The sequence below is a fragment of the Slackia faecicanis genome (assembly GCF_003725295.1).
GTDB classification, from domain to species: Bacteria; Actinomycetota; Coriobacteriia; order Coriobacteriales; family Eggerthellaceae; genus Slackia; species Slackia faecicanis.
Map to the genome: position 1 here is coordinate 1 of NZ_QICB01000008.1, position 57,671 is coordinate 57,671.

Below are 57,671 nucleotides of genomic sequence, written 5' to 3' on the forward strand. Positions count from 1 at the left end.
TTTTTGACGGCCTGAACATCGTCAATATCCGACGGAAAGGTGGTTTTGTAAAGCAGATTGGGTACCACCCGCAAAGCGGGTGGTTGTCTCGGCGCGGCTACGCGCGCGCCAGGCTGAAGCCATTAAATAAAAAACGCCCTGCATACGCAGGGCGTTTCAGTAAGCGGTAGAAGCGCTACTCGGCAGCTTCCTCGGTAGCCTCGACGGCCTCTTCGGCGGTCTCGACTTCCTCGACGACCTCTTCAGCAGCCTCTTCGGCGATAGCCTCGCCGACGATGAGGTTGAGGTCGACCTTGATGTCGCGGTAGATGGACAGGGCCACGACATGCTCGCCAGCGGTCTTGATGGCCTTCTTGACCTCGAGACGCTTGCGGTCGATTTCGATGCCCAGCTCAGCCTTGACGGCATCGGCGATCATGGCGGCGGTCACGGAACCGAAGAGGACGCCCTCTTCGCCGACCTTGACCTCGACCAGGATCTTCTTGCCCTCGAGGGCAGCCTTGAGAGCGTTGGCATCGGCGATGCGCTGCTCTTCGCGCTTGGCGATGTTGTCCTTGCGCTGCTCCAGCTGCTTCAGGTTGCCCTTGGTAGCAAGGACAGCCATCTTCTGGGGGCCCAGGTAGTTGTTGAAGAAGCCGCGGGCGACCTCGACGACGTCGCCTTCGCCACCCTTGCCCTTCAACTCGGTAAGCAGGATAACCTTCATGGAAACCTCCTAGCGGTTGCGACGATCGCCGCGGCCGCTGACAGCAGGCACCGTGTAAGGCATGAGAGCCATTTCACGAGCGTTCTTGATAGCGGTGGCGATATCGCGCTGGTGCTGGACGCAAGCGCCCGTCACGCGACGGGGCTTGATCTTGCCACGATCGGTCATGTATTTGCGCAGCATAGCCGTGTCTTTGTAATCGACGTACTGCGTGTCCTCTTTGCAGAACTGGCAGTACTTGCGGCGCGGCTGCTTGGTGTATTCAGCCATGATTTCCTCTTTCAAATCCTTTTAAGATACTGTTGTCGGTGGTTCGCAGGTTAGAAGGGGATATCCTCGTCGTAGACGGAGGTATCCACCGCGGGGGCTGCGGGCATCGCCGCGGGGGCGTATGTCGGGGCGGACATGCGCGGCATGCCGGCGTTGCCGCCGCCATCGCGCGAAGCCATGAACTCGATCTCGTCGACGATGACTTCGATCTTGCTACGCTTCTGTCCGTCGCGCTCCCACTGGGACCAACGAAGCTTTCCTTCGATGGCAACCTTGGAACCCTTGCTCAGGAAACGAGAGACGCTTTCGGCGCGAGCTCCGAACATCGTGCAGTCGATGAAGTTCGGGTAATCCTCCCATTCGCCCGTCTGCTGGTTCTTGCGACGGTCGTTGACCGCCACGCCGAAGCCGAGAACAGGAAAACCGTTCGCGGTCTGACGCAGCTCGGGGTCGCGCGTGAGGTTGCCCGATATGACCACTTTGTTGATGCTCATTGCTCTTCCTCATTCCTTACAGCAACGAGGGCGTGCGCCCTCAATCCGATAGCTCGATCGCGATTAGTCGCGATCGGCGCGGTGGACGATCTTGTGGCGGACCACCGCGTCGGTGATGCGCAGCACGCGATCCAGCTCCGCGATATTAGCGGGATTTGCGTGGAAATCGATCAGGGTGTACTCACCCTCGGTCAGGCCCTCGACCTCGAATGCAAGCTTGCGCTTGCCCCAGTCCTCGACGTTGTCGACCTTACCCTCGCCCTCGGCGATGGTGGTCTCGATACGCTTCATAACTGCCAAACGGGTTTCGTCGTCGATCGTAGGCGCGACAAAGAACAACAATTCATAAGCCTTCATTATGTCACCTCCTCTGGACTTACGGCCCCGGGACGCATGAAGGCATCTGCCCGGGACAGGAAACCTGGCTATAGTACCAGCAAGACAGGCCCGATGCAAATACAAAATCCCACGTCGGTGCGCACATCACAACTTGTCCATGAGCATAGCCTCGCGACCCGGCCCGTATTTCGCGCATCGCCGGCCGCGCTCCGGCCGCGAAATGCCTCCGGCGCGGTTCATTTCGGGTTTCCCTATGCACGAACGCGCGCCGAAAGGAAAACGCGGCGGCGGTCTTTTATACTTTTTGGCGAACGAAAGCCGCGGCGACAAAGGCGCCGCACGGAAAAAGGAGATGCCATGGCTGACAGGAATGTCGAAAGCGACACCATCGGAGTGCCCCAGCTCGACGAGACCCTCGAGGTCTTGCTGCTGCAGACGATCGAGGAAGCCCAGCAGCGCATGGACGACGGCGAGGACGTCGTTCCCTTCACCGCCCTACTGATCGGCGAGTCGGTCTTCGAGGAAACCCACACCGGCACGACCGACGAGTGCTTCGAGTCCGCCCAGAACACCATCGAAGGCGCCGAGGGCGCGCGTGCGTACGCGTTCTGCTACGACGGCTACGTCGAAACCGATGACGGCGACAAGGACGCCATCATCGCCGAGGGCGGCATGGCGGGAGACGCTGCAGGCGTCGCCGTGGGTCTGCTCTACACCGAGGGCGAGAACGGCATCGAGTTCGAAGAAGAGGTCTGCTACATCGCCGAGGCCCCGAACTTCCTCGCCGGCAAAGAGCCCGTCTCCGACATCATCGAAGACGACGAGGAGTAATTTCACGCCCGTCTTCGCCAAGCCCGCCGTTTTCGGCGGGCTTTTTTTCTTCAGGGCGAAAGCAGCCGGGTAGGAAGTTTCGAAAAAACGTCGGCGCGCGCGACGTTATCGGTTCGAATCCCGTTGACCGGAAATAAAAAAACAGGCCCGAGCTCTCCCGGACCTGTTGCATTCGTTCTGGCGGAGGAGGAGGGATTCGAACCCTCGTCACCCGGGTTACGGGTGAAACGGTTTTCGAGACCGCCGCATTCAACCACTCTGCCACCCCTCCGCAGGGTGGCATGGCATCTGCCATGCGCAGTAGTGCATAGTAACAGGTTCGACAGAATCGGACAAGTGTTTCACGTGAAACGCCATGGGGGCCCGATTCCATAATGCGATCCAGCCCACCTCTAGCGTAAAAAAACGCCGCTCTTGCGAGCGGCGTAATGAATTCTGGCGGAGAGATGGGGATTCGAACCCCAGATACGCTTTTGGCGCATACACGATTTCCAATCGTGCTCCTTCGGCCAGCTCGGACATCTCTCCGTATTCGATTGGCTGCATATCTCATGCAGCGGCAATAAAGTATAGCAAAAGCGAGAAAAAATACCAGCCCTATTTGAAAATAAATAAGACCGCTCGCAAGCGGTCTTATTCGATGGCGTTAAACCGGAACTAGCGCGCAGTGGTGGCGCCGTCGGTCTCGGGGACCTGGGCAGATTCCGCAGCGGCCTCTTCGGCGGGCTCGGCCTGCTCGCCCTCGGCGGCATCGCTGGATTCGGCAGCGGCATCTCCGGCCGACGCACCGCCGGGAACGCCGGGAGCGGCCGTGTCCTCAGGGGTGGTCGGGGTCACGCCCGTGGTGTCGACGTTGTAGGAAACGTCGGAGGGCATGTCGTTGATCACGATGTCGGCGGCCTCCTTATAGCCGGCGTACCAATCGGAATACGCCTGGCTCCTGCTGGAGGACTCGATCGACTTCTTGATGCCGTCGCTGAACTCCACGGGGATCTGGTCGACGGAGGTCACCTCTTCAGGAGCGGTGAACACGTCGGTGCACTTGATGATGTGGATGCCGTAGTTCGTGGTGACGAGTCCGCTCACCTGGTCCTTCTCAAGGCCGTCGAGAGCGGTCTGGTATTCCTCGACGAACGTGGTCAGCTTATCCCAGCCAACATTGCCGCCGTCTTCCTTGGAGCCCTCGTCGGTGGAGTACTGCTTCGCAGCCTCGGCGAAATCGAGCTCGCCGGCGTTGATCTTATCGAGAACCTCCTGAGCCGTGGCCTGCTCCTCGGAAGCGAACAGGATGTGGCTGGACTTCTTGGCTCCGTCATAGGCGGAAGCGTACATCTGCGCGTACTGCAGCATTTCCTCTTCGGTGGGCTCGGTGGGCGCCGCGACCTTGTCCATCAGGCCGGCCTCGATGAGGTTCAGCTTGATCATGTCGCGATAGCGGTCCTCGGTGACACCGACGGCCTGGAGGGCGTTCTTCCACTCTTCGTCGGAGGAGTAGTAGCCGCGCATGGTGGAAATCTGCTCGTCGACCTGGGCATCGTCGACCACGACGCCGTTCTCTTCGGCAGCCTGGCGGATGAGCTCCTGGCTCACGTAGTAGTCGATGACTTCCTCGCGGACGGCGGTCGCATCGAGGCCGTTATCGACCATCCACTGGGCCCAGTCGGAATCTTCCGTAAGGCCGTTGGACGAACGGAAGCTGTCGACGTACGCGGTAATCGCCTTCTCGCCGAGCTCGACGCCGTTCACCGTGGCGGCCACGCCGCCGGAAACGTCATTGATATCGGCGCCCGAAGAATCGGCGTTCGATTCGCCCGAGCACGCCACAAGGCCGAGCCCGCACGTAACCGTCAAGGCCGCAACGCACGCAGCCCTCAACAAGCCAGAAGTTTTCATGAGTCACACCTCTCGAAACAATAATGCCAAGGGAAACCATCCCTTCGCTACAGCGATGGGTATTGTGCCATACGCCCTGAAAGCCGAAATAGCGTCCACAATACACCCACAACGACGGCTGTTTTTACCCGAAAAAGAGTATGCGACATGCTATTTCACCCGATACGGCGGCTTTTTCACCCCTGAAGGGCGAGCCCGGGCGCCCCTTCGCTTCTTCGTCCCGAAACGAAAGGCCGGGCCGGAAAGTCTGACTTTCCGGCCCGGCCCCGTCGGCCGCCTGCCGCGGCCTGTCGCGCGATGCGGTTCGCGCGTTATTTCTTGTTGGCCTTGCGGCGGTCGACTGCGGACAGCAGGCGCTTACGCAGGCGGATGCTCTGAGGCGTGACCTCGACGAGCTCATCGTCTTCGATGTACTCCAGCGCCTCTTCCAGCGTGAAGGTGATCGGAGGCGTGAGCTGGATCGCCTTGTCGGCCGACGAGGAGCGCTGGTTGCCCAGAGACTTCGCCTTCTCGACGTTGACCACCATGTCGCCTTCCTTGGCGCTCTCGCCGACGATCATGCCCTCATAGCACTCGTCGCCGGGGCCGACGAACAGACGTCCGCGCTCCTGCAGCGTGTCGAGCGCGTATGCGACGGCCTTGCCGGTGCTCATGGCGATCATGCCGCCGTTCTTGCGGCCGGTCATTTCGCCGGAGTAGGGGCCGTACTCGCGGAAGTGGTGGAACAGGATGGCCTCGCCGTGGCTCACGTTGAGCACGCGGGTCTTCAGTCCCATGGTGCCGCGAGAGGGGATACGGAAGGTGAGGTGCGTGGCGACCTCGTCGGTGACCATGTCTTCCATGATGCCGCCGGCGGTGCCCATGACCTCGATGACCTTGCCCGCGTAGTCGTTGGGAACGTCGACGGTCGCTTCCTCGATCGGCTCGAGCTTGTTGCCGTTCTCGTCGACCTTATAGACGACCTGGGGACGGCCGACCTGGAACTCGAAGCCCTCGCGGCGCATGGTCTCCATGAGAACGGACAGGTGCAAAACGCCGCGGCCTGCGACGCGCACGCCAGAGTGGTCCTCGGTCTCCTCGATGCGCATGGAGATGTTGCTCTCCTTCTCGCGCATGAGGCGCTCTTTCAGCTGGCGGGCGCCCACGATATCGCCTTCGCGGCCCACGATCGGACTCGTGGAGGCCTCGAACACGACGGCCATCGTGGGCTCTTCCACGGCGATGGGGTCGAGCTCGACGGGATTCTCGCGGTCGGTGATGATGTCTCCGATGTCGGCATCCTCGATGCCGATGACGGCGATGATATCGCCGGCCTGTGCCTCGGGAACCTCGTTCTTGCCGAGATTCTCGAAGGTGTACACCTTGCGCACCTGGGCGTTGTATTCGGAGCCGTCGGCCTTCTTCACCAGCACGAGTTCCTTCTCGTGCATGACGCCGCTGTGCAGGCGGCCGATGCCGATGCGGCCCTCGTAGCTGCTGTGGTCGATCGTGCAGACCTGCAGCGCCACGGGGGCGTCTATTTCGACCTCGGGAGCGGGGATCTCCTTAAGAATGGTGTCGAGCAGCGGGATCATGTCCATGTTGCCGTCTTCGGGGTCGAAGCGGGCGTAGCCGTTCACGGCCGAAGCGTAGACCACGGGGAAGTCGAGCTGCTCGTCGTTCGCGCCGAGCTCGACCATGAGGTCGAACACCTTGTCGACCGCGGCATGCGGGTCGGCGTTGGGGCGGTCGATCTTGTTCACCACCACGACGATGCGCAGGCCGAGCTCCAGAGCGTGCGAAAGCACGAAGCGGGTCTGGGGCTTGGGGCCCTCGTAGGCGTCGACGATTAGCAGGGCGCCGTCGGCCATGTTGAGGACGCGCTCGACCTCGCCGCCGAAGTCGGCGTGGCCCGGGGTGTCGATGACGTTGATCTTGGTGTCTTTGTACTGCACCGAGATGTTCTTCGACAGAATGGTGATGCCGCGCTCGCGCTCCTGGTCGTTGCTGTCGAGCACGCGCTCTTCGACCTGCTGGTTGCTGCGGAACACATTCGCGGCGAACAGCAGGCGGTCGACCATCGTGGTCTTGCCGTGGTCGACGTGCGCGATGATGGCTACGTTACGGATGTTTTCTTGCTTCATCAGTCTTCTTCCCAATCTTGTTCAAGCTGGCGTTTCTGCATGTCTATCTCTTTGAGGTGATCGTTGATGGTGGAGATGTTCTGGCACGCGGCGATCACCGAAACGATTCCCCAGACGATAAGCGCGCCCGCAATGCCTGCGATCCAAATGACGCGCCTTCCGAGGATGGCCCCCGCGGCGCCGACGGCCATCATGATGACGGCGTTGCGGCGTTCGTCGTACAAGGCGTCGCGCTGGGCGACGAGCTGCGTTCTGGCGGCCGCCAGACCGGCAAGCTGGGCCTCCACGTAGGAAACCGATCGAGACGACCGGGCGGAACCCGACGCCTCCTTCGACCCGCGACCCGATTTGAGGAATTCATAAGCATCCTGAAGGCGCTTGAACTGCTCGGTCGCGCGTTCCTGAAGCTTTTTATTGCCCGCGAAGCGGTCGGGGTGGAAGATCTGCACGCATTCTTTGTAGGCGGTTTTGATGTCTTGGGCCGTGGCGTCGTCGTCGAGGCCGAGAATATTAAGCGCTTCGATGCGATTCACGCCGCTCCCTTCGTTTCTTTCGCCTGTCGTTTTTTGCGACGCGCCATTATAGCATCGGGCGAGGTAGCGCGATAATTTTGCAGGAAAAGCCCGGAGAGGCGACAAATAGCGAGCCGAAGGAGAGGCGAGGATCGCCAGAAGGGGAGGCGGGGATGTCTCGAGAAATAAAAAAAAATGCAGGCTCGAATGAACCTGCATCGACATGTATGGTGGAGCTTAGGGGGATCGAACCCCTGACCTCAGGCTTGCAAAGCCCGCGCTCTCCCAGCTGAGCTAAAGCCCCGGAATGGCACTTACAATAAACGCTCCACCGGCTCGTGGCTCACGGTGGAGCGTCTATTCATTACGGATGGTGGGCCTGACAAGACTCGAACTTGTGACCTCACGCTTATCAGGCGTGCGCTCTAACCACCTGAGCTACAGGCCCGCAACGAAAGTGCTCCGCTATAATAAAACAGACTTGCACGTTTTGGCAAGAACAATTTTAAATTTTTTTCCAATTGAATGCGGAATAGTCTCTGACCTGGGGAAATTGTCAAAACAAATCGGAACACCGCTGATCGGCCTCCCCTGCGGCGGCTCTGGCATGACGCGAATCGCGCGCTTCCAGCAAGCAAAAAGCCGGCCCTGGAAACCCAGGGCCGGCTTCGAATACCGTGCATATCCGGCTCGAAGCCGGCCTATGGAAGGCTGTACGGCGCTAGTCCCTTTCGGCGCCCGACAGCTCGTCGTCGTCATCGTCGGCGGCGTTCGATGCCACTTCGATCAGCGACGTCTGGTTCGGGTCGGGCTCGACGGACTCGGCGGCCTTCTTCTGGCGCCTCTTCGTCGAATCGGTGGCGATGGCCACCGCCGTCACCTTGTCCTCGTCAGCCACGTTCATCACGCGCACGCCCTGGGTCGAGCGGCCGAGCTGGCTCACGTCCTCGACGGGGGTGCGGATCACGACGCCCTCCTCGGAGATGATCATGAGCTCGCTTGAAGGCTTCACGACCTTCATAGCCGTCAGCAAGCCCTTCTTCGCCGTCATCGTGATGGTGAAGACGCCCTGGCCGCCGCGATGGTGCTCGGGGTATTCCACGACCGGAGTCCTCTTGCCGTAGCCCTTCTCGGTGATGACGAACAGCTCGGTATCGGGCTTGGCGATTTCCATGCCCAAGACCTTCACGCCCGCAGGCACCGTCATGCCGCGCACGCCCATGGTGTCGCGACCCATGGCGCGGGCCTCGGACTCGTCCCACATGATGGCCTTGCCCGCGCTCGACACCATCATGACCTTCTCGCCCTGCTTCACGCGGCGCACGGCAATCAGGCTGTCGCCGTCTTTCAGGTTGATGGCGATCAGGCCGTCGCGGCGCGTACGGTCGTACAGGCTCATGGAGGTCTTCTTCACCATGCCCTGCTCGGTGCCGAACATGAGGAATTCGTCCTCGGGGAAGTCCTTCGTGGCGATGATCGCCGAAATGGTCTCGCCCTTGGCGAGCGGCAGCAGGTTCACGATGGCCGTACCGCGCGCGTGGCGGCTCGCCTCGGGAAGCTCGTAGACCTTCAGGCGATATACCTTGCCCGCCGTGGAGAAGAACAGCATGTAGCTATGCGTGGACGCCACGAACAGGTGCTCGACGAAGTCGTTGTCTTTCAGGTTGACGCCCTGCATGCCCTTGCCGCCGCGCTTCTGCTGGCGATACGTGGCCACGGGCAGGCGCTTGACGTAGCCGGCCTTGGTCACGGTGACGACCATGTCCTCTTCCGCGATCAGGTCCTCCACGTCGAGGTCTTTGGCCTCGGCGGCAAGACGGGTGCGGCGCGGGGTATCGAACTTGCTCTTGATCTCCTGCAGCTCTTCCTTGATGACCTGGCGCATGAGCGCCTCGTCGGAAAGGATCTGCTTGTAGTAGGCGATCTTCTCGCGCAGCTCGTTCAACTCGTCCTCGAGCTTGTGACGCTCCAGGCCGGTCAGGCGGCGCAGGCGCATCTCGAGGATCGCGGCCGTCTGGGCCTCGGACAGAGAGAAGCGCTCCTGCAGCTTGGCGGACGCCTCTTTGTCGGTCTGAGAGCCGCGGATGATGGCGATGACCTCGTCGATATGGTCGAGCGCGATCAGCAGGCCCTCCAGGATATGGGCGCGCTCCTCGGCCTTGCGCAGGTCGAAGCGCGTGCGGCGGATGATGACATCCTCCTGGTGCTTGATGTAGTGGAACAGCATCTCCTTGAGCGAAAGCGTATGGGGAACGCCGTCCACCAGAGCGAGCATGTTCACGCCCCAGCCCACCTGCAGCTGGGTGTGCTTGTACAGCTTGTTGAGCACCACCTGCGGGATGGCGTTCTGCTTGAGCTCGATGATGATGTCGACCGGGCTGTTGCGGTCGGCGCCATCGTGCACGTTCGAGATCTCAGGGAGCTTCTTCTCGCGGATCAGCTCGCCCAGCTTGGTCATCAGGTTGGTGCGGTTCACCTGATAGGGAATCTCGGTGATGACGATGGAGCTCTTGCCGTTCTTGCCCTCGACGATCTTGTGCTTGGCGCGGATCGTCAGGCTGCCGCGGCCGGTTTCGTAGGCGTCGATGATGCCCTTGCGGCCCATGATGATGCCGCCGGTGGGGAAGTCGGGGCCGGGGAGCACCTTCATGAGCTCCTCGGTGGTGACGTCCGGGTTGTCGAGCATCAGGCACGTGGCGTCGATCGTCTCGCCCAGGTTGTGGGGCGGGATGTTGGTCGCCATGCCGACGGCGATGCCGTTGCTGCCGTTAACGAGCAGGTTCGGGAAGCGCGCGGGGAGCACTTCGGGCTCCTGCAGGCTCTCGTCGTAGTTAGGGCGCCAGTCGACCGTCTCCTTCTCGAGGTCGCGCAGAAGCTCCATGGCGGGCTTGGCCAGACGGGCCTCGGTGTAACGCATGGCGGCGGCGGAGTCGCCGTCGATGCTGCCGAAGTTGCCATGGCCGTCCACCAGGGGAACGCGCATGGAGAAGTCCTGGGCCAGGCGGACCATGGTGTCGTACACGGCGGAGTCGCCATGCGGATGGTATTTGCCGATCACGTCGCCGACCGTACGCGCGGACTTGCTGTGCGGACGGGAGGGCGTGATGCCGCTATCGTACATAGCGTACAAAATGCGGCGATGCACGGGCTTGAGGCCGTCGCGCACGTCGGGAAGGGCGCGCGACATGATAACGCTCATCGAATATTCGAGAAACGACGTGCGCATCTCCTTGCCAAGCTCGGCGGATTTAATTCCGGACGCTCCGGAATCGATATCGTCGAAGTTCTGTTCAGCCACGATTCTTCCTCCAAAGTAGAAGTCGTAGGTTCGTTAATCACAAACGCGAAACACGCGATGTTTCACGTGAAACAAAGCGCCGGACCGCAGGGCGGCGCCCCTCGGAAGGAGCGGGCGCCCCAGTTCGGCGGTCACGCGCCCGAGCGCCGCGGCGGCGAAGCCGCCCGATGCGAACGCGACGCGGCCTTCCCGCTGAAAGCGAAGGGAGGGCCCGCCCGACCGACGGGCGGGGCAAGGCGCAGAGCCCGGCCCCGCCGCGAACGGGCGCATGGTCCCGCGGCTCTCGAAAGCCGACGGGGCTAGATGTCCAGGAAGCGCACGTCGCGAGCGTGCTTCTGGATGAACTCCTTGCGCGGCTCGACCTGGTCGCCCATGAGCTCGGACACGGCCAGTTCGGCGGCGGCGGCGTCTTCGATGCTCACCTGCAGAAGCGTGCGGGTCTCGGGCTCCATCGTGGTTTCCCACAGCTGCTCAGGGTCCATCTCGCCGAGGCCCTTGTAGCGCTGCATGTCGTATTTGTCGGCGTCGGCGCCGAGCTCTTCCATGAGCTGGTCTTTCGCCTCGTCGTTGAAGAGGTACTTCAAAATCTTGCCCGATTTCGAATTCTTCTTCTTCAGGCCGTACAGCGGCGGCTGCGCAATGTAGATGTAGCCGCGGTTGATCAGGTCGGGCATGTAGCGGTAGAAGAACGTCAGCAGCAGGCAGCGGATATGCGCGCCGTCGACGTCGGCATCGGTCATGATGATGATGCGGTGGTAGCGCGCGGCGTCGCCGTTGTAGTCGTCGCCGATGTTCGTGCCGATAGCCGTGATCAGGCTGGAAATGGTATCGCTCGACAAGGCGCGGTTGAGGCCGGCGCGTTCGACGTTGAGGATCTTGCCGCGCAGCGGCAGGATGGCCTGGTATTTACGATCGCGCGCCTGCTTCGCCGAACCGCCTGCCGAGTCGCCCTCGACGATGAAGATTTCGGAGAGCGAGGGGTCTTTGCTGGAGCAGTCGGCCAGCTTGCCAGGCATGCTGAAGCTGTCGAGCACGCCCTTGCGGCGCGTCATCTCGCGAGCCTTGCGGGCGGCCTCGCGGGCCTTGAGGGCCTGGGTGGCCTTGCCGATGATGCGCTTCGCCGGAGCGGGATTTTCTTCCAGGAACTCGGCGAGGCCCTTGGTCACCGCGCCCTGAACCAGGCCGCGGATCTCGGTGTTGCCGAGCTTGGTCTTGGTCTGGCCCTCGAACTGCGGGTCGTGCAGCTTCACGCTCACGACGGCGGCCAGGCCTTCGCGCGTGTCGTCGCCCGAAAGGTTGTTGTCCTTCTCCTTCAGAATGCCGTGCGAACGCGCGTAGTCGTTGATCGTGCGCGTCAAGGCGTTCTTGAATCCGTCGAGGTGCGTGCCGCCCTCGTGCGTGTTGATGTTGTTGGCGAAGGCGAGCACGCCGCTCGAAGAGTAGCTGCTCGACCATTGCATGGCCACCTCGACCGTGCCGTCGTCGCTTTCGGCCTCGAAATAGATCGGCTTGTTGAGCGTCTCTTTGCCTTCGTTGAGGTATTTCACGAAGTCGACGATGCCGCCGGCGTACTGGAACGTCTCGCTTTTCGGCTTGCCGTCGGCGTCGGGCACGCGTTCATCGGTCAGCTCGATATGCAGACCCTTGTTCAAAAACGCCATCTCGCGGAAGCGGGTGGCAAGGGTGCCGTAATCGTAGACGAGCGTCTCGGTGAACACCTCGGGGTCGGGCCAGAACGTCGTCTTGGTGCCCGTGCCCTCGGCATCGCCGATGCGGTGGAGCTTCTCGACCGTCTTGCCGCGCTCGAACGCGATGGCGTACACGCCGCCGTCGCGCTTGACCTCGACCTCGAGGCGCGTCGAAAGCGCGTTGACGCAGGAAACGCCGACGCCGTGCAGGCCGCCGGACACCTTGTAGCCCTCGCCGCCGAATTTGCCGCCGGCGTGCAGGATCGTCAGAACGACCTCGACCGTCGGGATCTTCTCTTTGGGGTGCTTATCGATGGGGATACCGCGGCCGTTGTCGACGACCGTGATGGAATTGTCTTCATGGATGGCCACGTCGATCTTGGTGCAATAGCCGGCCAAAGCCTCGTCGACCGAGTTGTCGACGACCTCGTAGACCAGATGATGCAGACCGCGCGGACCGGTGGAACCGATGTACATGCCGGGACGCTTGCGGACTGCCTCGAGGCCTTCGAGCACCTGGATGTCCGAGCCATCGTAATGGCCGGGATTCTTCTGTGCCACGTGCCTACTCCTTTTCAAGTTCGTCTGATGGGTTGACACGCTGTCGGGGAAAGCGACGGGTGGACGGAGGCCGGCGCGAGGGCGGGCCCTGGGTATCCGTGCGAACCGATCGCCCGACCTTCCGCGCAAGGGGAAAGCCGAAGCATCGCCAAATCATTTGAAGCTGGGGTGAATTGACATTCCGACAACCTGTTCATGATACCACAAAAGGGCTTTCATACGCCCTTCGAACACGTCGCCAGCGATGCTTCATACCGCCTACGAGAGGGGATTATCGCGTTTTTCCTTTTCTACCCCCGATTTCCACTCCAAGTCGGAAATCATGGCCCTTAGCAGCGCCTCTCGCAGCCGTTCGTCCTTAATCGGCGCGCATTGCCGCTCCAATTGCGCGCGCTTCTCAGGAGGCATGGGAACGCGCTGGGCGCGTTCGGCGGGAAGCGGCCCTCCCTCCTGGGCGCGAAACGGATAGTTTTTCTTCATCTTGCCGCGCGAAATGATGATGCGGAATTCATCGATGTCTTCGTTGAAACGCGCGAGCAGCTTCATTCTGATCAGCTCCCGGCGCGCGTCGAGCTCGGCGGCGAACAGGCTGTCGTCCACGTAGACGATGAGCACCTTGGCCCCGTGCTCGTTGATGATGTAGACCGCATTAGTGTGGTCGAGAAACACCGGCTCCACGGCATGGCGCCACATCTGCTTCACCTTATTCGCGCGGGCGGCCTTGGCGGCAAGCTCGCTCGACGTTGCGGTGGAACGCAGCGTTTTCTGCAGAACAGACGAAAACGGCATCATCGAAGCCATGGTTCCTGCCTTCCGAGGTCGATCACGCGCGCCGCATCGAGCAGGTCGCCGTCGAAACACGACGGGTCGGTCGCCGTGATGAACGTCTGGGTGTCTTCCGCCAGCAGCTCGACCAGAGCCCGGCGCCTTCGCGGATCGAGCTCGCTCATCACGTCGTCGAGCAGCAAGACCGGCGACGTACCGACGATTTCGCGCACCAGGGCCACTTCGGCCATCTTCCACGCAAGCACGAGCGAGCGCTGCTGTCCCTGCGACGCGAAGGTGGAGGCGTTCCGGCCGTCGATGAAGAATTCGATCCGGTCGTGGTGGGGGCCCACCACCGACCTCTTTCGCACGCGCTCTTCGGCCGCGCGGGCGCGCAAAGCGGCTTCGAGCGCGGCGCGGGCCTCGTCTTTCGCGTAGGAGAACGCGATAGGCGCGGCTTGGGCGGCGTCGCGCACATCCTCCGATTCCCACGACGGCACATAGGTCGCCTCGACCCGCTCGGCGCCGCCCGCCATGACGGAATACGCCTCGGACATGCGCGAGAACAGCTTCGCAGCCAGCGCCGCGCGGTACAGGTACAGCTGAACCGCGGCGGGAACGAGCATGTCGTTGACGCTTTCGACGAGCATCGCCGGCGCCTCGTCTTTCAACAGGGCGTTCTTATGCCTGACCAACCGTTCGAAATCGCGTTTGATCACCCGGTGGTTGCGCGAAAGCTGGCAGCCCAGAAGATCGAGCGCGGCCCGGCGCCGGGATTGCGCGCCCTTCGCTAAAACGAGGTCGTCCGGCGAAAACACCACCGAAGGCAGCAGGCCTTGTAGGTCTTGGACGGCCTTCTTCTTCCCGTTGAGGCTATACGAGCGAGACCCCGGCTTGATTTCCGCCTGCACCGACAAATCGCGCGAAGCCGAAACCAGGTGCGCGCTCAGGCGCGCGTTCGGCGCGTTCCAGCGAACGAGCTCTTTGGCCACGGGGTTTCGAAACGACCCGAACGCGGTCATGAGCTGAATTCCCTCGATGGCGTTCGTCTTGCCCGCGGCGTTGGGGCCCAGCAAAACGGTCAGGCCGGCCAGGCCGTCGAGCGAAAACGACTCGTAGCTACGGAAATCGCGGAATTGTATGCCTTCGAGACGAAGCGTCACGAAATGCGCCTTACGCGATGCGCACGGGCATGACGAGGTAGAGGAATTTCTCCTCGCCGGCGGATTTGAAAATGCCGGGCTTGAGCGGCGACTGCGTTTCCAGGTAGACCTCCGGGGTGGGGATGGAAGCAAGGCCGTCCAAGACGTACTGGTGGTTGAACGCGATCTGGGTGCTCTCTCCCACGACGTCGCAATCGAGAACGACCTCGGCCGACCCGACGTCTTGCGACACAGTGTTGACGACCGCATTGCCGGCTGCTTCGTTCATGTCGAATTTCACCGGAGACGACAGGCTACTGATCAGGCTGACGCGCTTGACGGCGGTGATGAGCTCCTGAGTCGAGAAACGCGTCTGCGTTGCATAGGAGCCGGGAATGAGTTGCTTGTAGTTGGGGAAATTACCTTCAATGCGGCGGTTGATGAACACCGTGTTCTGGTAGGTGAACACGATCTGGTTCTGGGAAAGGCCGATTTCGATCACGTCGTCGGTCTTCGGTAGCGAAGCGACTTCCTGCAAAAACGCGCCGGACACGATGGCTTCAAAGCCTTGCTGCACGCCGCCGAATTCGATTTCAGAAACGGCGAGACGGTAGGAGTCGGTGGCCACCATTTTAAGGCCTGCTTCGCTTGTGGAGATAAGCACGCCGGTGAGCACGGCATGGCTCTGGTCTTTCGAAACCACCTTGGCTACGCGCTTGACCATCGTGCAGAAGGCATCGAAGGGAACGACGATGCTGTTCGTGATGTCGACGGTCGGGAATTCCGGGAAGTCTTGCGCATCGAGGGTCTTCAAAACGAAGGAAGACTGGTCGCACGAAACGGAAACGGTTCCTTCGAAGGTTTCGAAGCCGACGGCTGCATCGGGAAGCTGCTTGACGATGTCGAGCAGAAGCTTCTCCGGAATGACGATGGCGCCTTCCTCTTCAACCAAGGCAGGAACCTCGTAGCGAATGGATCGTTCGAGGTCGGTGGTCTGCATGACGAGGCTGCCGCCATGGGCTTTGATGTAGACGCCGGAAAGCACCGGCAGGGTGGATCGAGAAGATGCTCCCTTGGACACGATCGTAAGCGCGTTGAGCAGCTCGCTCTTGTTGATGTTGAATTTCATGCCGGTTTCCCTTCTTCCTAGAAAGGTAGAGTAATAAGAATAGTAGTAGTAATAAGGACGGTTGAAATGAAGAAAAACCGACGTTTCAGCTGGTCATCATTGAAAAAGAGCGGCTGAATACCTGTTCCTGGGATCCCACCGATCTCCACCGGATTCCGGCGCCGATTTTTCTTTCCACCTTCTTCCCCGGATTTTGCTCTAGTTTTCCCTAATGTTTTTCATGATCAGCTCGATCTCTTCCTGAAGCTCCCGGCTCTTCGTGAGTTTCTCTTCGACCTGGCCGACCGAGTACATGACGGAGGAGTGGTCGCGGTCGAAGCGTTTGCCGATGTCGTTGTAGGGAATGTCGAGCATCTGGCGGCAGAGATACATGGCCACCTGGCGCGCATAGGCGATGTTGCGCGAGCGCTTTTTGCCCACGAGGTCGGCATGGCTGATCTTGTAGTAGCGTTCGACTTCCTTTTGGATGCTTGCCACGTCGAGGCGCTTATTGGCGCCGGAAAGGAAGTGGTTTTCAAGCAGAACGCGCACGTCGGGCAACGAGATGTCCGGGTTGTTGAAGTACGTGATCTGCGAGATGACCTTGGTCACCGCGCTTTTCAGCTCGCGTACGTTCGAGCTCGAGATCTCGGCTATATACATTTGTATGTCTTCGGGCACGTCGATCCCGTAGGCGTTTTCGGAAGAACGGTATTCCTCGATGAAGCCTTTGATGATGCCCAGCTTGGTTTCGACCTCCGGCGGCTGGATGTCGCAGGTTCCGCCGGAATTGAAGCGGCTCGTGTAGCGCTCGTCGATATCGATCGTCTTCGGCGCGCGGTCGGCGGCCAAAACGACCTGCTTGCCCATGTCGGTGAGCTTGTTGAACAGCTGGAACACGATATCGACCGTGGCCGATTTGCCCTGGAACTTCTGCACGTCGTCGATGAGAAGGACGTCCGCATCGAGATAGCGGTTTTGGAAGTTCAGGTAGCTGTCTTTGTTCTTGTCGTGCGCGACGACGGCCGCCGTGTAGTCGGACAAGAACTCGGAGGAGTCGATATAGACCACCCTCATCTGGGGGTTCGTCGCAATGATGTAGTTCTGGATCGCGCGCAGCAGGTGCGTTTTGCCCAGGCCGCTTCGGCCGTAGATGAACAGCGGGTTGAGGTTCTTTTTGCCCGGTTCCTCGGCCACGGCCACCGCCATGGAATACGCCAGGCGGTTGGAATTGCCCACGACGAAGGTTTCGAAGGTGAGGGCCGACGCGAGCAGCGCCGTGTCGTTGACGGCATTGCGCGGACGGCGCGTTTCGGCGCCGCGCGGGGTGGGCAGGATCTGCTCGACGAATTCGGTTTCCTCGCCTGCGGTCACGGGAAACATCACGTTTCCGCCGGTTTCGCCGGCGTCTTCGACGGGCGCAGGTTGGGCTTGAACAGGCGCGATGGGCTGCGTCGTACCGGAATGATGGGCCGGTGCCGCGGCAGGCTGCATTTCGTTTGCGACCGCCTGGTTCTGGGCGAGGTCGGCGACGAAAGGCTGCGCAGGAATGGGCGCGGGAGCCATCGGGGCGGGAGCGGCGACGGGAGCGGCCATCTGAACGGGCATGCCGGCGTCGCCCATGGGGTCGACTTCGATTTCGACCAGGTAGTCGATGCCGAACAGGTCTTTGAGAGCCTGCTGGATGGTGGTCATGAAACGGCGTTCGACCTGGCTTTTGATAAAGGCGGTGTCGGCCGTCACAATCAGGAAGCCGTCGGAAATCGCCTGCGGCTGCAGGCGGCTGAAGAAGGCGTCCACCTGCACGGGGTTGACGGAGTCATAGCCTTTGACCTGGTTGCAGACGAGCTGCCATGTTTCGTAGAGATTGCTGGAATCGACCATCATTGTCCGACCTTTTCTATAAAAACCCTCGTCAGAGGGTGGGGTATTCGTTCGTCAGGGTTTCCCCGGCGTATTCCGGGGCCTGCAAGCCGTACCGCGTCGCGTTTTTCCCTTAGAGAAAGGTGCGGCGACTCGGCAAAACCGCCTGGCGCAATTGCGTGCCGGATTCTTCGGCGGCGGTGAAAAGGCTGACGTCGCCGGTCCGATAGGCCGGGGTGCACGCTGTCGAAGACGGGTCTTCGAACGTGTTTTCGAGTCGAGCGCGGCTCGATGTCCGCGATGCGGGGTTCGCTTGAGAAATGGGCGTCGCATGTGGCATGCATCGGTACGCGTGCGCGCGAAAAACCGCCGCTCGATGGGGCGGCGAGCACTGGAGCGTTCTCCGATGTGTCCGAAATGTGTTGCAACGTCTTCCCGATTCCGATATTTTCGCCGATTCGCGTACCCATCGGAAAAATGAAGCGTCGTTTCCCCGAGTGGATTTCTCATTTTATGGTTTGTGGAAAAGTTTTCCAAGGGCGTTTTGCACCTCGTGTGGAATTTTCCACCTGATCACCCCGAGATTTTCCACATTTTCAACTTTTTATTCAGGAATCGTTGAAAGTATTGAAAACATGCGAAAAGAAAAATTCAATTGGGGAAAGATGACTTGAAAAGTGAGGAAAAGAAAAATACGAAAGAGGAAAATTGGCTGAAACCAGTAAGGTTATCCACGGGTTACTTACGAATACTCCCGGATTTTCAACTTCATTCTCATCAAAAATGTTAAAAAGAATAATACCAGTTCAAATGCTATAAATAAGATGTTTATTCCGATCGTTTCAACAGTTTTCACGGACCTGATTTTGGACATTGAAGAAACTGACTTTAGGTTTTCCACAGAGTAAAGAAAAGCTCGATTTTATTTTCAACAATTTCAACAATATCCCCAAGGGCACAGAGGTCACTTTGTGGAAAAGAGGATAGTTTTCCAGTTTTCCACAAAGATGGTTCAGTAAAAAATTTCTTTTCATGAAATCATGGAAACCGGGTGGATAGCCGATTGGGAAGAACCGAATGGTTTTCAAGAGTGCGGGGAAGGGCAGCCCGTTTTCCCCTTTCGGGCGGCGAGCGCGCCTGCCGGCGTGTGGAAAACCTCGTTTCGCAGCGAGGGGAGAGGCGTGGCGGGTTTCCATTCGTCGCATCTTACGTTCCGGCCGGCATTGCGTTCTGCGGTCGGCACTCCATATACGGCGGCGCTGCGTTCTTATACATATATATAGTAGGAATATCGTTTTATCGGACATTCGCACATACGCCCTCGACCGTGCGATCGTGCGGTGTTTTTCGCCTTATCCCTGTTGAATAAGGAAAAAATGCTTTACTTTTAATCTGTGCGAGGTATACTCGTACGGCTATTCATCAAAGGATTATGGTTTCTGTCCGTTGAAAGGGAGTCGATATGAAGCGCACTTATCAGCCGAATAAGCGCAAGCGCGCCAAGTGCCACGGTTTCCGTGCCCGCATGGCTACCAAGGGTGGTCGTGCCGTCTTGGCCGCACGTCGCGCCAAGGGCCGCAAGCGTCTTTGCGTGTAACGAAAGGTCATCGGTTTGAAATCGACCATTAAGTCGAGCGCCGATATATCCCTTCTTTTCTCGCAAGGAAAAAGATTCAGCACGCCGTTTCTGACGGTCATGGTGCTGGAGCATTGCAATCAACACGACCATGAGCTCGATCATGGTCGTGTTGCTTTTATTGCGGGAAAAAAGTCGGGAAATGCCGTCTGGCGCAACGGCGCTAAACGACGCATGAGGGAAATAGCCCGCGCATGCGGGGCTCCCTGGGACGGCTACGACGTTGTGTTTCTCGCTCGCGCCCCTATTCTCAAGGCGTCTTATAGTAAAGTGAGCAATGCGTGTTCTAAAGCCCTGTCGAAGGCGGGGCTTACGAGGTCTGCTTCGCGATAATGCTCCGGGCGGATACGAGAAGGTGCATATGTGATGATCAAGGCGGCTCTGTCGTTCATTCGAGCGCTGCCCAAAAACGCTGCGCTTGGATTGATAAAAGTGTATCGCGTCGCTATATCTCCTCTTTTTCCCGCGTGTTGTCGCTATATCCCCACGTGTTCTGAATACGGACTCATCGCCATACGGCGGTTCGGATTCATCCGCGGGGGGTGGCTGACCGTCAAGAGGATATGCAGGTGCCATCCCTTCCATCCCGGAGGGTATGACCCTGTGCCCGACGAACTGTAGAAAGGTGTAAGTCTATGTGGGACGCGTTCAAAGATTGGATATTCAGCTGTATCCAATTCTTCTTTAACTTCGTTGGAGACTGGGGTCTCGCGATCATCATCATCACGATCATCTTCCGTGCGATCGTCGCCCCGATCATGCACAAGCAGATCAAATCGAACTTCCAGATGCAGAAGATCCAGCCTCTGCTCAAGGAGGTCCAGACCAAGTTCGCCAACGACCCCGTTCGCATGAACGAGGAAATGCAGAAGCTTTACGCCGAGACCAAGTTCAACCCCTTGGCGGGCTGCCTGCCCATGCTGCTGCAGATGCCCATCTTCCTCGCCATGTTCCAGACCCTGCGCGAACTGGGCGGACGTCAGGGAGATACCGCGTACACGTTCTTCGGCATGGTGCCCGACCTCACGCAGACCCCTTCGGGCGTTTTCGGCGACGGCTTCATGGCGTTTTTCCCGTACCTCGTCCTGATGCTGGTGTTCGCCGGCGCCACCTTCCTTCCTATGGTGCTGCAGAACATCCACAACGACAGCGCGCAGCGTAACCAGATGCTGATCATGGGCGGCATCATGACCCTCATGATGCTCTGGATTTCCTGGGGCTCTCCCGCAGGCGTTCTCCTGTTCTGGGGCACGTCTTCGGTCATCGGCATCCTGCAGAGCCAGCTCACCATGCGCATCCTGAAGAAGGAAGAGGCCGCCAAAGAGGCCGAGCAACTCGAGGTCCAGCCGGTGAAGGTCAACGTCGAGCGCAAGGTGAAGAAGAAGCGTCCGACCAAGAAGCGCTAAAGAAGTTCTGTCGTCGGGCTTCGCGCCCGCGTCGTGAAAGAAAGGACCCGTCATGGCCGAGGAAGACATCATGGCCGAAGAGGGCATCGTCGAAGAGGATGCTCCTCGCGAGCTGAAGGGCGACAGCGCCCATACCGAGATGGTCGAGCTGACCGAAGAAGAGCTCGACCGCGTGGCGGATACCGCCATCGACGCGCTCCAGGGCATCCTGAAGCATTTCGACGTCGGTGAAGTGACCATCGACGAGTACGAGGGCGACGAAGGCGAGCTGATCCTGGATATCACAGGCGATAACCTTGCCATCCTGATCGGCCGCCACGGCAAGACCCTCGACGCGCTGCAGTTCATCATTTCCGCCATCACCACGCGTACGCTTGGCTTCCGCTATCCTGTGGTGGTCGACGTCGAAGGCTATAAGAACCGTCAGCGTCAGAAGCTCGAGTCCATCGCCGAGTCGGCCGCCCGTCGCGCCGTCTCCCAGGATCGCAACATCAAGCTGCGTCCGATGACTCCGTACGAGCGCCGCATCGTCCACCTTGCCCTGCGCAACCGCGACGATGTGGAAACTGCGTCCGAAGGCGAGGGCAGCGCCCGCCACGTGGTGGTCATTCCCCGCTAGAAGATTCGCACCTGCAGAATCGGGCGGCTCCTTGAATGCGAGGGGCCGCCGCAACGCCGCCTTCCATCATCAAGGCGGCGTTTTTTATGGGCGAGGCGTCGCGGCGGGCGCAGGCCGTGCGCTCGGATACAATGATGGCGCCGTACCGAATACGCGAAAGAGGTGGATATGGGCCGCTTGGCAGACATCATGACGCAATGCCATGGCATCGACATCGACGAGGCGCAGGAGCGCCTGTTGATGGACGACCTGCATGCGATCATGAAGGTGAACGAGACGATGAACCTCACCAGGATTCTTTCCGAAGAGGGAGGAATCGTGCTTCATCTGGAAGACAGCCTGACGGGTCTTCCCTTCGTCGAAGACGCGCCCGAAGGCGCATATGCCGACCTGGGCACCGGCGGCGGTTTCCCGGGCATGCCGATGTGCGTCATGACGGGAAGGCAGACTTTGCTCGTGGATTCGGTTCAGAAGAAGGTGCGCGCCCTCGAAGGCGTCGCCTCGCAGCTCGGCTTGGGCGACAAGGTGGACGTGTATGCAGGCAGGATCGAAGACCTCGGCCGCGAGCGAGCGGGGGAGTTCTCGGTGCTCACGGCTCGCGCGCTGAGCGCTCTGGGCTCGCTGATGGAGCTCGCCTCTCCGCTTCTGAAACGCGGCGGCCGCCTGGTGTGCTACAAGGCGCAGCCGTCCGAGGAAGAGCTGTCGTGCGCGCTCGGCATCCAGGACATGGTGGGGCTTACGCTGAAAGAGCGCCGCGATTTCTCTCTGAGCGACGGTTCGACGCGTTGCATCTTCGTGTTCGAGAAGACGGGCAAGCCGCGCGTCAAGCTTCCGCGCAGGGTGGGCCTCGCTCAGAAAGACCCGCTGCGTCCTCGCTAAGGGGAGGGCTTCGCCGAAACTTCCCGTCGCGAGAAGTTTCGGCGAGAATCCGTCCATCGCGGCGGAAACCATCGGGCGGCTGCATGCTGTTTCACGTGAAACATGTTGCAGCCGCCCGATTCGTTTCAGAGGGATTTAAAGAAAAAGAGCGGGTTTCCAATACGGCGATGCGCCATGCCGGCGAACGCTATAATAACGAAATCGAGTAATCAGGCCGTTTATGTCGCATCGGCCGGATGTTTCACGTGAAACATCGCTTTTCTCTATGTTGGCAGCGCTTTCGCGTACGAGCCGCATTCATTGGAATCATCGCCGCGTTCGAGGAGGAATCCGTGGGATTGTTTGATAGTTTCAAGCGTCAAGTGAGCCATCACGAAACGCCCGAGGTTTCGATTCCTCCCGCTTCCCATGCCGAAGAAAAAGACGAAGGGCTCGAAGATGCGCGCGTCGTCGAGCGCGAGGTGTGCGCCGAGCCGGCCGCGGACGAGCCGGTCGATGAAGGCATGCACACGTTCGTGGCGACGCCCTTGCGCACGTATGCGGACAAAAAGCCGGTGAAGCACGTGGTGGGCGCGACGAAGGTCATCGCCATCCTGAACCAGAAGGGCGGCGTCGGCAAATCGACGACGGCCATCAATCTGGGCGCCGCGTTGGGCGAGTTGGGCAAGCAGGTGCTGCTGGTCGACCTCGATCCCCAGGGCAACACGTCGAGCGGCCTGGGAATCGAAAAAGGCGAACTCGACCGCTGCGTGTACGACGTTTTGATCGACGACGAAACCACGCTGCTCGACGTGATCGTTCCCGACGTGTGCGACGGCTTGGACGTGGCACCCGCGACCATCAACCTGGCAGGCGCCGAGGTGGAGCTTGTTTCCGCCATGGCGCGCGAGAACAGGCTGAAAGAAGCTATCGGCTCGGTTCGCGGCAAATACGATTACGTGTTCATCGACTGCCCGCCGTCGCTCGGCCTTCTGACGGTCAATGCGCTCGTGGCCGCCGATAAGCTGCTCATTCCGATCCAGTGCGAGTTCTATGCGCTCGAGGGCGTGACCAAGCTGCTCGACTCCATGAAGCGTGTGAAAACGTATCTCAACCCCTCGCTCGATATATTCGGCGTGCTGCTGACCATGTACGACGGCCGCACCACGCTGTCCAAGCAGGTGGCAAGCGAGGTGCGCGGCTTCTTCGAGAAGCTGGTGTTCGACGCGGTGATCCCGCGTTCCGTGAAGGTGTCCGAGGCGCCGAGCTTCGGCCAGCCCATCACCGAGTACGATCCCACGGGCAAGGGCGCCCAGGCGTACCGCGATCTGGCGAAGGAAGTGGTGCGTCGTGGCTAGGAATACCAAGGGCGGCCTGGGCCGCGGCCTGAGCTCTTTGATCGGCGGCTACGAGGCCGCGACGGAAGAGCACGTCGAAGACGCCGCCGCCGCAAGCGGGGAAGGGGCGTCTGCGGCCGATGCCGCGCAGCGCGCCCGCCTGTCCGACGAAGTGGAGGTTTCCCGCATCTTCCCGAACCCCGACCAACCGCGCAGGCAGCTCGACCCCGACGAGCTCCGGGAGCTTTCCGCGTCGATCGCCCGCGACGGGCTGCTTCAGCCCATCTTGGTGAGGGAGTCGGGCGAAGGCTACGAAATCATCGCGGGCGAGCGCCGCTGGCAGGCAAGCCGCCTCGCGGGTCTTGAGAAGGTTCCCGTGCGCATCAAGAACGCTGACGACGACAAGGTCTTGGAGCTGGCGATGATCGAGAATCTCCAGCGCAGCGACTTGAACCCCATGGAAGAGGCCTACGGATACAAGCGCATGATGGAAAGCGGCAACAAGACGCAGGCCGACGTGGCCGCCGCCGTGTCCAAGGGCCGCTCCACCGTGGCCAATGCGCTGCGCCTGCTCGACCTGCCCGAAGATGCTCAGCAGCTGTTGTTCGAAGAGAAGATTTCGGCCGGCCACGCCCGCGCCATTCTTTCGATCCCGTCCGATGAAGGCAGGCGAAAGCTCACCGACAAGCTGCGCGAGGAAAAGCTGTCCGTCCGCCAGGCCGAAGCGCTTGCGCGCCTGATCGCGGGCAAAGAGGCGGCGGCAAACAATCCGCCGAAGCCGCCCGCGCCGCCGTTGTATCGCAAGGCCGCCAAAACGCTCGGCGCGACGCTCCATACCAAGGTGCGCGTCAAGAGCGCGAACGGCAAGAATAAAATCGAAATCGAGTTCAAGGACGAAGCGGATTTGCAGCGAATCTTCGATATGATGAGCAATCCCGAATAACGAAGGTTTCGAGGCCCCGGGCGCACGCGCTGTCGGGGCCTCGTTCGATACACGCCGAAGGAGAATCCATGGCACAAGGAATTGAAGCGTATTCGTACGAGGGCATCTGCGCCCTGATGAAGGAATGGGGCCAGCCCCGTTTCCGCGCGAAGCAGCTCATGCAGTGGCTGTACCAGAAGGGCGTCGATTCGTACGACGATATGAGCAATCTTCCGGCCGCGCTGAAAGAACGTCTCGAGATGGAAGCACCTCTGCATCGTGCCGAAGTGGTCGACAAGCGCGTGTCGACCGACGGCACGAGGAAATACATCGTGCGCTTCTCCGACGGAGCCGCCGCCGAAATGGTGGCCATTCCGTCCCAGGACCGTTTGACGGTGTGCTTCTCCACGCAGGTGGGCTGCGCCATGGGCTGCATCTTCTGCGCGACGGGCAAAGAGGGCTTCACGCGCAATCTGCTGCCGGGCGAGATGGTCGACCAGGTGCTGATCGCCCAGAAAGACATGGGCATGCGCGTGACCAACCTCGTCGGCATGGGCCAGGGCGAACCGTTCTTGAACTACGACAACGTCATGGCCGCCATGAGGCTTGTGAATTCGCCTGACGGCCTGAACATCGGCGCCCGCAAGATCACCATTTCCACCTGCGGCATTCTTTCCGGCATCAGGAAATTCGCCCACGAGCCCGAGCAGTTCACGATGGCCATCTCGCTGCATTCCGCGCTGCAGAAGACCCGCGACGTGCTCATGCCCTCCATGGTGCACCAGACCTTGTCCGACCTGAAGCAGGATATCCGCGCATACCAGGACGAATCCGGCCGCCGCGTGACCTACGAATACGTGATGATCGACGGCTTGAACGACGACGACGAGCACCTGGGCGCCCTGATCGATTTCTGCCGCGGCACCATGTGCCACGTCAACCTGATTCCGATCAACGAAATCGAAGGTTCGGTGCTGCAGCCGAGCAGCGAGAAAACCGTGAACCGCTTCGTTTCCGAGCTCGAAAAGCGCGGCATCGACGCCACGCTTCGCAATTCGCGCGGCTCCGATATCGCGGGCGCCTGCGGCCAGCTGAAGAACATGCGCCGCTAAAGCATTCTCGCGCGCCGCGCATCGCCCGCCCGACCGGCGGCACGAAAAAAAGCCACCCGATTCCGGGTGGCTTTTTCATAGGCTTGGCGAATGATTCGCTACAGCGCCTCGGCGGCCTTCTTGTAGCCGGCCTTGTGGGCGCCCTCGAACTTCGCGGTCATCTCGAAGAAGTGGGCGATGTCCTCGAAGCCCTCTTCGCGTGCGACCTTGGCGAACTCGGGGTACATGCTCTCCTCCTCGTACTGCTCGCCGGCAGCTGCGGATTCGAGGTTCTCCTTCACGCCGCCGAACATGCCCAGGTACACGGCCTCGGCGAGCGCATGGGCGGTTTCTTCGGCCATGGGGCGATCGAAAGCAGCGGCGGCTGCTTCTTCGCCGGCCTCTTCGGCGATGTGCTTCCACAGGGTGTACTTGCGGTTGGCCTGGGACTCGCCGGCGAAGGCGGCGGCCAGGTTCTCGGCGGTCTTGGTGCCGGTCACGTCAGCGGGCTGGTACTCGACGAATGCGACCTGGCCGGCGTGGCACATCGGGCATTCCTCGGGCGCGGAGCCGACGTGGAGATAACCGCAGACTTTGCAACGATAGATTTTCATGGTGGTACCCCTTTTCTTACGAGAACCGGAAACATTTATCGGCGGTTCAATGATAATGCTTCGATGTGTTCCCACGAAGGAACTTCATAACATATACCCGTTGGGATATATTGATGCGGCAAGAAGAGTCCTTCTGCGCTTTTCGGCGCGGAAAGGTCGTACACGGTAAGGACGGATAATGGCTTATTCAGGAAACCCGAAAGACTACGCGGTCGCGGTTCTGTACGGAGGAACGAGCGGCGAGCGAGAGGTGTCGCTGAATTCTGGAACGTGCTGCGCCCGTGCGCTCGAAGAGAAGGGCTTTGCGGTCACGATGATCGACCCCGCTTCGCGCGACGACCTGAAAAGGCTGGTCGAAGAGACCTTCGACGTGGCGTTTCTGGCCCTGCACGGCAAGGGCGGCGAAGACGGAACCATGCAGGGTTTCCTCGAGACGCTCGGCATTCCCTACACCGGCTCGGGCATTCTTTCCAACGCGATCGCCATCAACAAGGGCAAGTCCAAGGAGCTCTATGAAAGCGCCGGGCTGCGCGTGGCCGCATCGGTCCTCGTCGGCCGCAACGACGTGCTCGACGATGCCGATAGGCAGGAGATCGTCGACACCTGCGGCATTCCCTGCGTCGTGAAGCCCTCCACCGAGGGAAGCTCGCTGGGTATGACCATCGTGCGCGACGCGTCCGACCTGCAGGCCGCCCTCGACACCGCCCTCGCGGTTGACGACGAGGCCATGGTGGAGCAGTTCATCGACGGCATCGAGCTCACCGTGGGCGTCATGGGCTCCGACGACCCGACCGCTTTCCCCGTGATCCAGATCCTGTCGAACGACGACGAGTTCTACAACTATCACGCGAAATACGCCGCTGGCGGAAGCACGCATATCTGCCCGGCCCCCATTTCTGAAGAAGCCACCGATCAGGCCCAGGGCATGGCGGTGGCCGCCCATGCCGTTTTGGGCTGCAAGGGCATCTCGCGCACCGATATCATGCTCGACGAAGAGGGCCGCTGCTGGGTGCTCGAAACCAACACGCTGCCCGGCATGACCGACACGTCCTTGATTCCCGACGCCGCGCGCGCCGTGGGCATGGATTTCGGCGATGTGTGCGAAAAGCTGATCGAAATGGCTCTCGCATAGCGAGCCTCTTCGATAAAGCGCGCATCGCGCCTCGAAAGCAAATGGGCCGCCCTCGATCGGGCGGCCCTCTCTTTCGGCACGGCGGAGCGGGTTGGGGTTAGATGATTCCCATGGAATGAAGGATCCAAACGACCAGCGCGATGACGGCGAAGATGAACGCCCAGCTGATGATGTAGCACCCCACGTTGCCGCTGCGGCCTTTGTCGAGCATCTTGTCGTGGATGCTGCGATGGTCTTTGAGGATGGCGGTGCGGCCGTTTCCCTTGGGGATCTTCACCTTGTTGGAAGGCGTCCACGATTCGGGATCGGCGAGCACCGTGGCCACGCCGGACGGGCTCAAAGAGGGATCGGGGCGCGAGCCGTCGGCGGCGGCCAGCGCGAAGGTTTTCACGAAGCGCTCGAATTCGTCGGCGTAGCGCGGGGCGTAGGCGAAGATCGCGACCTGTCCCCAATAGACGCCCGGGTCGGGCTCTTCGCTATAGGCGGTGAAGCTGAGCACGTAGCGGATGACCCATCCTTTGGCGTGGTAGATGGCGAGCTTGTAAGAATCGGACGGGCTCAGGTACGCGAAGGTCTGCCCGTAGGGGTTTTTCAGCCACGCCTGCTGGCGTTTGTTCTCGTCGAGCTGCCAGACCACTTCGCCGCAATCGCCGACCGCGTAATCCGATCCCGCGATGACCGCGCCCGTCTGCTTATCGGGGGTTTGGAAACGGATATAGGAGCCGAAATAGACATCGGATGCGTTTGTAGGCATGTGGTTCCTTTCGTGATAGGCTAGCGGAATATGACCGAAATGAAAGATTTCATTATGCAGAATATGAGTGTATACGACTTCGTTTCCCAAGGCACTCCGGAGGATATCGTGCGGCGCTACGCCCGCCTCAAGGAGGTTGCCGAGCGTTCCGATTTCGGCGAGCTCGACCGCAACGTCGTGGTGCTCGATACCGAGACCACCGGCTTTTCCCAGAATCATGACGAACTGACCCAGATTGCCGCCGCGCGTCTCGAGCGGGGCGAAATCACCGATTGGTTCGTCACGTTCGTCAATCCCGGCAAGCCCATTCCCGACGACGTGGCCCGCCTGACCGACATCCACGACGAAGACGTGGCCGACGCCCCTTCGCCCGAAGAGGCGCGCGCCCTGCTTGCCGAATTCGTCGGCGACGCTACCGTGGTGGCGCACAACGCAGCCTTCGACAAGGGGTTCACGACCAAGAGCCCGGCAGGCTATCCTCTGATGGAAAACCTCTGGGTTGACTCGCTCGACCTGGCCCGCATCGCGCTGCCGCGTCTGAGCTCGCACAGGCTCATCGATTTGGTGAAAGCCTTCGACGCCCCGCTTTCCACCCACCGCGCCGACGCCGACGTGGAAGCGCTGTGCGCCGTATACCGCATTCTGTTGGCGGCTATCGCAGAAATGCCGCTTGACCTGGTTGAATATATTGCCGGCCTGGCGCCGGTCGAGGAATGGCCCACGGGCGCCGTGTTTTCGTGCATGGCCTCGAGCATGGCCGCGGTCGAAGAGGCCGCGCGCGGCACCGATATCGTTGCGAAGCGCTACCCGATGACCGTTCGCGGCCTGCGCCATGCGCGTCTGGCGCATCTCGCGCAGGATGAGGAATCGGCGGCGATCGAGCGCTATACCGGCTCGATCGAGTTTCCCGACGCCCGCGAGGTGGAAGAGGCGTTTTCCAGGGAAGGCGTGGTAGGCGGCCTGTACGATGAATTCGAGCCGCGCGTCGAGCAGTCCATCATGGCCGATAGCGTCCTGAAGGCGTTTTCCACGGGGACGAACCTTGTGGTGGAAGCCGGCACGGGCGTCGGCAAGTCCATGGCGTATCTGCTGCCGAGCGCCCTGACGGCTCTGCGCAGCCATGCGGCGGTGGGCGTCGCCACGAAGACGAACGCGCTGCTCGACCAGATCGTGTACAAGGAGCTTCCGTTGCTGCGCGCCGCGCTCGGGAAGCGCGGCCTGGGCACGCTCGATTACGTGGCGCTGAAGGGATTTTCCCATTATCCGTGCCTTCGCCTGGTGGACCGCCTGGTGCATGACGGCGCGCGCAGCGTGACGGTCATGGGCAAGCAGGTGAGCCAGGCGCCTTCGATCGCGGCCCTGCTTTCGTTCATCGAGCAAACCGAATACGACGATATGGACGCCTTGAAGCTCGATTTCAAGGCTCTGCCGCGCTATGCGTTCACCACCTCGTCGCGCGATTGCCTGCGCCGCAAGTGCCCGTATTACGGCACCCAGTGCTTCGTGCACGGCGTGCGCAAGAAGGCCGAGCACGCCCATATCGTGGTGACGAACCATTCGCTGTTCTTCTGCGACCTCGCCGCCGACCGCGGCCTTTTGCCCGAGATCCGCTTCTGGGTGGTCGATGAGGCTCACGGCGCCGAAGCCGAGGCCCGCCGCGCGCTGGCGGTCAAGCTCGACGCGTCCGAGATGGTCCGCCTTGCCAACAGGCTGGCTTCCGAAGATGCGAAAAGGAACCCGTTCGTGCGCCTCGAGCGCCGCGCGCCGCTCGATTCGGGAAAGCAGCCCGAGGCGAGCACGCTGTTCTTCGGCCTGACCGAAAAGGCGCGCGCCCGCGGAAAGGAATTCTCCGAGGCGGCGCTCGAGTACGCCCGCCATATGAAAGACCTCGTGGCGTGCGATACCAACAAGGGCAATAGAAGCTACGAGACCATCGACCTGTGGATCAACGACGCCGTGCGCTCCGACGAGCGTTTCGCCGCGCTGCGCGGATTCGCGAAAACCTTCCGTGAACAGGCGGAACGTCTGATCGCGGCGGGCAACGAGCTCATCGCGTTCCTCGAAGGCGTGGACGGCGTGGCCGATTGCCAGCGTGATATAGCCACGACGGTCATCGACGCGAAGGAAATGCTGCAGTCGTGCGAGCTGATCATGGAGGCGGCCGATCCGAGGTTCGTCTATTCCGCGAAGCTTTCGCGCAAGCCGGAGCGCGTGGCCGAAGAGCTGCAGGCCCAGGTAGTCGACGTGGGGCAGATGCTCGGCGAAACCCTGTACGAGCAAACGCAGAGCGTCGTGTACGCCAGCGCCACCGTAACGATCGGCGAAGACTTCAAAAGCTTCATGACGGCCATGGGCCTCAACGAAGGCGAGCCGTCGCGCGCCGACACGTGCCTTCTGGGCTCGAGTTACGATTTCGACGCGAACATGCAAGTGCTGGTGGTCAATGATATTCCCGAACCCAACCAGCCGGGCTACCTCGAGGCGCTTCAGGCGCTTCTGGCGAAGCTCCATGTGGCCCAGCAGGGCAGTATGCTCACGCTTTTCACCAACCGCCGCGAAATGGAGGCGTGCTTCGAGGCCGTCGATCCCCTTATGAAGGAGGAGGGTCTGCGTTTGGTGTGCCAGAAGTGGGGCGTTTCCACGAAGGGCCTGCGCGACGATTTCCTGAAAGACGAGCATCTGTCGCTGTTCGCCCTGAAAAGCTTCTGGGAGGGGTTCGACGCGCCGGGCGCCACGCTCAAGGGCGTGGTCATTCCCAAGCTGCCGTTCGCCAAGCCGACCGATCCGCTTTCGTGCGAGCGCGCTTTGCGCGATTCGGCGGCATGGTCGCACTACACGCTTCCGCAGGCCGTCATCGAAATCAAACAGGCGGCCGGCCGTCTGATCCGCACGTCCACCGATACGGGCGTGCTCGTGCTGGCCGACAGGCGCCTGCTGACCAAGGGCTACGGGAAAACCTTCCTGCGCTCCCTTCCTTCGAAGAACGTGAAGGCATGCTCGGCCGCCGAGGCGGTCGAAATCGTGCGCCGCGCGTCGGCGGGGCGGGACTTGTAGCGCATGGCCGGCATGAAAGGCGGCCGCTCCTTCAGGGGCATCGGCGCAAGCGTGCATATTAAAAAGAATACGGCGGGAACATCCAACGAGATTTCCCTTTCGGTGCTCGATGGCCTGAAGAGCCGGGCCGATAACGAGCTGGGCGAAGCCGACCCCAAGGTCAAGCTGGGCGATCTGTCGCTGTTCACGGTCTCCTCGAAAAAGGAGCGCCGCCTGTCCGCGAAAGACGAGAAGCTGCCCGCTTTGCCCGCGGCTTCTTCGTCTGCGCAGGAGAAGAAGGCGTCCGTGAAAAAGAAGGCGCGGCCGGCGGAGCGTGGCGCTTCGGCGGAGCGTCCCGCGGCCGGCGCGCGCACGGCCCGGGCGAAAAAGCCCACGCGCGACCAGCGCAATCGCGAGCGCGCGCTGCGCGATCCCGAGAAAGAGATCAAGCGCAGGAAGAAAAACCGCCGGGTTCGCCGCGCCGCCGCGATCGCCGTGGCGTCGCTTTGCTGCTGCGTGGGAATCGGCGCCGGCGTGCTGTTCGCCGCGAACGTCTACGAACAGGGCAGGGCGAATCTGGCGCTGCTTTCCCAGGCGTTCGACGAAATCAAGAAGGCCGATTCGCTCGTGCTCAGCATGGACGATATGGTGATGAAGGACGAATCGACCGTCACGGCGGAAGAACTCGAATCGCTCGAGCAGGGCATGGAAGACGCGGGCGTGCATCTCAACGCCGCATGCGCCTTCGCCGACGAAGCCTTTCAGGCGATGGGCGATTCCCCCGGAAAAGACGCCGCGCGCCAGGTGTCCGTATCGGCCGATGCGCGCCGCGACATGATGAAGTACGCCGAAGCGCTGCTTCATGCCGATAGCGACGCCCGCGGCGGCGTGGAAGCGGTGCAGGAATGCTGGCAGCGCGTGCTCGAGGCGGACGGCTTGATGAAAGAGGCCGCCGACCTGGTCGTCGATACCACGGTGGAAAACGTGTCCGCTTCGCAAAGCAAGTCCGAGCAGGCCATCGCGCTGCTCGACGAGGCGAAGGCGAGCCTGTCTTCCGCGCAGGAACGATGCCCCTCCGCCGATTTTTCGGCCCTTGCGGCGCTGATCGACAAGAAAAGGGAGCAAAACGGGTACGCGATCGAAAGCGATAAGGCCATCTATATTCAAGATAAGGCCACGGCGGAATCGTTCAACGAGTCGTACAACAAGGCCGACGCCGAAGCGGTGAAGCTCGCCGCTGCGCTTCCCGAGCGGCCGGCGCAGCCTATTTTGGACAGGCTCGACGCGCAAACCTCGGAGACGCGCTCGCGTTATTTGGACGCTCGCAAACGTGCTGCGGAATCGGATGCGTTTATTAGGGATTACCTAGGACGGCCGGGCGAATAGGATATACTTCAGACGAATATGCCCTTATCCATGTGGCTAGGAAGATTAAGAAGGCCCGTATGAGCAAACCTATCGACCATATCGCCTATCTCTCCCAAGAGATCGGCCCCCGCCCCGCGGGTACCGAAGAGGAGCAGCAGGCGGCTCTTTATATAACCGAGCGTTTCCAGAAGGAAACGCGCCTCCCGGTGAACATCGAGGATTTCACCTGCAGTTCGAATGCGGATATGCCCAAGCTTATCTGCTATATCGTGACGATCGTCGCGGTGCTGCTGGGTCTGTTCCTCCCCGTTGCCGCCATTCCCGCCGTCGTGGCGTCGGTTCTTTCCGCGGCCGTGTTCGTGGCCGAAAGCTTCGACAAGCCCGTTCTGTCCCAGCTCTTCATGAAGGGCGTGAGCCAGAACGTCGTGGCGAAATACGAGCCCGCCCACGATCCCGACGGCGCGGGCGCCCGTAGGCGCAAGGTCATCTTGGTGGCCAATTACGACAGCGGCAAGGTCCGCCACGACCTGGCAGGGTTCCTTCCCTCTATCAGGCGTCCCATGCAGTATGCGGCGCTTGCCTCCATGTGCCTGCTGCCCATCGTGCTGCTCATTCGCCAGTTCGCGTTCGCGGGCGAGGGCGTCGGCGCCACGGCGTGCCTGGTCATCGCCGTCGTGCTGTTGGTCGCGGTGGGCGTCCCCGCCGCGTTCATCGCGCTCGAGAAGGCGTCCGCATACAACGAGGGCGCCAATTCCAACGCATCGGGCATCGCCGTGATGCTCGAGGTGGCCCGCCGCATCGGAAACGGCGAGGCCGAAGGCGAGCCGCTCGCCGAAGGTGTCATGCATGATGAAGAAACGGCGCGCGCCGCGGGTGTCGTTCCCGACGGCGCATCTCTTTCTTATGAGCATGGCGGCGCTGAAGGCCCGTCGAGGGACGAATACCTGTCGGACGATCCTTCCGAAGAAGACCTCAGCCGCGCCCGCAAGGAAACGCGCAGCGCTCTGACCAGCGCCCCGATCGAAACGCTTGCCGCCGCCGCCGCGAAGGCCGCCGAGCTGCATGAAGCCGCCGAGGCCGCCGAAGCCGCGCGCCGCGAGCAGGAGGAGGCCGAGCGCCTGGCCGCCGAGGCCGAAGCCGCCGAGCGCGCCCGCATCGAGGAGGAAATGCGCCTGGCAGCCGAGGCCGCGAAAGCCAAGCCCGCGCCCACCGTGCCCGAGTGGTACCTCAAGGCCACCGAGAAGGCCCGCAAGAGCGAGCCTCTTCTGGGCAAGAGCGAATCTTCCTATCGTTCCCGTTATGCCGATTTCCCCGATGAGCGACGCATCGTCGAGGAAGAGACCATGCCCGAAGAGGAGCCGATTGAAATCCAGGAGATTCCCGGCTCCGTCGAGCAGGTTCCTTATGAAGACGATCTGACCGCCGTCGAGGCGGAGGCCGTTTCTGAAACCGTCGAGGAAGAGGCTCCCGCCGCCGACCAGGAGGTCCAGAGCGAAACCCAGGGCGAAGCCCAGGCTGCGTCCGAGACGCCTGAGGCTTCTGCCCAGGCCGACGTAGAGCCTGTTCAGACTGAAGGCGCAGAGCCTGCCGCGCCGCAGGCCGAAACCGCGCCTGCCGAGGCCTTCGAGGCCGGAGCCACCACGGCCATGCCCGCGGTGTCGGACGCCGGTTCGCTCGACCTCGATGCGTTGCGTGTCGCCGCGACCGAGGCGTCTTGCGCGCCCGTCGAAGCGGTCGAAGCCGACGTTTCTGCACCTGCGGCCGAGCCTGTGCCTGCACCTGCGGCCGAGCCTGTGCCTGCGGCTGAGTCCGTCGCCGCAGAGCCTGCACAGCAGGTCGAACAGGCCCAGCCGGTCGAGGCCGCTTCGCTTCCGGCCGACGCCACCGTGCCCGTGTCGCCGCAGATGATGTATTACAAAGAGCCCGAAGACCGCTCTCAGGAAATGATGGACCGCGCCCGCAAGGAGCGCTCCGTGGTCACGCTGACGGACGAAGAGGTCAAGGACATGACGGTCGCCGTCGAGGAGGCCGCCCCCGTGGCGTCGTCCGCCGAGGTGACTTCGATTCCCGTGGAGGGCGTCGTCTCCGAGCCCGTGCAGCCCGTTTCCGAACCGGCCGTCGACGCCGCTTCGACGGCGGTTCTGCCGGTCCAGCCCGCTGCGGTGCAGCCTGCGCCCGTCGTGCCGGCTCCGAAGCAGGCCGACCGCATCATCGAGGCCCGCGTTCCCGTGGTCGACCTTCCGAGCATCACGCTGCCCGCCATGGCGGCCGATCCGAAGCCCGTTTCTTTCGACGAGCTTCGCCAGCGCGCTCCCTTGGCAAGCGCGGCCGAGTCGAAGGGCGAAGAGGCGGCCAAAGACCTTCTGGCCATCAGCCTGCCTTCCATCGAAGGCCCGTCCGGCGCAACCGGTTCGTTCGCACGCGTCGACGCGGCGCAGTCCCAGAACACGAGCGTCAGCCTGACGGGTTCGTTCGCCCCGGTCGGCGCTGCAGGCGTCGCGCCCGTGGGCGACGAGCTGATCGAGAACGTCGACCCTGAAGAGGTGTACGTCGACGACGCCGACGACTCGGTGTTCGAGGAGGAGTTCACGGAGACGGGCGCCTTCGCCGGTCCCGGCTACGTGGAAATGCCCCAGTCTCGCGTCGGCCGCTTCTTCGGCAAGTTCCGCCGCAAGAAGAAGAAAGAAGAGGAGCAGAGCGCTCACGAATGGCTCGACGTCGATGAAGATTTCGACGCCCGCACCGCAGGCAAGGCCCGCGGCAGCTGGGAGAGCTTCCGTAACGAGGAAGACGACTGGCAGGGCGGCGCCTTCGACGGCATCAAGGCGCGCATGCCGCGTAGGGAAGACGAAGAGGGCGAAGGCGAGTTCCGCGAGGGCCATTCCCGCCTGAGCGCTCCCGCCGTTTCCCACGACGCCTTCGCGGCCGCTCTGGCGGCGGCCAATGCCGCGGCCGAAGCGAAGGGCGAAAAGCCCGTGTCCGAGGACGACCCCTACGAAGAGGACGTCCAGCAAATCTACTCCTTTGCGGCGGGCGATATCAACACCGAGGTGTGGTTCGTCGCTCTCGGTTCCGAGCTTGCCGGCAACGGCGGCATCAAGGCGTTTTTGGCCGAGCATGCTTCCGACATGCGCGGCGCCGTGATCGTGAACCTGGAGTCGCTCGGCGCAGGCACGCTTTCCTACCTCGAGAAGGAAGGCGAGCTCAGGCAGGCGTCGTGCTCGCCTCGCATGAAGCGATTCATCCGTAAGGCGTCCCAGGCGTCGGGCATCAGCATTCTGGCGAACAGGATCGACTGGCGCGAGAGCGCCGCGAGCTACGCGCAGAAGCATCGCATGCAGGCCATGACGCTGGTCGGCATGGACGGCAACAAGCCGGCCCGCTATGGCGAGGCCGACGACATCATCGAGAACATCGATCTCGATGCGCTCGATCGCAGCGCCGATATGGTCATCGAGCTGCTGAAGAACATCTAGCAACGAAAAGGCCGCGTGAATATGCGCGGCCTTTTTTATGAACACCGTCGCCGAATAAGGGTTTCTCGTGGGCGTCTTGCAAGTGCGCTATCATAGGATTCGTATGAGGGCTGCTCAGACGGCCCGTCTCTCCGGGGGTTCCCCGCCTGAAGTTTGGAGGTAACAATGGCGATCGAGGCATACTGCGTGAAATGCAAGGCTAAGAAGGTCATGCAGGATCCCGTCGAGGGCACGACCAAGAACGGCAAGCCGATCACCAAGGGCAAGTGCCCCGATTGCGGCACTACGATCTGCCGCATCGGAGCTGCGAAATAGCTTCCGTCCGTATAGCGCTTTTCCCGATCGCAGCGAAGGAAAAGCGCTATACTGTTCAACGTTTTTGTGCGGGTGTGGCCAAGTGGTAAGGCAAAAGCTTCCCAAGCTTTCATTCGCGGGTTCGAACCCCGTCACCCGCTCCATACGTAATTTCAGGCCATTGGGCGCTTCTTACCCGGTGGCCTTTTCTTTTTCAACCGTCGCTGAATGGCGGTCGGTCGACTTTCCGTCGACTCTTTCCGAACTAGGCTGTTTTCACGAGCCTTGGCGCGGGGCCGTCCTGGTTCCTCTCGCCGTCCTTTTCGGATAGCAGGAATGCCCGTCGGCGCATTCCCCGTCTTTTTCCTCTTTCTGTTGCCGGGCCGGAAAAGCGCCGTCGGTCAAGATTTCGTCGACTTCGACGCCATGGCTTGTTATGCGAACACGATGCAGGGAAGCGGCAGGTCGTGCTCTTCCGTGGGAACGCGGTCGACGCGCTGTTCTTCGAAGGCGACGCCTATGACGCGGCATGCGGGGGATACGAGCGAAAGGTAGGCGTCGTAGTTGCCTCCTCCGTAGCCGAGGCGCCTGCGTTTTTCGTCGAAGGCGACAAGGGGAACGATCATGGCGTCGATCGCCGAGGGGTCGACTGCGGGGAAGGCCGCGAGCGCCTCGTCGTCGGGCTTCATGCGGAGCAGCGGATTGCTCACGAAGGGGACTTCGCCCGCTTGCCAGGCGTCATGCGCAATCGTGCGCATTTCCATCGGCCTGCTGCTGCCTTTCGGGTTCATGCAGGGAAGGGCGACGTTCATTCCGTTGCGGTGGCAAAGGCCGATCAGCTCGTCCAGGTTCGCTTCGTCTTCGAACGCGGCGTAAAGGGCCACCGTGCCGCCTTCGCGCAAGGCCGGCATGTCGAGGGCGCGATCGTGCGCGATGACGCGCGCCGCGCTGTTTTCGGCGCTTTCCGCCGCCGCGCCGATGCCGAGCAGTCCTGCGAGCTTGGTGCATAGCGCGTGTGACTTCGCAGCGCGCTCCTGATGGGAAAGGGCGTTCCTTTTGGCGCGGATATAGCGCCTGACCAGGGTTTTTTCTTCGATGATGGAGCTGGTTCGATTATCGGACACGGGCGGGCTCCCTTCTTCGCTTCGTTTGGAACATGCTTCATTTGGAATATACCGAACAAAAAATGAAAAAAAATGAAATTAGTGTTTGACAACGCACCTGCTGCGAGATATTATAAATGAGCACTCTGAAATGCGCCGTTACCTCAGCTGGATAGAGGGACTGACTACGAATCAGTACGTCGGGGGTTCGAATCCCTCACGGCGCACCATTTGAAATCTGACCGCCTTCCGAGGCGGTTTTTTTATGTCTGGAGCCTAGTCCAGGCGTCCTCGCTTCTGAGCGGGATCGAGGAAGAGCCGACGAAAACGGGCGGAGCGGACGGGGCATGCGCCCTCGTTGCTTTTGGCGCCGCGGGTCGGCAGCGGAAAATCCCGGCGCCGATCCTGTTCCCGACATGCGCCCTTGCAGGGCCGCTTCGCGAGGGGAACGCTCTGCGGGGCTGCTTCGGACGACGCGGCTCCTGAAGCGTTCTCTGTCGCCTTCGTTGCCGATAATTTTTAAAAATTGGCGGAAAAAGTCTTTGACATGTTTTGGACTGGCTGCTATTATGAACGAGCTGCTTTGAAATGCGCCGTTACCTCAGCTGGATAGAGGGACTGACTACGAATCAGTACGTCGGGGGTTCGAATCCCTCACGGCGCACCATTCTTTTTCATGAAGGAAGCAGTTGCGGCGCGTAAGCGCCTTTTTTTATTTACAGGGAGAAAAGGTTCGATTTGAAGGTTCGAAAACACAACATTCACCTGATGTAGCCTTGCTCTCGCCCCTCGTGCGCGACAAGGCTTGTCGTACATGAAGGGGATTTATGTTCTATCTGACTAACATGCTTGGTCGCCCTGTGTATGATTCCACGGGCGAAAAACTCGGTACGGTCTCCGACCTCGCCATTTCTACGGGAGAAGTGTTCCCCCGCATCACCTCGCTTGCATTCCGCGGTCCCGGACGCACGCCGTTCATGATCAGCTGGCGCAAGTACGTCGAAGACTTTAGCGAAGACGAAGTCACGCTCAATACCGAGTCGTACAACATCCGATTCAGCTATCTGCAGCCCACCGAGGTCCTTTTGGCGCGCGATCTGCTCGATCAGCAGATCGTCGATACGCAGGGCCTGAAAGTCGTGCGCGTTAACGACCTCAAGCTGTCGCCTTCCGGTTCGCAGCTGCGCCTTCTGGGTGCCGAGGTGGGTGTGCGCGGCATTCTGCGCGGCCTGCACCCGCTGCTTGAGAAGGCCGTGGTTTCCGGCGCGAAGCTTTTCGGCAAGAAGGTCGAAGAGAAGATCATCGCCTGGAATTACATGGACCTGCTCGATCGCGACCTGTCGAAGGTGAAGCTTTCCGTCACGCACAAGCGCCTCGAGGAGCTGCACCCCGCCGACGTCGCCGACATTCTGGAGCAGCTCGACCCGAAGCAGCGCGCCGAGGTGTTCAAGCATATCGATGACACGCGTTCGGCGGAAATCATCGCCGAGCTGGAAGACGAGTTCCAGGCGGAAACCCTCGACGACATGACCGACCGCGAAGCGTCGGGCCTGCTTCGCCAGATGGATCCCGACGATGCGGCCGACATCATCCGCGACCTTCCGTATGAAAAGGCCGAAACCCTGCTTCGCCTGATGGGCGTCGAAGACGCGGCGGAGATCAGGCGCTTGCTGGGCTACCGCGACGACACCGCGGGCGGCATGATGACCACGCAGTTCGTCGCGCTGAGCGAAGACGACACGGTGGGGGATGCCATCGAAACGCTGCGCGCGCTGGATGAGGATTTCCCGACCGTCCATTTCGTCTACGTTCTGGAGGAAGACAGCGAGAAGCTCGTCGGCGTCATGTCCATGCGTACGCTGGTGCTCGCGCATAACGAAACCCGCCTCGGCGACGTCATGTTCACCGACGTGATTACCGTTTCGCCTGACGAAGACGAAGAGGAAGTGGCCTCCGACATCTCGAAGTACGACATGGTGGCGCTGCCCGTCGTTGACGAAAGCGGACATATGCTCGGCTTGGTCACGGTCGACGACGCGCTCGACGTCATCGAAGAAAGCACCGAGACCGAAAAGACCACGAACCTGTGGATGAAAGTGGCGCTTGCGGTGTGCGGCGGCGTCATGTTCTTGGCGCTGTACACGGCCGTGATCATGCGCATCATGGAGGTGGGCTGATGGCCGCTGTGAAAAAAGGAGCCTCGTACGACGAGGTCATGCAGGCCGTCCGCGAAGGCGACAAGAGCGCTCTCGAGGTGGCCCAGGATGTTTCCGCCGAAAGCGGGGCCGATGCCGAAACGAAGAAGAAGCGCGCCACGGCGCTCCTGATTCTCGGGGCCATGGGCCCCGGCGTGGTCAGCGCCATGGCCGGCAACGACGCCGGCGGCATATCCACCTATTCCACCGCGGGCGCCGATTTCGGGTTCGCCGCGCTGTGGGTGATCCCGGTCATGTGCGTCTTGCTGCTGGTGGTCCAGCTGACGGCCGCACGCATGGGCGCTGTGACGGGCAAGGGCTTCGCCGCCCTCATCCGCGAGCGTTTCGGCATCCGCCTTACCGCGCTCGCCATGGGCGCGTTGCTGATCGGCAACGTCGCCACCACATTCAGCGAATTCGCAGGCATCGCGAGCGGCATGGAGCTTTTCGGCATCCCGCGCATGGCGAGCGTGCCCGTGGCGGCGCTTGTGGTGTGGCTACTCGTGGTGAAGGGCAGCTATAAAAGCGTCGAGAAGGTGTTCTTGGCGGTTTCGCTCGTGTTCGTCACCTATGTGGTCGCGGCGTTTCTCGCGGGCCCGAACTGGGGCGATGTGGCTTATGCCACGGTTGTTCCGCAAGTTCCGGCCGACCCGCATTTCGTATCGCTCGTGATCGCCATGATCGGCACCACGATCGCCCCGTGGATGATGTTTTTCACCCAGAGCAACGTGGTGGACAAGGGCGTCACCGACGATCCGCAGGAAATGATGCTGCAGAAGGTGGACGTGACCACCGGAACCATCGTGGCCTGCATCGTGGCGTGGTTCATCATCATCACCACGGGCGCGGTCCTGTATCCGCAAGGCGTCGCGGTCGATTCGGCTGCGGCCGCCGCCAATGCGCTGGCGCCGTTCGCGGGTGAATACGCCCAGATCCTGTTCGCGGCGGGCCTGACCGCGGCAAGCTTTTTGGCCGCATGCGTGCTGCCGCTGACCACGTCGTTCGTCATCTGCGAGGCCTTCGGCTGGGAGGCAGGCGTCGACTTCACGTGGAAGGAAGCCCCTATGTTCAAGGGCATCTTCACGTCGGTCATCGTGTTCTCCGCCGTGGTGGTGCTCATTCCGAACCTGGACCTCATGGGCATCATGCTCACCGCGCAGTTCATCAACGGCGTCATCTTGCCGGTCCTGCTGGTGTTCATGGCCCTCATCGCCGCCGACAAGCGCATCATGGGCAAGCATGTCAGCACATGGGCGGGCAAGGCGATCATCTGGGCGACGGTCGCCATCGTCACGGTTCTCACCGTGGCCCTTCTGGTCATGCAGATTCTCGGCATGTAGATTCTCGAATCATCGCAAAGGCGGGGGAGCGTTCCCTTGCCTTTTTTACGCCTTCGTCCGCCGCGGCCGCGTTCGGCGTGTTCCTTCTGTGGCGACGCGCGTTTACAGGGCCTCTAAATTGCCGCTCGCGTAAGGTTTCGCAACGCCGCCGGCCGCCTGTGCGCCGGCCGGTCCGTTCTCTTTACAATAATCCGATGCGCCGCGCTTTCGCGCCGCGTGAAAGATTCGAATGATTGAGACCGGCGAAGGAGGTCATCGACATGGGCAGGGTTTACAACTTTTCGGCAGGACCTGCGGTGCTGCCCGAAGAAGTTCTGCGCGAAGCTGCTGAAGAAATGCTCGACTACAAGGGCTGCGGCATGTCAGTCATGGAGATGAGCCATCGCTCTAAGATGTTCGACACGATCATCACCGAGGCCGAGCAGGATCTGCGCGACCTGATGAACATTCCCGACAACTATCGCGTGCTCTTCCTGCAGGGCGGCGCTTCGACCCAGTTCGCCATGATTCCCATGAACCTGATGAAGACGGGCGTGGCCGATTACGTCGTCAGCGGCTCGTGGTCGAAGAAGGCCTGGAAAGAGGCGAAGATCTTCGGCGACGCCCGCATGATCGGCAGCTCCGAAAACGAGAACTTCAGCTATGTCCCCGATGTGAAGGCGCTCGAAGTTTCCGACGACGCCGACTACGTCTACATCTGCCAGAACGAAACGATCTACGGCACCGTGTACCACGAGCTTCCCGACACCAAGGGCAAGCCGCTCGTGGCCGACGTGTCCTCGTGCTTCTTGTCCGAGCCGATCGATGTCGAACGTTACGGCGTCATTTACGGCGGCGTGCAGAAAAACGTCGGTCCCGCAGGCGTGTGCATCGTCATCATCCGCGAAGACCTCATTCCCGAAGAGACGCTTCCGGGTGTTCCCACCATGCTGCAGTACAAGACGCATGCCGATGCCAAGAGCCTCTACAACACGCCTCCGTGCTACGGCATCTACATTTGCGGCCTCGTGTTCAAGTGGCTCAAGGCCCAGGGCGGCCTGGAGGCCATGAAGCAGCGCAACGTGGAAAAGGCGCAGCTGCTCTACGATTTCCTCGACCAGAGCGCGCTGTTCAAGGCCACGGCTCGCAAGGAAGACCGTTCGATCATGAACGTTCCGTTCGTGACGGGCGATGCCGACCTCGATGCGAAGTTCGTCGCCGAGGCGAAGGCCGCGGGCATCGAAAGCATCAAGGGCCACAGGAGCGTGGGCGGCATGAGGGCGAGCATTTATAACGCCATGCCGCGCGAGGGCGTCGAGGCGCTCGTCGCTTTCATGAAGAAGTTCGAAGAGCAGAATTCGTAAACGGGACGAAGCCCGTGTTTCACGTGAAACACGGGCTTTTTCACTTCGATGTTTCTCTTTGAGAAATCCGCCTTGTTTCAAAAGAAGGGATAGACAGCATGTATAAGGTGCATTGCTTGAACAATATTTCGACCGAGGGCCTTGCCGTTTTCACCGACGAATACGAACTGGTCGACGACATCGCCCAGGCCGATGCCGTGCTCGTGCGCAGCGCCGATATGCACGAGATGGAGCTTCCCGCCAACCTGAAGGTCATCGCGCGCGCAGGCGCCGGCGTGAACAATATTCCGCTGCAGAAGTGCGCCGACGCAGGCATCGCCGTGTTCAACACGCCGGGCGCTAACGCCAACGCGGTCAAGGAGCTCGTGCTTGCGGGCATGCTTCTCGCCGCGCGCGACATCGTGGGAGGCATCGCGTGGGTGCAGGAAAACGCTGCCGACGAGAACGTCGGCAAGGCGGCCGAGAAGGCGAAGAAGGCCTTCGCCGGCGGCGAGATCTTCGGCAAGACGCTGGGTGTCATCGGTCTGGGCGCCATCGGCGCGAAGGTCGTCGCTGCAGCCGAAGCGCTGGGCATGAAGGTCGTCGGCTACGACCCGTTCGTCGACGCCGATCGCGCCGCCTCCATTTCCGCCGACATGACGTTTGTGACCGATCTGTCCGATCTGTATCCTGCCTGCGATTACGTGACCATCCATGTTCCCGCGCTGAATACGATCGGCATGGTGAACGCCGAGGCCATCGAGAAGATGAAAGACGGCGTGGTGTTCCTGAACTTCTCGCGCGACACGCTGGTCGACGATGCCGCCATGGCCGCCGCTCTCGAAGCGGGCAAGGTCGCGCGCTACGTGACAGACTTCGCCAATCCTGCCGTGGCGGCCATGCCGCGCGCGATCGTGATGCCGCATTTGGGCGCATCCACCAAAGAGGCCGAAGACAACTGCGCCAAGATGGCCGCCCGATCGGTCATGGACTATCTCGAGCGCGGCGTGACCGTCCATAAGGTGAATTAGGCGCGCCGAGCCAGGTTTCAGACCGGCTCGCTCGGCCGTCGCGCATCCGCCTGAGCCCGCTTCGCTTGCGTGTCGAAACGGGTTTCGCGGGGCTTTCGGCGCGTGCGAAGCGGGATGGCATCGCCCGCGCGGCGCCGCCTCGTGCGATGCCGCCTTTTCCTCCAGAACGCCTCTCGTTGCGAAAGGATTCCTATGTTCATCCGTCCTTTTAAAGCCGTCCGTCCTCGGGCGGATGCGGCCTCCCAGGTGGCGGCCCTTCCGTACGACGTGTACGACCGCGCCGAGGCGGCGGCTGCCGTCGAAGGCAAGCCGCTGTCGTTTTTGAACATCGACCGCCCGGAAACCCAGTTCGCGCCCGATGCTGACATGTATGCCGACGCCGTGTACGAGAAAGGCCGCGAGCTTCTCGACGCGCGCGTCGCAGACGGGACCTTCGTGTCCGACGACGCGCCGTGCTTCTATCTGTACGAGCTGGTGATGGACGGCCGAAGCCAGGTGGGCATCGTGGCCTGCTGCGCTGTAGACGACTATCTCGACGGCGCGGTCAAGAAGCACGAGAACACGCTCGAGAAAAAGGAGCGGGACCGCATTCGCCATATCGACGCCCTCGACGCCCAGACGGGTCCGATTTTCCTGACGTATCGCGACGACGCGGCCGTCGATGCGCTGGTCGGCCAGGCCCGTTCGCGCGAGCCGCTGTACGATTTCACGTCCGAAGACGGCATCGTCCATCGTGCGTGGATCATCGACGCGGCTGACGAGGTGGAGGCGCTTGCCGCGGCCTTCGCCGCCGTTCCGTGCGCCTATATCGCCGACGGGCACCATCGCGCCGCCTCCGCGGTCAAGGTGGGCCTGAAGCGCCGCGAGGAGCATCCCGATTACACGGGCGACGAAGAGTTCAACTTCTTCCTCTCGGTGCTTTTCCCCGCAAGCCAGCTGGCCATTCTTCCGTATAACCGCGTGGCGCACGACCTGAACGGCGCATCCGTGGACGAATTCATGGTCGAACTGGGCAAACGCTACGAGATCCTGCACGCGCAGGATACGCCGCTCGAGCCTATCGACAAGGGCGCGGCGGCGATGTACCTGCAGGGGAAGTGGTACGGGCTGGGCGTGCGCTCCGAGTTCGAAAACGACCACCCGGTCGACGGCCTGGACGCGTCGCTGCTGCAGAACCTGGTGCTCGATCCCATGCTCGACATCAAGGACCCGCGCACGAACGAGCGCATCGAATTCGTCGGCGGCATCCGCGGCCTGGGCGAGCTCGAGCGTCGCGTGAGGATGCTCGACGCGGCGAAGTCGGCCGAAGAGATGGCCGAGCGCGGCCCGGCTGTCGCATTCGCGCTGTATCCGACGGCGATCGGCGAGCTTTTGGCCGTGGCGGACGCCGGCATGCTCATGCCGCCTAAGTCGACTTGGTTCGAGCCGAAGTTGCGCAGCGGGCTGTTCATTCACCGTCTGTCGTAGCACAACCGCGTGGTAACAACTTCCAATTAAGTGCCGCATCTGCTTATCAGGCGCGGCACTTTCGCATACTATAGTGCATTGCGATATGCGAGCCGCGCCGCGCACGCCTTCCTCGGAGGGCCGGTGCGCGCCGGGGCGATGCGCCGATTTGGCGGGCGCATCCTGCCGTCTGCCGCCCGCATGCGCTCTATGCCTTGAAGGGATTCATGCATGAAAGGAACGCCATGAAAGACACCCTGCCTCTGTACCGCGATTTCTCGTCGATCCATGCGGTCGACCCCGAGTATTACTCCGCTAAATACGACGTGAAGCGCGGCTTGCGCAACGCCGACGGCACGGGCGTGCTTGCAGGCGTCACCAATATTTCAAACGTGCACGGCTACGTCGTGTCCGAAGGCGACAAAGTGGCCGACCGCGGCCGTCTTTCGTATCGCGGCTACAGCATCAACGATCTGGTGGATCACGTGGTGGCCGAAGACCGCTTCGGTTTCGAGGAAACCGCCTATCTGCTCATGTCGGGCGAGCTTCCCACCGCCGAGCAGCTCGCGACGTTTCGCTCGATGATCGACGAACAGCGCGACCTGCCCGACGGATTCACGGCGAACTACATCATGAAGCCGCCGACGCGCGACGTGATGAACTGCCTGGCCCGTTCGGTGCTGCAGCTCTACGCCTTCGACCCGAACGCCGAAGACCGCTCCGCCGAGCATGAAATCGACACCTCCGTCATGCTGCTGTCGCGCCTGCCGCGCATCATGGTGCTCGCGTATCACGTCATGCGCGACAAGTTCCACGGCGATTCGATGTTCATCCACCATTTCGTCGAGGGCCAGAGCACGGCCGAGACCATTCTGTCCATGCTGCGTCCCGACCGCTCGTTCACCGATACCGAGGCCAAGACGCTCGACATCATGCTCATGCTGCATGCCGAGCATGGCGGCGGCAACAACTCCACGTTCGTGTGCCGCGCGTTGACCAGCGCCGATACCGACCCGTATTCCGCCTATGCGGGCGCGATCGGCAGCCTTAAGGGCTCTCGCCACGGCGGCGCGAACAATCGCACCCTCATGATGACCGACGATATCAAACAGCATGTGGCCGACATAACCGACGAGGGCCAGGTGGCGGACTACCTGCGCAAGATCGTGAAGAAGGAGGCCTACGACCGCACGGGACTCATCTACGGCATGGGACACGCGGTCTATACGCTGTCCGACCCGCGCGCCGAGCTGTGCCACAAGTACGCCGAGCGCCTGGTGAAGGGCACCGAATACGAGGCCGAGTTCCGCCTGCTCGAAAACATCGAGCGCCTTGCCCCTGTGCTTTTGGCCGAAGCGGGCAAGAGCAAAGACATCTGCGCGAACGTCGACCTGTACAGCGGCTGCGTCTACGGCGCCTTGGGCATTCCGCGCGAGCTGCTCACGCCGATCTTCGCCTGCGCCCGCATGGCGGGCTGGAGCGCGCATCGCTTCGAGGAAATCGTTTCGGGCAAGCGCATCATGCGTCCCGCTTACAAGAAAACGGGCAGCGCGCGTGATTACGTCGCCATTTCCGACCGCGCATAGCATCGGTCGTTTCGCATGAACAGCGCCGCGGATCCCTGCGGCGCTTTGCATATTCTGCAGCACCCATCACGAAAGGAGCGCCGCATGGCTCTCGAACTGAACGACGCGCTCGACTCCCTGCAGCTTTCGGGCATCCGCCGCATCACGGCGAAGGCGAAGCAGACGCCGGGGTGCGTGCTGCTGACGCTCGGAGAACCTGACGGCAATACCGCCGACGAGGTGAAAAGGGAAGTGGGCGTCTCGCTGGAGGCGAACGATACGCATTACCCGCCTAACAACGGCAAGGAGGGCTTGAGGAACACCCTTTCGGCCCACATGGCGCGCCGCGGCCTTTCGTATTCCGCCGACGAGGTGATCGTGACCTGCGGCGCCACCGAAGCGCTGTTCGTGGCGCTGACCTGCGTCATGAACCCTGGCGACGAGGTGATCGTGCCCACGCCGGCATTCGGCCTGTATGAATCGATCGTCACGTTGAACCGCGGCGTGTTCGTGGCGCTCGACACGAGCAAGACGGAATTCCAGATCGATGACGAGGCGCTGCGCTCCGTCGCGAGCCCGCGCACCAAGGCCATCGTTATCACGTCTCCCAACAACCCCACCGGCTGCGCTTACGACGAGGAAAGCCTGGCCGCCGTCGCGCGGTTCGCGTGCGAGCACGACGTGTTCGTAATCTGCGACGACGTGTACGCGAGCCTCGTGTACGACGATTTCCCGTATCGCGGCTTCGCGTGCCGCTATCCCGACCTGCGCGACCGCGTCATCGTGTGCGACAGCTTCTCGAAGCCCTACGCCATGACGGGCTGGAGGCTCGGCTGGGTGGCTGCCGACGCGTCGATCGCGGCGCAGATGGCCAAGATCCACCAATACATGGTGTCGTCGGTGCCGTCGTTCGTGCAGCGCGCCGCCGAACGCGCCTTGGAGCAGGATGTGGCGCCGGCCCGGGGGGTGTATCGCGAGCGCCGCGATTACGTGCTGCGCCGCCTTGACGCCATGGGCCTTCCGTGCGTCCATCCTGCCGGCGCCTTCTACGCGTTTCCTTCGATCGAACGATTCGGCATGCCTTCCGAAGAATTCTGCCTGCGCTTGATCGATGAGGAAGGCGTGGCGCTGGTTCCCGGCTCGTGCTTTTCCGCCGAAGGGTTCGTGCGCCTGTCGTATTGCTGCTCCATGGAATCCATCGAAGCCGGCCTGGACAGGCTCGAGCGCTTCGTGCTCGGCCTGGAGGGCGCGCAGGGCTAGGCCGTTCGCGCGCGGGCTTGCGAGAGTCTGGGGAGAATATGCGCGTATGGCCGCAAGCCGTATCGGCGGCGTATACTTGACCTCGTTAAACGGGCCTGAGGCACGCAAGCGAAGGGAAGTACATGTCAGAGAAGAAAAACATCCTGGTCACCGGCGGCGCGGGATTCATCGGCAGCCATACCTGCATCGAGCTTCTGCAGGCCGGCTACGGCGTCGTGGTGGTGGACGATCTTTCGAATTCGAGCGAGAAGGCCGTCGATCGCGTGCGTTCGATCGTGGCCGATGCGGCGAAGGAGGGCAAGGCTCCGGCCGATGCCGCCGAAAGCATCGTGTTCTACAAGGAGAACGTGCTCGACCGCGCGGCGCTCGAGCGCATTTTCGACGCGCACGACATTTACGGCGTGATCCACTTCGCCGGCTATAAGGCCGTGGGCGAAAGCGTCGAAAAACCGCTCGAGTATTACCACAACAACCTGGTCAACACGCTTGTGCTGTGCGACGTCATGCGCGAGCGCGGCTGCAAGAACATCGTGTTCTCCAGCTCGGCCACCGTGTACGGCGAGCCCGATAGCGTGCCCCTGTCCGAATCGGCTCCGAAGAAGCCCGCGACCAACCCCTACGGCTGGACGAAGTGGATGATCGAGCAGATCCTGACCGACCTTTCCGTGGCCGACCCCGCGTGGAACATCGTGCTGCTGCGCTACTTCAACCCGATCGGCGCTCATGAAAGCGGCCTGATCGGCGAAGACCCCAAGGGCATTCCGAACAATCTGGTGCCGTATGTGGCCCAGGTCGCCATCGGCAAGCTGCCCGCCGTGCGCGTGTTCGGCAACGACTACGACACGCCCGACGGAACTGGCGTGCGCGACTACATCCACGTGGTGGACTTGGCGCGCGGCCACGTTGCGGCTTTGAATTGGATGGCCGACAAGCACGGCGTCGAGGTGGTCAATCTCGGCACGGGCAAGGGTTCGAGCGTGCTCGACGTGGTGGCCGCGTTCAGCCGCGCGTGCGGCCGCGAGCTGCCGGTCGATATCCAGCCGCGCCGCGCGGGCGATGTCGCCGAGAACTATGCCGATCCGCGCAAGGCCGAAGAGGTGCTCGGCTGGAAGGCCGAATACGACCTCGACCGCATGTGCGCCGATTCGTGGCGTTGGCAGTCGATGAATCCGAACGGCTACGCCGAGTAAAGGCGGCCGGTCTCATATCGCATGATGGAAAGCGACGGCTTCGAACTGAACTCTTCATTGCGAAGGCCCCCGTTTCCTGAACGGCAAAAGAAGTGAATCAAACAGCCCGGTCGAGCCTGTGCTCGACCGGGCTGTTTCCGTTTGGGCGCGTCGCCGCAACGGAAAGGTAACGGAGCGTTCGCCTTCCGAAGTGCTACGATATAGTTTATCTGCTTAACAATATGATGGCTTGAGATGCCTTATCCGCCGCAAGGAAAGTCGGTCCGCATGCTCGAACTGAAAAACATCAAGAAAGATTACGTGTCAGGCGATACGACGGTGCATGCCCTCAAAGGCGTGAGCCTGCAGTTCCGCAACGGCGAGTTCGTGGCCATCCTGGGCCAGTCGGGCTGCGGCAAGACCACCATGCTCAACATCGTCGGCGGCCTTGACCGTTACACGTCGGGCGATTTGGTGATCGATGGCGTTTCCACCAAGGAATATAAAGACCGCGATTGGGATTCTTATCGCAACCACAGCGTCGGATTCGTATTCCAGAGCTACAATCTTATTCCCCATCAGGACGTTCTTTCCAACGTCGAGCTGGCGCTCACGCTTTCCGGCGTTTCGAAATCGGAGCGTCGCAGCCGCGCCATCGCAGCGCTCGAACAGGTGGGGCTGGGCGATCAGCTGCATAAAAAGCCTAATCAGATGTCCGGTGGCCAGATGCAACGCGTCGCAATCGCACGTGCGTTGGTGAACAACCCTTCTATCGTGCTTGCCGACGAACCCACCGGTGCGCTCGATTCCGAGACCAGCGTGCAGGTCATGGAAATCTTGAAGAACGTGGCGAAAGACCGTCTTGTGGTCATGGTCACTCACAATCCCGAGCTCGCGGCCGATTACGCCGATCGCATCGTGCGCTTCAAGGACGGATTCGTAGTCGATGACACCGACCCATACGTGCCTAGCGCTGCGGAAATCGAGGCTGCCCGCCTTCGGGCGGGGGAGGCGCGCCGCACATCCATGAATCCGGCGACGGCGTTTTCGCTTTCGCTCAACAATCTTCTGACCAAGAAGGGCCGCACCCTTTTGACGGCATTCGCCGGGTCGATCGGCATCATCGGCATTGCTTTGATTCTTTCGCTTTCGACCGGCGTGAACGACTACATTGCCAAAGTGGAGCAGGACACGCTTTCCAGCTATCCGTTGACGATCGCCAAGCAAAGCTACGATTTGTCGGGCATGATGACAGGCGACGGACCAGCCGAAACGTCGACTAGCGGCGCTTCAGAAGCCGAAAGCGACGAAGCCGCCCCGCCCGCCGGCGAGCAGATCGGCGTGTTCACCATGCTGCAAGACATGTTCGCAAGCGTGAAGTCGAACGACATGAAGAGCTTCAAGGGGTTCCTCGACGAAGGCGGCGATGGAATCCAGTCCGACGTGAGCGCCGTGCAATACGACTACGGCATCACGCCGCTGGTGTATCGCGCCGATACCTCCGACGGAGCCGTCGCGCTTTCGCCGAACTCGATGACGATGGCCATGTCGGGCGGCGCTTCGAGCGGAGCCATGGCGGGCGCGGGCATGGGGAGCGCTTCGGCGTTCAACGAGATGATCGACAATCGTGAGCTTCTTGACGAGCAGTACAACGTCGTCGCAGGTCGCTGGGCCGAATCGGCTGACGAATGCGTGCTGGTGCTGTCGCAAAGCGGCAAGGTCAGCGACTACACGCTGTACAGCATCGGCGTGCTCGATCCCGGTGAAATGAATGCCATGGTGGAAAGCACGATGAATGCGACGGGTGAAATAGAGGTGCCCGAAAACGATGTCGAATTCTCTTACGACGACGCGCTCGACGTGCGCTTCAAGGTGCTGAGCCCGTCGGATTCGTATCGTAAGAACGAGGAGACGGGCGGTTGGACCGACATGTCCGATGACGCCGATTTCATGCGTGAAAGGGTGGAAGAGGGTCTCGACCTCAAGGTCGTGGGCGTGGTACAGCCCGATCCGGCCGCGAAATCGGCGGCGTTGACGCAGGGTATCGCCTACACGCATGACCTCTCGATCGAGCTGATGAATCGCGCCGCATCTTCCGAAATCGTTCAGCAGCAACTGGCCGATCCCTCGGTCGACGTGTTCACGGGCAAGTCGTTCGACACGTTGCAGGAGGAAGCTAAGGAGGGCGTCGACTTGGCAAGTCTGTTCACGGTGGACGAGGCGGCGATCGCGAACGCGTTCTCCTTCGACCAGAGCAAGCTGGGCGCGGCGCTCGACTTGTCGGGCATCGATTTTGGCGGCATGAACTTCGGCGCGTTGAATATCGACGTGTCGGACGCGGTGAAGAACATCGATATAAGCGCGCTGATGACGCAGGCGCCCGCACCTGACTTTTCGGGCATCCTGGGGAACATGCAAGACGACCCCGTGCTCGACGCTCCGCAGCTCGAGGAGCTTGCCAAGCTGAGCGCCGATTACGTGCAGGGCTTCATGGCGTGGTTGGCGCATAACGGCGACGGCCTTTCGCCGACCGACCCCGAGTTCTCCCAAAAGCTCATGGCGAAGCTTTCCGAATATGCCGCCACTCCTGAGGCGCGCGCTATGATCGATCGTGTCGTCGAGGTTGCGGGCGGTTCTGTTGCCGAGCGTTTGCAGCAGGCGGTCCAAGAATACGTGTCAGGTCAGCTTGCTCCGTACATGCAGGGCGTGTTCGAGAGCGTGATGGGTCAGGTTGCGAGCCAGATAGGCACGACGGTTTCGGGACAGCTGCAAAGCGGCCTTTCGTCGGCCATGGCTCAGATGGCATCGCAGATAGGTCCGCGCATTTCGCAGCAGATGGCCGCGGGGATGCAGAATGCGTTCACGATCGACGGCGCCGCTTTTGCCAATGCCATCCAGTTCAACATGGACGCCGAAGACCTGACTTCGCTCATGACGAATTATGCGAACGCCGGCAAGCTTACGTACGACAACAACCTGGTCACGCTTGGTTATGCGAACGAAGACGATCCGCAGGCGGTCAAGATCTTCCCGAGCGATTTCGAGGCGAAAGAGCGCGTGCTGGCGAGCATCGACGGCTATAACGAGCGGATGATGGCGGCGGGCGAAGAGGACAAGGCCATCGTCTACACCGATTACATGGGAGTCCTCATGGGTAGCGTGACCGACATCATCGATATGATTTCGCTTGTGCTGATCGCGTTCGTGAGCATCTCGCTGGTGGTGAGCTCCATCATGATCGGCATCATCACGTATATCAGCGTGCTGGAGCGCACGAAGGAGATCGGTATCCTGCGCGCCATCGGCGCATCGAAGGGCGACGTGTCGCGTGTCTTCAATGCAGAGACGTTCATCATCGGCCTGATTGCCGGCGTGTTGGGCATCGGCATCACGGTGCTGCTGACCATTCCGATGAACGTCGTGATCGAGCAGTTGTCGGGCGTGCAGCATATGGCGGCCGTACCTCCAGTGGCGGCGGTCGTTCTTATCGTGATATCGGTGCTGCTGACGCTGATCGGCGGCATCATTCCCAGTCGCATGGCATCGAAGAAAGACCCTGTGACGGCGCTGCGCACGGAGTAGGGGGGCGCATCCCGCCTCGGGCGGGCCATATGGCAGTTGAAAAGAACGCGGACCGCATCGGCCCGCGTTCTTTCGTAAAGGCGCCGTTTTTCGGAGCGTCCGCTGTTTTCGAGCATGTCCGGACGCAAGATCGACGCGAAAAGAAAAGCCGGCTCAGAGCGTGCTCTGAGCCAGCAATTGTTCGATGGTGCCCCCGGGCCGATTCGAACGGCCGACACCCGCTTTAGGAGGGGAGATTGTAGCTGGATGCCTGATTTTGGCTCCCCATAGGCGAGGGCTGTTTGTCGGAATCAGCGCTCGATTTTTCGTCCTTTAAGGAAGATGGCGGCCGCAACGGTAGCAAACACGGTGACGCTTGTGGCCGTTGCGAAGACGCCAATGAATGTTGCCGTGAGGGGAGAGCTGTAGTAGGTCAGTGGGTCGAGGGAGGAGGTTGCTATCCTATAGGCGAAGCTTCCAGGGATGATGAAACTCCAGTCGGCTCCAATGAACAGGCACGATGCGAATCCATAGACAACCGCTGCCGCGCTGACGATAAGCTGGTTCCGCGATAAGACCCCGATTAGGAATCCCATTGCCGTTGACGTAATGATGATTGAAAGGGATTCGGCGGCGAAGCCAGGAACGAAGGCGGCGATGACAGGAAAGGATTCAGTTCCTTCAGCTGATAAAATAAGGCAGACAAAAGTAAGCAGCGCAAGTGCAGTGAGGGCCATGAAGGCGGAGACTCCTGCGCAGACAATCGCCTTTGACGCTAGGAGCTTGGTTCGCGGTATCCCATGCGTCACCCAGGTCAGATAGGTGCCGTCGCGCCATTCCTGGCAGACCTTGGAACCCGCTAGCATTACGACCGCCATGGGAAAGAATATGGCGAACTGATTATTGACAAAGAAAATTAGGTCAGAGGCGGATTTTCGTTCTCCTATAAAGGCACCAGCAGCGCCCGTGATAATGGGCAGGAGCGTCAGAGCGAGAATGAAGATGAGGGAGTTGTCCCGCTTGAGCTTGCATATTTCGTTGAACACTAGGCGCACGGTTGCCTTCCTTCCGTGTTGCTAGAAAAGATTTCCTCGTAAAGCCCCTCGAGCGCTGACGCGCTTCCAATGCAGAGAGTGGATGAAACCAGCCTGCCATTCCTGACGAAGACGAGCTCGTCAGAGACCGCGGCAAGTTCTGGTAGGTTGTGGCTTGAGACGATAATGCACCGTTTCGGATGGCGGAGCGAACCGCGTAGAAGAGCCCTGACCTCTTTGATACCGAGGGGGTCAAGCCCGTTGGTCGGTTCGTCGAGGAGGAGGTATCGCGGAGAGCCGAGGCATGCCCGCGCGACGCCGAGCCTTTGGCGCATTCCAAGTGACATTTTAGTCACTAGAACGTCGGCTGAATCGGCTAGCCCGACCTCATCGAGCGCCGTCATGACGTCTGCTCTGTGTATTTTTCGGTAGCGAGCGTAGAGCTCCAAATTCTCGCGGGCGGTTAGGCGAGGATAGAATGCGGGGTATTCTATTAGAGATCCGAACTCCTCGTTCTCGGCGCGACGGCCGTCAGATAGCACCTCGCCCGAGTATGCAGTGAGCCCCAGCATTGTTTTCATCAGGGTGGTTTTGCCCGCTCCATTCGGACCTAAGAGTCCGTATACTTTGCCGTCTTCGAAGTCGAATGAGACGCCGTCGAGCAGCGATTTACCCCCGACTTCAAGACTGACGTTTTTCAATGAAATCATCCAATGCCCTTTCATTTTGCGCAGAAACGTACCCCTCTTCGCGTTGAGGGGTTCATTTCTTTATTCGTTTGAACCGAAAGGCGGGAAGGTGGACTGGCTACCTTACGAAAAACACTCCGTAGGACACAATTGCGGCGAAGAACACCAAGATAACGCAGCCAATGGCCAGAAATGCTTTCCAGGCGCTGCCAAGCATTGCCTTCCCTTTCTCCACGTCCGAATAAATCGAGGAAATGCGTTTTTCCGATTCGTTGAGGACACGCACATCGCCCACGTCAATTCCTCTCACAAGCTCATCGAGGCTCATTTCGTAATAGTCCGATAACAGAACGAGTCTTTGGAAATCAGGATAGGATTGTCCGAGCTCCCACTTCGAAACTGTTTGCCTAGAGACGCCAAGCTCGTAGCCGATTTGCTCCTGGGACAACCCTTTTCTCTTTCTAAGCTCGACGAGTCGATCGTTGAAATTCAAGAAAGCTCCTTTCCTTATTGTTGCGCTGCCGCGCTGGTACGGTGCTATTGAAGCGCGGGGCGGGATGGGACGCCACCAATATAGGTTGGCAATTTGTCAACTAGAAGCGTCATCAGGCGATTTCGCCAGCGAAAGGGGTCAGGGGGGGGTCGCCTTGTTGCGCGGCATGTTCCGCGGGTAAGACGAAAGGGGCAGTGTCTTTTGTTTGAGTGGGTTCCTTTTTTTCTGCCTCAGGAGGCTCATTCCCTTTATCTTCGAGAGGCCTAAAGAGGAAGGCGCTAGGATGACGCGATGGAGGCGGCATCAATGTCCGCGATGCTTGTTCTTGCGCTTGTTCGCTCTCACGGAGCGTTTCCATGCTGAGGCTTCCCTTCTTGCGGCTGCGCTTTCCTTTTGCGCTGCCGCTTTATTCTGTTCGCGCATCTTGGCGATGGCCTGTTGCGCCTTCGTACTGGGTGTCGCTTTCGCGGCAGCAAGCGCGGCTTCGCGTTGTCTGCGCTTGGGGTTACCCGATTCCTTTTTCTGCTCTGTTTTGACCTTAGGGGAGAATCTAAGCTCGCCCCATTTCTCAATGACGAACTGAAGGGCTTGTTCATTCGAGGGCTCTGCGCCGAACACCACATGGGCGGCAGAAAGCTCGCTTCCCTCGATTCTTTCAATCGTGCCGACCCAGAACTGCCCATTGAAATAGATAGTGAAGATGCTCGATGGTCCTTCTCTGTGCATTATCCGTGCCTCCTCGAACGCGCAAAAAACCAAGCCCTCGTTATGTAGGGCTTCTTGCACGGAGAAGAGACAACCAAGGAGGCAGGTTACGGACGGCGTTCGCGGCGCCGCACCCCGACTACTCAACGGGGCAGTGTTTTTATCTCCGAATGTAATTCTAGCAAAGGGCGGATTGCCTGCGTGGCGCAACGAAGTGTTGCTTGCGCGTTGGTCGCGCCGTTGGATAATTGAATGTGAACGGCAGGAAGAAGGGGGTATCCATGATATTGAAGGACGTCCTTTCCACGCTTCGTCGCGAGCGTGGACTGACTCAAGAGCAGCTTGCGAAAAGGCTCTTCATCACCCGTCAAGCAGTAAGCCGCTGGGAGACCGGCGAGACGGCTCCCGGAATCGATATGATTAAGCTTATTGCCCGTGAGCTTGACGTCCCAGTGACGCAGCTCCTCGAGATGCCTGATCATTATTGCCAAAGCTGCGGCATGATGTTTACGGGGCCTGATCAGCTCGGCCATAAGTCCGATGGCGCGGAGACGCAGGATTATTGTCGCTGGTGCTACGAAGGTGGTTCTTACGTTTGCGAAATGACCATGGATGACATGATTGAGGAGTGCGCCCCGCGTATGGCCGATGCCATGGGTTGGAGTGTTGACGAGAGCGCCTCGCTCCTCGGTGCGGTGCTGCCGACGCTCGAGCGATGGAAGGAGCAAGGCTCGAATCGACAGGAGTGAAGGGGCCCTTATTTAGCGGGCCGGCTTTGGTTTTGAAGCGACGGCGTTTATTTCGTGCAGAGTGCTTTGACTCGCTGCAGATGCCCCCTTTTTTCTTCTCATGCTGCATTTTGACGGCTGGTGTTTGGGATTCTCTTCCCGTTGACTTTTCAACGTTTTACGGTCGAGACTTAGAATGTGGGGCCATCTGGTTATGGAAGGTATTGAAAACCGGTCGTTTCGTGCAATCCCCTTTTCTTCAAGATTTCTCCATAGAAGAACTTTTCACTCGAATTTCACCTGCTTGACATCGCCCGTGAGGGGCTCAAAAAAGAAAAGCTGGTCAAAAGCAAGCTTCTGACCAGCGGTTATTCGATGGTGCCCCCGGGCCGATTCGAACGGCCGACACCCGCTTTAGGAGAGCGGTGCTCTATCCCCTGAGCTACGGAGGCGTATGCAAAAATCTATTCTACCATTGCATGGGTGGATGCGCTCCCGGTGCGATGAATTTCCTTGATATTCGTCTTTCGCCGCGTCGATGCCCCGTTTTCGGCGTCTACGCCGGCCGCGAAGGCTGCTCGATCGCGACGACCCTTCCTTCGTCGTCGGCCAAATACGCCGCCATGATAGAGGGGTGTTCGCGGACGAAGCGGACGGCCCGTTCTTTTCCCAGCGCGAGCAGCGTGGTCGAATACCCTTCCGCATCGAGCGACGTGCGTGCGACGACGGTTGCTCCTGCGATGTCGGTCTGCACGGGAAAACCCGTTTCGGGGTCGAGGATGTGGTGGTACGTCGTGCCGCCGCGCTCGAACGAGCGCTCGTAGGTGCCGCTCGTGACGGCCGATGCGTCCATGAGCGGCACGGCGCCGAGGATCTTGCCGCTCTCGCGCGTTTCGCGCGGGTCTTGCAGGCCGATTTTCCACGGATTGCCGTCGGGCTTCATACCATGGGCGAGCACATTGCCACCCAGATTCACGATGAAGGAATGCACGCCTGCCTGAAGAAGAATGGCTCCGACCGCATCGGCTATATAGCCCTTAGCGGTCCCGCCCACGTCGACCGAGGAGTCGGGGTCGTCGAGCCGAATGCGGTAGCGCGCCTTGCCGTCGTATTCGCTTTCGGCTTCGTCGAATTCGATGCCGCGCCAATCCACATGGCGAAGCGCGGCTTTCAGCTTCGCTTCGTCGGCGATGATGCCGCGATGGAAATCCCACAGGCGTACGGCGGACCCCATGGTGATGTCGAATACGCCGCCGCTTTCGGCGCAGTAGCGAACCGACGCCGTCAGCAGATCGAATGTTTCACGTGAAACATCGACCCATGCTCCGCGCGCGTCGTTGATCCTCGAAATGTCGGAGCGGGGAAGCGTGCGGCTGAATAGTCGTTCGAACCTGCGACACGCGTTGAGTGTTCGCTGAAACGCTTCGCGGCAGGCGTCTTCTTCGGCGAACGCTTGCAGGCTGACCACCGTATTGAATGCGTAGAACATCGCCGCGCATTGCCCCGATGCGTCAGGGCCTCGGAAGTCGAATGCGTCTTCGAGGGGGATAGGATCTGCGGCTTGCGCGGTCACGGTCGGTTCCTTTCTTATGCATACGGCTCAGGCGGCGTTTGCGCGGTGTTCGGCGTTCGAGGCGCACGGAGCATCGGCTTCGCCTACGGAATGCGCACCAGCTTTTTGTACGTTTCCAACCCCGCCGCAAGTATGCGCTCGTCGAAATCGAACGTGTCGGCGTGCAGGGGAATGCCCGTTCCCGTTCCCAGAAGCAGGAACACGCCCGGCAGATGGCGCTGGTAGAAGGCGAAATCCTCGCCGATCAGCAGCGGTTCGGGCAGCTCGTGCAAATCGGGCAGCGCCGCACGCGCTAAGTCGAAGAGGGCTTCATCGTTGACCACG

At 60.9% G+C, this 57,671-nt stretch carries 49 protein-coding genes and 8 tRNA genes (1 of these 57 running past the window's edge); 29 read left to right on the plus strand and 28 right to left on the minus strand.

The annotated features are described in order from the left end of the window. Positions 1–175 precede the first annotated feature (175 nt). The 4 genes from rplI to rpsF all read right to left on the minus strand — a co-directional run bounded on the left by rplI (position 176) and on the right by rpsF (position 1,827). On the minus strand, positions 176–706 hold the full coding sequence (rplI, locus tag DMP07_RS08040; RefSeq protein ID WP_123198640.1) for a 50S ribosomal protein L9: 531 nt from the start codon (positions 704–706) through the stop codon (positions 176–178). A 9-nt stretch (positions 707–715) separates the two neighbouring features. Next, positions 716–976, minus strand: coding sequence for a 30S ribosomal protein S18 (gene rpsR / locus DMP07_RS08045; RefSeq protein WP_123198683.1), 261 nt, complete (start codon positions 974–976; stop codon positions 716–718). A 50-nt stretch (positions 977–1,026) separates the two neighbouring features. Continuing rightward, complete coding sequence (locus DMP07_RS08050; protein WP_123198641.1) at positions 1,027–1,470, minus strand: single-stranded DNA-binding protein; 444 nt, start codon at positions 1,468–1,470, stop codon at positions 1,027–1,029. A gap of 63 nt (positions 1,471–1,533) precedes the next feature. Continuing rightward, the gene (rpsF, locus tag DMP07_RS08055) at positions 1,534–1,827 is read right to left on the minus strand and encodes a 30S ribosomal protein S6 (protein ID WP_123198642.1); all 294 of its coding nucleotides are present in this window, start codon (positions 1,825–1,827) and stop codon (positions 1,534–1,536) included. A gap of 339 nt (positions 1,828–2,166) precedes the next feature. On the opposite strand from rpsF, the gene DMP07_RS08060 reads away from it, so the two are divergent. After that, on the plus strand, positions 2,167–2,640 hold the full coding sequence (locus DMP07_RS08060) for a hypothetical protein (protein WP_123198643.1): 474 nt from the start codon (positions 2,167–2,169) through the stop codon (positions 2,638–2,640). 178 nt (positions 2,641–2,818) lie between these two features. On the opposite strand, the gene DMP07_RS08065 is transcribed toward DMP07_RS08060, so the two are convergent. From DMP07_RS08065 to DMP07_RS08720, 14 genes are all read right to left on the minus strand, one after another. Next, positions 2,819–2,911: transfer RNA gene (locus DMP07_RS08065), tRNA-Ser, on the minus strand. A 165-nt stretch (positions 2,912–3,076) separates the two neighbouring features. Then, positions 3,077–3,168: transfer RNA gene (locus tag DMP07_RS08070), tRNA-Ser, on the minus strand. A 129-nt stretch (positions 3,169–3,297) separates the two neighbouring features. Next, positions 3,298–4,491, minus strand: a complete 1,194-nt coding sequence (locus tag DMP07_RS08075; protein WP_244594951.1) for a peptidylprolyl isomerase — start codon at positions 4,489–4,491, stop codon at positions 3,298–3,300. Between the two features lie 353 nt (positions 4,492–4,844). Further along, a complete protein-coding gene (typA, locus tag DMP07_RS08080) occupies positions 4,845–6,656 on the minus strand; it encodes a translational GTPase TypA (RefSeq protein ID WP_123198645.1) in 1,812 nt (603 codons plus the stop codon). Then, entirely contained in the window at positions 6,656–7,189 is a 534-nt protein-coding gene (locus tag DMP07_RS08085; RefSeq protein ID WP_123198646.1) for a J domain-containing protein, read from the minus strand. The genes typA and DMP07_RS08085 overlap by 1 nt, the downstream gene beginning before the upstream one ends. Positions 7,190–7,396: 207 nt before the next feature. Continuing rightward, positions 7,397–7,472: transfer RNA gene (locus tag DMP07_RS08090), tRNA-Ala, on the minus strand. 67 nt (positions 7,473–7,539) lie between these two features. Further along, positions 7,540–7,616, minus strand: a tRNA-Ile gene (locus DMP07_RS08095). Positions 7,617–7,889: 273 nt separating this feature from the next. Then, on the minus strand, positions 7,890–10,466 hold the full coding sequence (gyrA, locus tag DMP07_RS08100; RefSeq protein ID WP_123198647.1) for a DNA gyrase subunit A: 2,577 nt from the start codon (positions 10,464–10,466) through the stop codon (positions 7,890–7,892). A gap of 299 nt (positions 10,467–10,765) precedes the next feature. Then, positions 10,766–12,715 (minus strand): DNA topoisomerase (ATP-hydrolyzing) subunit B, encoded by a 1,950-nt coding sequence (gene gyrB / locus DMP07_RS08105; RefSeq protein WP_123198648.1) that lies wholly within the window; start codon positions 12,713–12,715, stop codon positions 10,766–10,768. 258 nt (positions 12,716–12,973) lie between these two features. Then, positions 12,974–13,516, minus strand: a complete 543-nt coding sequence (locus DMP07_RS08110) for a DciA family protein (RefSeq protein WP_123198649.1) — start codon at positions 13,514–13,516, stop codon at positions 12,974–12,976. Further along, positions 13,504–14,643, minus strand: coding sequence for a DNA replication/repair protein RecF (gene recF / locus DMP07_RS08115; RefSeq protein ID WP_123198650.1), 1,140 nt, complete (start codon positions 14,641–14,643; stop codon positions 13,504–13,506). Before recF ends, DMP07_RS08110 begins: the two co-directional genes overlap by 13 nt. Positions 14,644–14,653: 10 nt before the next feature. Further along, positions 14,654–15,751, minus strand: coding sequence for a DNA polymerase III subunit beta (dnaN, locus tag DMP07_RS08120; RefSeq protein ID WP_123198651.1), 1,098 nt, complete (start codon positions 15,749–15,751; stop codon positions 14,654–14,656). A 198-nt stretch (positions 15,752–15,949) separates the two neighbouring features. Further along, complete coding sequence (gene dnaA, locus DMP07_RS08125) at positions 15,950–17,614, minus strand: chromosomal replication initiator protein DnaA (RefSeq protein WP_123198684.1); 1,665 nt, start codon at positions 17,612–17,614, stop codon at positions 15,950–15,952. Between the two features lie 821 nt (positions 17,615–18,435). Further along, positions 18,436–18,789: a hypothetical protein gene (locus DMP07_RS08720; RefSeq protein ID WP_148039660.1), complete on the minus strand. Its 354-nt coding sequence runs from the start codon at positions 18,787–18,789 to the stop codon at positions 18,436–18,438. Between the two features lie 266 nt (positions 18,790–19,055). On the opposite strand from DMP07_RS08720, the gene rpmH reads away from it, so the two are divergent. The 10 genes from rpmH to rlmN all read left to right on the plus strand — a co-directional run bounded on the left by rpmH (position 19,056) and on the right by rlmN (position 25,483). Next, the gene (rpmH, locus tag DMP07_RS08130) at positions 19,056–19,190 is read left to right on the plus strand and encodes a 50S ribosomal protein L34 (RefSeq protein WP_040626826.1); all 135 of its coding nucleotides are present in this window, start codon (positions 19,056–19,058) and stop codon (positions 19,188–19,190) included. A gap of 15 nt (positions 19,191–19,205) precedes the next feature. Beyond that, positions 19,206–19,562: a ribonuclease P protein component gene (gene rnpA / locus DMP07_RS08135; protein ID WP_123198652.1), complete on the plus strand. Its 357-nt coding sequence runs from the start codon at positions 19,206–19,208 to the stop codon at positions 19,560–19,562. 33 nt (positions 19,563–19,595) lie between these two features. Then, complete coding sequence (yidD, locus tag DMP07_RS08140) at positions 19,596–19,850, plus strand: membrane protein insertion efficiency factor YidD (protein WP_123198653.1); 255 nt, start codon at positions 19,596–19,598, stop codon at positions 19,848–19,850. A 14-nt stretch (positions 19,851–19,864) separates the two neighbouring features. Further along, entirely contained in the window at positions 19,865–20,635 is a 771-nt protein-coding gene (locus DMP07_RS08145; RefSeq protein WP_123198654.1) for a YidC/Oxa1 family membrane protein insertase, read from the plus strand. A gap of 52 nt (positions 20,636–20,687) precedes the next feature. Further along, positions 20,688–21,254, plus strand: coding sequence for a Jag family protein (locus DMP07_RS08150; protein ID WP_244594952.1), 567 nt, complete (start codon positions 20,688–20,690; stop codon positions 21,252–21,254). Positions 21,255–21,422: 168 nt separating this feature from the next. After that, positions 21,423–22,133: a 16S rRNA (guanine(527)-N(7))-methyltransferase RsmG gene (gene rsmG, locus DMP07_RS08155; RefSeq protein WP_123198655.1), complete on the plus strand. Its 711-nt coding sequence runs from the start codon at positions 21,423–21,425 to the stop codon at positions 22,131–22,133. An 83-nt stretch (positions 22,134–22,216) separates the two neighbouring features. After that, on the plus strand, positions 22,217–22,342 hold the full coding sequence (locus DMP07_RS09070; RefSeq protein ID WP_280176198.1) for a hypothetical protein: 126 nt from the start codon (positions 22,217–22,219) through the stop codon (positions 22,340–22,342). A gap of 123 nt (positions 22,343–22,465) precedes the next feature. Beyond that, on the plus strand, positions 22,466–23,470 hold the full coding sequence (locus DMP07_RS08160) for a ParA family protein (RefSeq protein WP_342210407.1): 1,005 nt from the start codon (positions 22,466–22,468) through the stop codon (positions 23,468–23,470). After that, on the plus strand, positions 23,463–24,392 hold the full coding sequence (locus DMP07_RS08165) for a ParB/RepB/Spo0J family partition protein (protein WP_123198656.1): 930 nt from the start codon (positions 23,463–23,465) through the stop codon (positions 24,390–24,392). The genes DMP07_RS08160 and DMP07_RS08165 overlap by 8 nt, the downstream gene beginning before the upstream one ends. A 68-nt stretch (positions 24,393–24,460) precedes the next feature. Then, positions 24,461–25,483, plus strand: a complete 1,023-nt coding sequence (gene rlmN / locus DMP07_RS08170) for a dual-specificity RNA methyltransferase RlmN (protein WP_123198657.1) — start codon at positions 24,461–24,463, stop codon at positions 25,481–25,483. A gap of 98 nt (positions 25,484–25,581) precedes the next feature. Here the strand turns inward: rlmN and DMP07_RS08175 are convergent, their stop codons facing one another. Further along, positions 25,582–26,076 (minus strand): ferritin family protein, encoded by a 495-nt coding sequence (locus DMP07_RS08175; protein ID WP_123198658.1) that lies wholly within the window; start codon positions 26,074–26,076, stop codon positions 25,582–25,584. 178 nt (positions 26,077–26,254) lie between these two features. Between DMP07_RS08175 and DMP07_RS08180 the strand changes: the two genes are divergently transcribed. Further along, the gene (locus DMP07_RS08180; RefSeq protein WP_123198659.1) at positions 26,255–27,208 is read left to right on the plus strand and encodes a D-alanine--D-alanine ligase; all 954 of its coding nucleotides are present in this window, start codon (positions 26,255–26,257) and stop codon (positions 27,206–27,208) included. Positions 27,209–27,305: 97 nt separating this feature from the next. Here DMP07_RS08180 and DMP07_RS08185 read toward each other — a convergent pair whose 3' ends face one another. Next, on the minus strand, positions 27,306–27,962 hold the full coding sequence (locus tag DMP07_RS08185; RefSeq protein WP_123198660.1) for a hypothetical protein: 657 nt from the start codon (positions 27,960–27,962) through the stop codon (positions 27,306–27,308). A gap of 30 nt (positions 27,963–27,992) precedes the next feature. On the opposite strand from DMP07_RS08185, the gene DMP07_RS08190 reads away from it, so the two are divergent. From DMP07_RS08190 to DMP07_RS08205, 5 genes are all read left to right on the plus strand, one after another. After that, positions 27,993–31,016: a helicase C-terminal domain-containing protein gene (locus DMP07_RS08190; RefSeq protein ID WP_244594953.1), complete on the plus strand. Its 3,024-nt coding sequence runs from the start codon at positions 27,993–27,995 to the stop codon at positions 31,014–31,016. A 3-nt stretch (positions 31,017–31,019) separates the two neighbouring features. Continuing rightward, on the plus strand, positions 31,020–32,381 hold the full coding sequence (locus tag DMP07_RS08195; protein ID WP_123198661.1) for a hypothetical protein: 1,362 nt from the start codon (positions 31,020–31,022) through the stop codon (positions 32,379–32,381). 59 nt (positions 32,382–32,440) lie between these two features. Then, positions 32,441–35,839, plus strand: a complete 3,399-nt coding sequence (locus tag DMP07_RS08775; protein WP_161957061.1) for a hypothetical protein — start codon at positions 32,441–32,443, stop codon at positions 35,837–35,839. Between the two features lie 165 nt (positions 35,840–36,004). Next, positions 36,005–36,154 carry a DUF5679 domain-containing protein gene (locus DMP07_RS08815; protein ID WP_009139803.1) on the plus strand — a complete coding sequence of 50 codons (150 nt, stop codon included), beginning with the start codon at positions 36,005–36,007 and terminating at the stop codon, positions 36,152–36,154. Between the two features lie 68 nt (positions 36,155–36,222). Further along, positions 36,223–36,297, plus strand: a tRNA-Gly gene (locus tag DMP07_RS08205). Positions 36,298–36,567: 270 nt separating this feature from the next. Here DMP07_RS08205 and DMP07_RS08210 read toward each other — a convergent pair. Then, positions 36,568–37,257: a 5-formyltetrahydrofolate cyclo-ligase gene (locus tag DMP07_RS08210; RefSeq protein WP_161957062.1), complete on the minus strand. Its 690-nt coding sequence runs from the start codon at positions 37,255–37,257 to the stop codon at positions 36,568–36,570. Positions 37,258–37,389: 132 nt separating this feature from the next. Between DMP07_RS08210 and DMP07_RS08215 the strand changes: the two genes are divergently transcribed. From DMP07_RS08215 to DMP07_RS08265, 11 genes are all read left to right on the plus strand, one after another. Next, positions 37,390–37,466: transfer RNA gene (locus tag DMP07_RS08215), tRNA-Arg, on the plus strand. Between the two features lie 360 nt (positions 37,467–37,826). Further along, positions 37,827–37,903: transfer RNA gene (locus DMP07_RS08220), tRNA-Arg, on the plus strand. A gap of 160 nt (positions 37,904–38,063) precedes the next feature. After that, positions 38,064–39,413: a magnesium transporter MgtE N-terminal domain-containing protein gene (locus DMP07_RS08225; RefSeq protein WP_123198663.1), complete on the plus strand. Its 1,350-nt coding sequence runs from the start codon at positions 38,064–38,066 to the stop codon at positions 39,411–39,413. Continuing rightward, complete coding sequence (locus DMP07_RS08230; RefSeq protein WP_123198664.1) at positions 39,413–40,771, plus strand: Nramp family divalent metal transporter; 1,359 nt, start codon at positions 39,413–39,415, stop codon at positions 40,769–40,771. Before DMP07_RS08225 ends, DMP07_RS08230 begins: the two co-directional genes overlap by 1 nt. A 260-nt stretch (positions 40,772–41,031) precedes the next feature. Next, positions 41,032–42,114 carry a 3-phosphoserine/phosphohydroxythreonine transaminase gene (gene serC, locus DMP07_RS08235; RefSeq protein WP_123198665.1) on the plus strand — a complete coding sequence of 361 codons (1,083 nt, stop codon included), beginning with the start codon at positions 41,032–41,034 and terminating at the stop codon, positions 42,112–42,114. Positions 42,115–42,221: 107 nt separating this feature from the next. Then, positions 42,222–43,124, plus strand: coding sequence for a 3-phosphoglycerate dehydrogenase (locus DMP07_RS08240; RefSeq protein WP_244594957.1), 903 nt, complete (start codon positions 42,222–42,224; stop codon positions 43,122–43,124). Between the two features lie 192 nt (positions 43,125–43,316). After that, a complete protein-coding gene (locus DMP07_RS08245) occupies positions 43,317–44,591 on the plus strand; it encodes a DUF1015 domain-containing protein (protein WP_123198667.1) in 1,275 nt (424 codons plus the stop codon). A gap of 224 nt (positions 44,592–44,815) precedes the next feature. After that, positions 44,816–46,156, plus strand: coding sequence for a citrate/2-methylcitrate synthase (locus DMP07_RS08250; RefSeq protein ID WP_211324552.1), 1,341 nt, complete (start codon positions 44,816–44,818; stop codon positions 46,154–46,156). Between the two features lie 84 nt (positions 46,157–46,240). Next, on the plus strand, positions 46,241–47,395 hold the full coding sequence (locus tag DMP07_RS08255) for a pyridoxal phosphate-dependent aminotransferase (RefSeq protein ID WP_123198669.1): 1,155 nt from the start codon (positions 46,241–46,243) through the stop codon (positions 47,393–47,395). 122 nt (positions 47,396–47,517) lie between these two features. After that, the gene (gene galE, locus DMP07_RS08260) at positions 47,518–48,585 is read left to right on the plus strand and encodes a UDP-glucose 4-epimerase GalE (protein ID WP_123198670.1); all 1,068 of its coding nucleotides are present in this window, start codon (positions 47,518–47,520) and stop codon (positions 48,583–48,585) included. 267 nt (positions 48,586–48,852) lie between these two features. Then, a complete protein-coding gene (locus DMP07_RS08265; RefSeq protein ID WP_123198671.1) occupies positions 48,853–52,146 on the plus strand; it encodes an ABC transporter ATP-binding protein/permease in 3,294 nt (1,097 codons plus the stop codon). A gap of 290 nt (positions 52,147–52,436) precedes the next feature. On the opposite strand, the gene DMP07_RS08270 is transcribed toward DMP07_RS08265, so the two are convergent. From DMP07_RS08270 to DMP07_RS08285, 4 genes are all read right to left on the minus strand, one after another. After that, positions 52,437–53,171, minus strand: a complete 735-nt coding sequence (locus DMP07_RS08270) for an ABC transporter permease (protein ID WP_161957063.1) — start codon at positions 53,169–53,171, stop codon at positions 52,437–52,439. Continuing rightward, on the minus strand, positions 53,171–53,869 hold the full coding sequence (locus tag DMP07_RS08275) for an ATP-binding cassette domain-containing protein (RefSeq protein WP_161957064.1): 699 nt from the start codon (positions 53,867–53,869) through the stop codon (positions 53,171–53,173). Before DMP07_RS08275 ends, DMP07_RS08270 begins: the two co-directional genes overlap by 1 nt. Positions 53,870–53,966: 97 nt before the next feature. Next, complete coding sequence (locus DMP07_RS08280; protein ID WP_123198674.1) at positions 53,967–54,341, minus strand: helix-turn-helix domain-containing protein; 375 nt, start codon at positions 54,339–54,341, stop codon at positions 53,967–53,969. A 303-nt stretch (positions 54,342–54,644) separates the two neighbouring features. Then, positions 54,645–55,067 carry a YjdF family protein gene (locus tag DMP07_RS08285; RefSeq protein ID WP_123198675.1) on the minus strand — a complete coding sequence of 141 codons (423 nt, stop codon included), beginning with the start codon at positions 55,065–55,067 and terminating at the stop codon, positions 54,645–54,647. Between the two features lie 260 nt (positions 55,068–55,327). Between DMP07_RS08285 and DMP07_RS08290 the strand changes: the two genes are divergently transcribed. Continuing rightward, on the plus strand, positions 55,328–55,795 hold the full coding sequence (locus DMP07_RS08290; protein WP_123198676.1) for a zinc ribbon domain-containing protein: 468 nt from the start codon (positions 55,328–55,330) through the stop codon (positions 55,793–55,795). 355 nt (positions 55,796–56,150) lie between these two features. On the opposite strand, the gene DMP07_RS08295 is transcribed toward DMP07_RS08290, so the two are convergent. From DMP07_RS08295 to DMP07_RS08305, 3 genes are all read right to left on the minus strand, one after another. Beyond that, positions 56,151–56,226: transfer RNA gene (locus DMP07_RS08295), tRNA-Arg, on the minus strand. A gap of 104 nt (positions 56,227–56,330) precedes the next feature. After that, positions 56,331–57,347 (minus strand): FAD:protein FMN transferase, encoded by a 1,017-nt coding sequence (locus tag DMP07_RS08300; RefSeq protein ID WP_244594954.1) that lies wholly within the window; start codon positions 57,345–57,347, stop codon positions 56,331–56,333. An 83-nt stretch (positions 57,348–57,430) separates the two neighbouring features. Continuing rightward, positions 57,431–57,671, minus strand: the end of a protein-coding gene (locus tag DMP07_RS08305; protein ID WP_123198677.1) for a M20 metallopeptidase family protein. The gene runs 914 nt beyond the window's last position; only the last 241 of its 1,155 coding nucleotides appear in the window; its start codon lies off the right edge, out of view; it ends in the stop codon at positions 57,431–57,433.

What these genes read in the sequence shown, in the direction of transcription:
- DMP07_RS08145 (WP_123198654.1), top strand. Translation starts at nt 19,865, where the DNA reads ATGTGGGACGCGTTCAAAGATTGGATATTCAGCTGTATCCAATTCTTC.
- rpsR (WP_123198683.1), bottom strand. Translation starts at nt 976, where the DNA reads ATGGCTGAATACACCAAGCAGCCGCGCCGCAAGTACTGCCAGTTCTGC.
- DMP07_RS08275 (WP_161957064.1), bottom strand. Translation starts at nt 53,869, where the DNA reads ATGATTTCATTGAAAAACGTCAGTCTTGAAGTCGGGGGTAAATCGCTG.
- DMP07_RS08060 (WP_123198643.1), top strand. Translation starts at nt 2,167, where the DNA reads ATGGCTGACAGGAATGTCGAAAGCGACACCATCGGAGTGCCCCAGCTC.
- rlmN (WP_123198657.1), top strand. Translation starts at nt 24,461, where the DNA reads ATGGCACAAGGAATTGAAGCGTATTCGTACGAGGGCATCTGCGCCCTG.
- dnaA (WP_123198684.1), bottom strand. Translation starts at nt 17,614, where the DNA reads ATGGTCGATTCCAGCAATCTCTACGAAACATGGCAGCTCGTCTGCAAC.
- DMP07_RS08255 (WP_123198669.1), top strand. Translation starts at nt 46,241, where the DNA reads ATGGCTCTCGAACTGAACGACGCGCTCGACTCCCTGCAGCTTTCGGGC.
- DMP07_RS08185 (WP_123198660.1), bottom strand. Translation starts at nt 27,962, where the DNA reads ATGCCTACAAACGCATCCGATGTCTATTTCGGCTCCTATATCCGTTTC.
- DMP07_RS08250 (WP_211324552.1), top strand. Translation starts at nt 44,816, where the DNA reads ATGAAAGACACCCTGCCTCTGTACCGCGATTTCTCGTCGATCCATGCG.
- DMP07_RS08290 (WP_123198676.1), top strand. Translation starts at nt 55,328, where the DNA reads ATGATATTGAAGGACGTCCTTTCCACGCTTCGTCGCGAGCGTGGACTG.
- DMP07_RS08775 (WP_161957061.1), top strand. Translation starts at nt 32,441, where the DNA reads ATGAGCAAACCTATCGACCATATCGCCTATCTCTCCCAAGAGATCGGC.
- DMP07_RS08180 (WP_123198659.1), top strand. Translation starts at nt 26,255, where the DNA reads ATGGCTTATTCAGGAAACCCGAAAGACTACGCGGTCGCGGTTCTGTAC.
- DMP07_RS08175 (WP_123198658.1), bottom strand. Translation starts at nt 26,076, where the DNA reads ATGAAAATCTATCGTTGCAAAGTCTGCGGTTATCTCCACGTCGGCTCC.
- DMP07_RS08245 (WP_123198667.1), top strand. Translation starts at nt 43,317, where the DNA reads ATGTTCATCCGTCCTTTTAAAGCCGTCCGTCCTCGGGCGGATGCGGCC.
- DMP07_RS08720 (WP_148039660.1), bottom strand. Translation starts at nt 18,789, where the DNA reads ATGGAAACCCGCCACGCCTCTCCCCTCGCTGCGAAACGAGGTTTTCCA.
- rplI (WP_123198640.1), bottom strand. Translation starts at nt 706, where the DNA reads ATGAAGGTTATCCTGCTTACCGAGTTGAAGGGCAAGGGTGGCGAAGGC.
- rsmG (WP_123198655.1), top strand. Translation starts at nt 21,423, where the DNA reads ATGGGCCGCTTGGCAGACATCATGACGCAATGCCATGGCATCGACATC.
- galE (WP_123198670.1), top strand. Translation starts at nt 47,518, where the DNA reads ATGTCAGAGAAGAAAAACATCCTGGTCACCGGCGGCGCGGGATTCATC.
- DMP07_RS08190 (WP_244594953.1), top strand. Translation starts at nt 27,993, where the DNA reads ATGACCGAAATGAAAGATTTCATTATGCAGAATATGAGTGTATACGAC.
- DMP07_RS08195 (WP_123198661.1), top strand. Translation starts at nt 31,020, where the DNA reads ATGGCCGGCATGAAAGGCGGCCGCTCCTTCAGGGGCATCGGCGCAAGC.
- DMP07_RS08225 (WP_123198663.1), top strand. Translation starts at nt 38,064, where the DNA reads ATGTTCTATCTGACTAACATGCTTGGTCGCCCTGTGTATGATTCCACG.
- typA (WP_123198645.1), bottom strand. Translation starts at nt 6,656, where the DNA reads ATGAAGCAAGAAAACATCCGTAACGTAGCCATCATCGCGCACGTCGAC.
- DMP07_RS09070 (WP_280176198.1), top strand. Translation starts at nt 22,217, where the DNA reads ATGCTGTTTCACGTGAAACATGTTGCAGCCGCCCGATTCGTTTCAGAG.
- DMP07_RS08110 (WP_123198649.1), bottom strand. Translation starts at nt 13,516, where the DNA reads ATGGCTTCGATGATGCCGTTTTCGTCTGTTCTGCAGAAAACGCTGCGT.
- DMP07_RS08815 (WP_009139803.1), top strand. Translation starts at nt 36,005, where the DNA reads ATGGCGATCGAGGCATACTGCGTGAAATGCAAGGCTAAGAAGGTCATG.
- DMP07_RS08285 (WP_123198675.1), bottom strand. Translation starts at nt 55,067, where the DNA reads ATGCACAGAGAAGGACCATCGAGCATCTTCACTATCTATTTCAATGGG.
- dnaN (WP_123198651.1), bottom strand. Translation starts at nt 15,751, where the DNA reads ATGAAATTCAACATCAACAAGAGCGAGCTGCTCAACGCGCTTACGATC.
- serC (WP_123198665.1), top strand. Translation starts at nt 41,032, where the DNA reads ATGGGCAGGGTTTACAACTTTTCGGCAGGACCTGCGGTGCTGCCCGAA.
- DMP07_RS08230 (WP_123198664.1), top strand. Translation starts at nt 39,413, where the DNA reads ATGGCCGCTGTGAAAAAAGGAGCCTCGTACGACGAGGTCATGCAGGCC.
- DMP07_RS08050 (WP_123198641.1), bottom strand. Translation starts at nt 1,470, where the DNA reads ATGAGCATCAACAAAGTGGTCATATCGGGCAACCTCACGCGCGACCCC.
- yidD (WP_123198653.1), top strand. Translation starts at nt 19,596, where the DNA reads ATGATCAAGGCGGCTCTGTCGTTCATTCGAGCGCTGCCCAAAAACGCT.
- rpmH (WP_040626826.1), top strand. Translation starts at nt 19,056, where the DNA reads ATGAAGCGCACTTATCAGCCGAATAAGCGCAAGCGCGCCAAGTGCCAC.
- DMP07_RS08265 (WP_123198671.1), top strand. Translation starts at nt 48,853, where the DNA reads ATGCTCGAACTGAAAAACATCAAGAAAGATTACGTGTCAGGCGATACG.
- rpsF (WP_123198642.1), bottom strand. Translation starts at nt 1,827, where the DNA reads ATGAAGGCTTATGAATTGTTGTTCTTTGTCGCGCCTACGATCGACGAC.
- DMP07_RS08150 (WP_244594952.1), top strand. Translation starts at nt 20,688, where the DNA reads ATGGCCGAGGAAGACATCATGGCCGAAGAGGGCATCGTCGAAGAGGAT.